The following is a 57155-nucleotide window of genomic DNA, read 5'->3' on the forward strand; positions in this document are numbered from 1 at the left end:
CACTGTCACTTCCCTGCGAACTGATCCAAATGACAGGCCCTAGGTGAAAGGAGAAATGCGTTGTTCACATTCCAGCCACGCCGCAGCTCCAGTGGTACAGGGCCATCGCCACGCTCGTCGCCAGGTTGTAGCTGCTGACCTGGGGGCGCATCGGCAGGGACAGCAACTGGTCCGCACGCGTGCGTAGTTCCGGTGACAGGCCCGTGCGTTCCGATCCGAAGGCGAGGACGGCGTCGTCCGGGAGCTTCGTGGCCCGGATGTCGTCGCCCTCCGGGTCCAGCGCGAACAGCGGGCCGGGCGGCAGGTCGGACACCTCCAGCCGTTCCACCGCCGTCGCGAAGTGCAGCCCGGCCCCGCCGCGTACGACGGTGGGGTGCCAGGGGTCGACCGTCCCCGTCGTCACCACGCCCGTCGCCCCGAGGCCGGCGGCCAGGCGGATCACCGCCCCCGCGTTGCCCAGGTTGCGCGGGTTGTCGAGGACCACGACGGGGGCCGTGCGAGGGGTGTGCGCCAGCTTCTCCAGGTTGGACGCGCGGGAGGGCCGTACGGCCAGGGCGGCCACGGCGGTGGGGTGCGGGCGCGGGACGAACGACGCGTACGTCTCGTGCGGCACCTCCGTCAGCAGCCCGGCCAGCGCGTCCTGTACGTCGGGAGCCAACTCGTCGGCGAGGGCGAGCGTGGCCGCCCGGTCGGCGGCGACCGCGACCGGCACCTCGGCGCCGAAGCGCACGGCGTGCTTCAGGGCGTGGAAGCCGTCGAGCAGGACGCTGCTGCCGGCGAGCCGGCGCCAGACGGTGACGGGGTCGGTCATGTCCCGAAGCCTACGTGCGTGGCCTCGGGGCGTTCGTGGGCGTGCTGGTCGGGGGACTGCGCGGGCCCGCCGCGCCGCAGCAGCCGGTCACGCGCGCGGGCCGCCCCGCCGCCCAGGCGGCGCAGGAAGGTCGTCGGCAGGAACACCGCGTCCGCCGCGATCATCGCCAGCGAGAAGAACGGCAGTCCGAGCACGACGGCGATCACGGCGTGCTCGGTGATCATGACCGCGAGCAGGACGTTCTTCACCCGCCGGTTGAACAGCGTGAACGGGAAGGCGACCTGCACGAGGACCGTCCCGTAGGTCACCAGCATCACCATCGTGCCGCTGGCGGTCAGCAGGTCGGCGAGCCCGGGCCAGGGCGAGAAGTACTCCAGGTGGAGCGGGTAGTAGACGGCGGTGCCGTCCTGCCAGCGGGAGCCCTGGATCTTGTACCAGCCGGCAGTCGCGTAGATCAGGCACGCCTCGGCCATGATCACGAGCAGGGCGCCGTTGTGCACGATGTTGGCGACGACGTCGAGCATGATCCGCGGCTCACCGGGCTTCGCGCGGCGCCCCGTCAGCCACCACAGGGCCTGCGCCACCCACACGGTCCACAGCAGCGCCGGTATCAGCCGGTCGCCCTCCATCCGGCCGGCCAGGGTCACCCCGACCAGCACGAACCCGAGCACACCCCACAGGGCCGGGCCGGTCCGGTCCCTGACCCGCTCACCCCGCGCGTGTGCCGCCCGGGCGCGCGCGGCCCGCCGGGCGTCCAGCGACCACACCTGGGCGCAGCGCGTGAACACCAGGTAGATCGACATCAGGTGCAGCACGTTGTCGCCACCGTCGCCCATGAAGACGCTGCGGTTCTGGAGCGACAGCACGCCGACCATGAACAGCACCGACAGGGTGCGGGTGCGCCAGCCCAGCATCAGCAGGGCACTGGCGAGGATCGCGAGCAGGTAGACGCTCTCGAACCAGATCCCGCCGTCCGACCACATGAGAGCGGTGAACGCCTTGTTGGTCCCGATCAACTGCTCGGCGAGACCCCAGCTCCAGGGCCCGTCGGGGCCGTAGAGCTCGTGGCGGTGGGGGAACTCGCGCAGCAGGAACAGCAGCCAGGTCGCACTGAAGCCGATGCGGATCACGGCGGTCTGATAGGGGCCGAGGGCGGCCTCGGTGACCCGGGCGACACCGCGCGAGAAGGCCAGGGAAAAGCGGTTCACCGCACGCCACCCCCGGCCTCGTCCTGCGGCACCGGCCACCACGGCAGCTCGCGGTAGACCGGCGTCGTGGAGACCTTCTCCCGGCTCCACCGCGGCGGGGGCACGTTGCTGGTGCGGGAGCGGACCTGGACCCGCTCGATGACACCGGCACCCCCGGTGGTGGCCCGCACGGCGTCGTCGCGGTCGAGGCGCAGCACCACGATCCGGCGCAGGTACGACTCGGAGAGCGAGCCGCGCAGGCCCACCGGGCGGTCCTCGCTGTCGTGGGTCGCAAGGAAGAAGTCCCAGGCGCGGCGCAGCTCGTTCTGCTGGGTGTGGCTGGGCAGCAGGTTGCCGTCGATGGCCCGGCCGTCCTCGGCGGACAGGTCGTACCAGCCGGTGGTCAGCGTCCCGCCTTCCCCGTCCCGGACCTCGGCGCGGACCTGGATGGAGATGTTCTGCTGGAGCGGGTTCGGCGCGAAGAGCTTCCAGTTCTGCTCGAACTCGGGATAGATCCAGTCGTCCACGGCCGTGCCGTGCTCCCTGGTGACGGTGTTCGGCGGCGCGACGTGCAGGAACGTCATCCCGAGGTGCACACACACCCCGACCGCCACGACCGCGAGCGCCAGCGCGACACCTATCTGGTAGCGCAGGGAGAGCGCGGCTATACCGGTGCGGGGTCCGGCGAACGGGTCCGGCTCGGCGGGCGGGTCCGGCTCGGCAGGCGGGTGGGGCTCGGCAGGACCGACCGCCGGGACAGACCCGCCCGACTCGGCCGGCACACCCGGCGCGGCCGGCCCGTCCAGCCCGTGCCGGGCGTTCGAGCCTCCGTCGTACGCGTCCATTCAGCCCCGTTCCACGATCCCGGTCCGTCGTTCCGTCCGCCCGGTCGCGAGGGCGTCGCACCGCCCGCGCACCGCTGCGCGACGTCGGCACGGGCACGGTACTCAGGCCGCCCACCCGGGCACAGCCTCTTCGTCCGGTTCCGGCCGTGGCCGTCACCACACCACGGAAGCCGCCCCTCGGCGGACCGGATGCCGACCGGATGCCGACGGGAAGCCGACCGTACGGCGCTCGCGGCGGCCGGGGAGCAGTGATCCCCCCGGTCCACAGGGGACCCCCGCAGGTTATCCACAGGGCGCCCGGGCAGCTCGTCCGCAGGAGTGACACCCTACGGCGTCCGCCCGTACGCCCATTCCCTTCTTCTAGAACGTGTTCTATCTTGCGCCCGTCAGCTCAACGGGACCGGCCGGAAGGACAGGCACCGTGGACTTCAGCTTCACCGAGGAGCAGCAGGCGGCGGCCGAGGCGGCGAAGGGCGTGTTCACCGCGGTCGCGCCGGACGCCGTGCCCAGCCCGGCCCTGACTGCGGGCGCGGTCGCCGACACCTTCGACCGCGCCCTGTGGGCCAAGCTCGCCGACGCCGACCTGCTGAGCCTGCTGCTGGACGCGCACTACGGCGGGGCAGGCCTGGACGCGATCGCGCTGTGCCTGGTGCTGCGGGAGTCGGGGCGGGTGCTGGCCAGGGTGCCGCTGCTGGAGAACAGCGCGGCAGCCGCCGTCGTCCAGGCCTACGGCAGCGAGGAGGCGAAGGCCACCCTGGCGGCCCGGGCGGGCCGGGGCGAGCTCGTGCTGACCGTCGCCGCACACGGCCGCACCGGCCACGACCCGGCCGAGCTCGCCGTCACCGCACGGCGGGACGGCGAGGCGTGGGTGCTGGACGGAGTGCAGACGGCGGTGCCGTGGGCGTACGACGCGGACGTCACGGTCGTCCCCGCGCACACGGAGACGGGCCGGACCGTGCTGGCGTTGGTGCCGCGTGGCCACGAGGGGGCCGTCCTCACCGAGCAGTTCTCCACGAGCGGTGAGCGGCTCGGCGAGCTGCGGCTGGAGTCGGCGCGGCTGACCGCCCGGGACGTGATCGACGCCGACGGGGCGTGGGAGTGGCTGCGGGACCTGCTGGCCACCGGGACGTGTGCGCTGGCGCTCGGGCTCGGGGAGCGCGTGCTGCGGATGACCGGCGCGTACACGAGCGAGCGGGAGCAGTTCGGCTTCCCGATCGCGACCTTCCAGGCCGTCGCCGTGCAGGCCGCCGACCGCTACATCGACCTGCGCGCGATGGAGGCCACGCTGTGGCAGGCCGCGTGGCGGATCGCCTCGGGGGCCCCGGGCGCGCTGCCCGCCACCGGTGACGTCGCCGTCGCCAAGATCTGGGCGGCGGAGGGCGTACGCCGGGTCGTGCAGACCGCGCAGCACCTGCACGGCGGGTTCGGCGCCGACGTCGACTACCCCCTGCACCGGTACCACGCCTGGGCCAAGCACCTGGAGCTGTCACTCGGCCCGGCGGCGGCGCACGAGGAGACCTTGGGCGACCTGCTGGCGGCCCATCCCCTGGCCTGAACCCACCGGCGGCTGCGGCGGAGGGCGCTACAGCCGCTACAGGACGAACCCGGGCTGCCCGTCGTCCGTCACGACGGGACGGCCCGCCGCCTCCCACACCTGCATGCCGCCGTCGACGTTCACGGCGTCGATGCCCTGCTGGGCCAGGTACATGGTGACCTGGGCGGAACGCCCGCCGGACCGGCAGATCACATGGATCCGGCCGTCCTGCGGGGCGGCCTCGGTCAGCTCGCCGTACCGGGCGACGAAGTCGCTGATGGGGATGTGCAGCGCCCCTTCGGCATGACCGGCCTTCCACTCGTCGTCCTCCCGGACGTCCAGCAGGAAGTCGCCGTCCTTGAGGTCCGCGACCTCGACCGTGGGCACACCAGCTCCGAAACTCATGCGTCCGACGCTACCCGAACCGGCCCGTGCCCCGCCCTGACCCGGACGACAGGCCCTACGGGGTGTCCGCGAGCAGCGCGGCCAGCTCCCGCTCCCGCTCGGTGACCTGGGTGAGCAGCTGCTGCCCGATCTCGTCCAGGAGGCCGTCCGGGTCGTCCGGGGCCAGCTGGAGCATGTGGCCTATGGCGCTCTCCTCCAGCTCCTTGGCGAGCAGGGCGAGCAGCTCCTTGCGCTGGGCGAGCCATTCGAGGCGGGCGTAGAGCTCCTCGGCGCGGCTCGGGCCCCGCTTCAGCTCTGGCCCCTTGGCCCACTCCTCGGCGAGCTCGCGCAGCTCCGCCTCGTCGCCCCGGGCGTAGGCGGCGTTCACCCGGGTGATGAACTCCTCGCGCCGCGCGCGTTCCTGCTCCTCCTGCGCCAGGTCCGGGTGGGCCTTGCGGGCCAGCTCGCGGTAGAGCTTGCGGGCCTCCTCGCTGGGGCGGACCCGCTGCGGTGGCCGGACCGCCTGGTCCGTGAGCATCGCCACGGCCTCCGGGAACAGGCCGCTGTCGTCCATCCAGCCGTGCAGCAGCTCCTCGACGCCGGGGATCGGCGCGAGCCGGGCCCTTGCCTCCTCCGCGCGGCGCCGGTCCTCCGCGTCGCCGCTGCGGGCGGCCCTGGCCTCCAGGATCCGGGCGTCCAGCTCCTCCAGCCGGGCGTACACCGGACCGAGCTTCTGTTCGTGCAGCCGGGAGAAGTTCTCGACCTCGACGCGGAAGGTCTCCACCGCGATCTCGTACTCGATCAGCGCCTGCTCGGCGGCCCGCACGGCCTTCTCCAGCCGCGCCTCGGGCCGCGCCGCCTCGCCTTCGCTCTGCGCCGCACCGTCCTCGGGGCGAACCTCGCCGTCCTCGGCACGCGCCGCGTCACCTTCGGGCGTCACCCGTTCCTCACCGGCGCCGCCACCACCCTGCTCAGCTTCCGGGGTCGTCACCCGACCAGCGTAGGCCACGGCCCGGCCACTCCCGCGCTCCGGACAGCCGCGCGCCCGCAGAGCCCAGGAGTCACACCCCCGTCTCCGCCGCGACCTTCCCCGCCCGCACCGCCGCCACCAGGTCCGCGTGGTCCGCCTCCGTACGGTCCGCATAGGCGACGGCGAACGCGGCCATCGCCTCGTCCAGCTCCTCGCTCTTGCCGCAGTAGCCGGCGATGAGGCGGGGGTCGGCGCTGTGGGCGTGGGCGCGGGCCAGGAGGGCGCCGGTCATCCGGCCGTAGTCGTCTATCTGGTCGGCTGCCAGGGCGGCCGGATCGACGCTGCCCTTGCGGTTGCGGAACTGGCGGACCTGGAAGGGGCGCCCGTCGACCGTCGTCCAGCCCAGCAGGATGTCGCTCACGACCTGCATCCGCTTCTGCCCCAGGACGACCCGCCGGCCCTCGTGGCCGGCCGCCGGCGCGTCGAAACCGGCCGTCACCAGGTGCGGCACGAGCGCCGACGCCCGCGCCTCCTTCACCTGGAGCACCAGCGGCTCGCCCCGGTGGTCCAGGAGCAGCACGACGTAGGACCGGGTGCCGACGCTGCCGGTGCCGACGACGCGGAACGCCACGTCGTGCACCGCGTGCCGGGCGAGGAGCGGCAGCCGGTCCTCCGGCAGCGTGCCGACGTACTCCTCCAGGGACGCCGCAACCGCCGCGGCCTCCTCGTCCGGGACGCGCCGCAGCACCGGCGGGGCGTCGACGAAGCGGCGCCCGCCGTCCTCGGTGGCCTCCGTCGACTTGGCCGCGAAACGGCCGCTGGTGTTGTGGCGGGCCTTCTCGGAGACCCGCTCCAGCGTGCCGAGCAGGTCATGGGCGTCCGTGTGGGAGACGAGCTCCTCGTCCGCGATGGCGTTCCACGCGTCCAGCACCGGGAGCCTCGCCAGCAGCCGCATGGTGCGGCGGTAGGCACCCACCGCGTCACAGGCCGCCTTGCGGCACCTGTCCTCGTCCGCTCCGGCCTCCCGGCCCGCGAGCACCAGGGACGCCGCGAGGCGCTTCACGTCCCACTCCCAGGGGCCGAGCACCGTCTCGTCGAAGTCGTTCAGATCGATGACCAGGCCGCCGCGGGCGTCGCCGTACAGGCCGAAGTTGGCCGCGTGGGCGTCGCCGCAGATCTGGGCCCGGATCCGGGTCATGGGGGTGCGCGCCAGGTCGTGGGCCATGAGGCCCGCGGCGCCGCGCAGGAACGCGAACGGGGTGGCGGCCATGCGGCCGACCCGGATCGGCGTCAGCTCGGGGAGCCGGCCGCGCCCCGACTCCTCGACCGCGCTCACCGCATCGGGCCGGGACTCGTCCGGATCGAGCGTGGCATGCGCGCTGCGCGGGATCCGCTTGCGCAGGGCCTTGCCCTCGTCCTTGGGCGAGCCCTCGACGGGCCACTCGGCGAAACCGCGCACCCGCGGCAGCCGACGGGTCGCCCCGTGCGCCGCCCCGCCCTCGGCCCCAGCACCGTCCCTGGTCACACCGACCGCCTCCCCCGCACGGGCACGAACATCAACTCGTGCCGACCGTACAGCCGACGGCCGGAACGCGTCAGACCCTGTGGACATCTCCACAGCTGTGGACAACCCATGCGGAGCAGAAAGGAACAGGCAAGGACGGACAGCGACACTCACGGGGCCGTCGCACTCGGGCCGGCTCCTACGCCCCCGACGAGACCTGCGCCGCCGGCACGGCCCCCTCCTGCACCTGCACCCGCCCCTGCACGGGCACCTCCACCTGCCCCTGCGCCAGCACCCGCTCGGCCCGCTCCGCGGAGATGTCGAGCCGGGCCAGCACCGCGGGGACGGCGATGCTCGGCAGGAAGTGTTCGAACATCACGATGATGCGGCGCTCCAGGTCCTGCCGCTGGCAGCGCAACTGGGACAGCAGCTGCACCCCCGAGAAGCTGCCGACCAGCAGCTCCGCCGTCTCGGCCACGTCGACATGCGGCAGCAGTTCGCCCTGCGCCTTCGCCTCGGCCAGCATCTGCACGTTCTGGTCGATCCACATCCGGAAGGCCGGAGTGCGGTCGAGGTCCATGGCCCCCTGGTCGAGGGCGAGCCCCACACTGGCGCGAACCAGCGGTTCGGACCGCAGCCGGCGGGCCAGCACCAGCCCGGAGTCGACGAGTTCCTGGAGCTTGCTGGACTGGGGCGGGAGCGTGATCCCGAGCTGCTCCTCGAACACCCCGACCGCCAGCTCCTCCTTGGAACCGAAGTGGAAGTACAGCGCGCCCTTGGTGACGCCCGCCCGGTCCAGGATCTCCCCGATGGTCGCCGAGGTGTAGCCACGTTCGTCGAAGACGGCCGCGGCCGCTTCGAGGATGGTCCGCCGGGTGCGGATCGCGCGCTCCTGTCGCGCCATCGGGTGCCTCCTGATCTCCGTCGATCGCAGTGAAATCGCTGTGCGGCGGGGGCGCGAGAGCCTGTCCCAGCGGTTTGTCCAACCCTTTGAAAAAAACCGGCTCGTCCGTATCTTAGTCAACGCCGACCTCAGCCAGGCAGCCGATCCTGGGGGTTCTCATGCCGCAGTCAGAACCTTTAAGCGCACCCACGGACGATCAGACCGGACAGGAGGGCCGTCCGGCAAACAGAACCGCTGCGGCCGTCGAGAACGCGCCACAAGCCGCAGCCACCGACTCCGCAGAAACCACCGAAGCCCCCTCGGTCACCTCGGTCACCAAGGAACTCGCCCACCGCACCACGGAAGCAGACGTCTTCCCCGTCCGGTGGCGCCGCATCTCCGAAACCCGCTTCCGCTTCACCGCTCACTGGCCGGCCGACCACGCCTTCTTCGGGCCCGTGGACGACCGCCACCAGGACCCGATGGTCGTGGGCGAAACGTTGCGGCAGGCCTCGATGGTGCTCGCGCACGCCGAGTTCGGCGCCCCCGCGGACACCCACTTCGTCATGTGGGACCTGACGGTCCACACCGACCCGTCCGCGCTCCTGCTGTCGGACGCGGCACAACCGGTCGAGATCGACGTCGTGTGCTCCGAGATACGCCGTCGCGGTCGCGGCCTGCACAGCATGCGGACCACGATGGAGTTCCGCCGCGCGGGACGCTTCGTCGCCCGCGGCACCGGCAGCACCGGCTGCACCTCGCCGCTCGCCTACCGCCGGCTGCGGGCCGCGCAGTTGGCCGAAGTGGGCACCCCGGTTCCGCTGCTGCCCGGCATATCACCGGCGCTGGCCGGCCGCTCCCGCGCCGAGGACGTCGTCCTCGCCCCCGCCGACCGCCCCGGCGTCTGGCGGCTGCGCGTGGACACCGGCCATCCGGTGCTCTTCCCGCGGCCCAACGACCATGTGCCGGGCATGGTCCTGTTCGAGGCGGCCCGCCAGGCAGCGACCGCCGCCTCCGGTCGGCACCCTTTCCTGCCCCGCTCGATGGCCGCGACCTTCTCCCGGTACGCGGAGCTGCACAGCCCGTGCTGGATCGAGACGGAGGTGCTCGACGAGGGGCCGGGAGATCCCGGAGAGACGACCGTACGGGTCTCGGGGCGGCAGGACGGCGAGTCCGTCTTCAGCGCCACGCTGACCTGCCCGCTACCGGCCCGGGTACGGTCCCTGTCGTGACGGTCGACCTTCTGATCACGGGCACCAGCGGCTTCGTCGGCAGCAGGGTCGCCGCCGCCGCAGAACGGCAACCCGGCGTCCGGGTCCGGCACTTGTCACGCCGTACCCCACCGGAGGCCGGCCCCGGCGCGTTCGTCCACGGCGACCTCGGCGACCCGCCCTCCCTGCGCGGCAGCTGCGCGGGCACCGACGTCCTGGTGCACTGCGCCACCCGGATCGGCGGCGACGCCGGGACCGTCGAGGCCATGAACGACCTGGGCACACGAGCCCTGGTCGAGGAGGCCGTGCGCGCCGGGGTGAGCCGGATCGTGTACGTGAGCACGGCCGCCGTCCACGGCCGGGGCCCCTTCCGCGGTGTACGCCCCGGGGAGGTGCCGATCGCGCCCGCGTCGGCCACCAGCCGCACCCGGGCCGCCGCCGAACGGCACGTCCTCGACGCGGGCGGTCTGGTGCTGCGCCCGCACCTCGTGTACGGCGAGGGCGACCGGTGGGCCGTCCCCGGACTGGTGTGGCTGCTGGGCGAGTTGTCGACGACGGCCCTCACCGGCTGTGCGGCGCTCCAGTCGATGATCGACGTCGACAGCCTGGGCCGTGCGGTGGTGGCCGCCGCCCTGTCCCCGGCGCACGACGGCGGTGTGCACCACGTCAACCACCCCGAGCCGGTGAGCGTCCCGGACCTGCTCGGGGCCGTGGGCACGCTGCTGGAGGAGCCCGGCGGCGGCGCGGCGGTGGACGTCGCCACCGCCCTGGACCGGGCCGCCGGGAAGCCGCTGGCCCTCCATCACCTCGGCATGCTCACGGTCGACCACTGGTTCGTGGACGACGCCTTCTGGAAGGACCTCGACTGCTCGCCCGGCGAGGGGTTCGCGGCCGAGTTCAGACGCGCGGCACCCTGGTACCGCTCGTTCCTCCGAGGCCGGAGAGCTTCCTGATCGCCTCCGCCTCCTCCGGACGCGGACCCGGCTGCGAACCGGCACCGCGGCCGTGCAGCAGCACGGGCAACTCCTGGTGCCCCGTGGAGATGATGGACCGCAGCCGCTGCGGGGGCCGGGACGGATCGGCCAGGGCCAGCCGCGGGAACCGGTCGAACAGGGACGTCAGAGCCACCGTCGCCTCGGCCATGGCGAGGGGCCGGCCCAGGCAGTGGTGCACGCCGTGGCCGAAGGACACGTGGTCGCGGCTGGTGGACCGGGTGACGTCGAACCGTTCGGCGTCCGGGCCGTGCCGCTCGGGGTCGCGTCCGGCACCGGCGAACGAGACCACGACCGGGTCGCCCTTCGGGATCGTCAGACCTGGCTCGATCTCGATGTCCTCGACGGCGTAGCGCAGTCCCGACATGGCACCGGGCGCCTCGAAGCGCAGCGACTCCTCGATGGCGTCCTCCCAGGTCACCTGCCCGGTGCGGACGAGTTCGAGCTGGTCGGGGTGGGCGAGCAGGCTGTGCACGGTGTTGTCGATGAGGTTGACGGTCGTCTCGAAGCCCGCGGTGAGCAGCAGGATCAGGTTGTCCATCAACTCCTGTTCGCTGAGGCTGCCTTCGTCGTGCGCGGCCATCAGGGCCGTCGTCAGATCGTCGGCCGGGTGCTCGCGCTTGTACTGGAGGAACGCGGTCAGCGTGCCGTACAGCTCGACCCCGTTGGCCTGGGCGTCCTCCAGGGTGATCGCCGTGTCGAAGAAGCGGTTGATGATGCGGTAGAGGGCGCTCCGCGGGCCGTCTTCCCCCGGCGGCACGCCGAAGAGTTCGCACACCACCTCATGCGGTATCGGCGCCGCGAACCCCGCCCGCAGGTCGACGACTTCGCCCTCCGGGATCCGCTCCAGGTCGTCCAGCGCCCGGTCGACGATCTCCTGGACGCGCGGCAGCAGCGCGTCGACACGGCGCTTGGTGAAGGCGGCGGCCATCGGCCTGCGCAGCCGGCTGTGGTCGGTGCCGTAGGCCGTGACCATGTTGCGCACCGACACCCAGATCGCCAGCGGCCAGGTGCGGGAGATGTCCCCGTTGATCCAGGCCGGCCAGTGCTGGAAGGCGTCCTTGCTCGTCTCGGGGCCGGCCAGGAGCCGTTTGTTCAGCTCCAGGCCGTTGATCCACCACGCCCGTACGCCGCCCGGGAGTTCCACCTCCACGGCCGGTCCCTGGGCCCGGATCCGGGCTATCTCGCCGTAGAGATCCTGGCCGGACGGGTCGATCGCCAGGAAGGGGCAGGCGTGCTGTGCCATGACTCATCGCTCCTCGGTCCAGAGGCTGGGGAACCATCGTGCGATCCAAGTGACGAAAAAACTTGGCATCCGGTTTGTTTTGGCCACCACTTCACCCGCTGTCGGCCATGGGAGGGGCCGACCGGCGCCCGCCGGGACGCCCTGCTACCGCAGCGCGAGTCCCGCCCGGCCCGGCTCCTCCAGCGCCCCGTCCGCCGTGTCCGCCTCCCTGCCGACGTCCGCCTCCCCGTCGGCGTGCGGGTCCGCGTGGTCCGGCCCGGTCCCGGCCGGGTCCAGTGCGCCGGCCAGGTGTGGTGCGGCCACGCACGGCAGGAGCAGGTGCCACAGGTCGGTCAGCGAGGGGCGGGCGAGCCAGCCGGGGTCCTCCCGGGCCAGCACCTCGATGCCGGTCGTGGCGGCGAGGACCACGGCGCTGGAGCGGTGGGGCGGCATCCCGGCGGCGAGTTCGCCCCTGCGCTCCGCCTCGGCCAGCAGCTCGTGCACGCACTCCCGCCACTCCCGGCGCAGGTCACGCACCCGCCCGGCGACCGCCTCGGCGTTGAGCCGCAGCCCCGCGCGCACCACGATGTCGGCGCACAGCAGCCGGGCGACGTGGTGCGTGACGTCCACGAGGCGCTGCAGGGCGCACCCGTCGCCGCCGCGGCCCCGGGCCGCGACCCGGCGCAGCGCACGGGCGGCCGCGCGCTCGACGGCTTCGGCCACGGCGGCCTTGTTCGCGAAGTGGAAGTGCAGCGCGCCCGAGCTGACGCCGGCTCCCGCGCTGATCTCCGCAAGACTGGCCCGGATGTATCCCCGCGCCTCGAACTGCTCGGCCGCCGACCGGATCAGCGCGAGACGGGTCCGGACGGCCCGGTCCTGTTTGGTCACCCCTGGCTCCCGTGGAGGGCTCTGATGGCGACGCAATGAAACCAACTCGCTGGTTTTTGCACAACGCGCTCCCGGGCCGAGGGGGTTCGGTCCGGCCGTCACCGCCTGCCGCCCCCGCCGGGAGCGGGTCGGCCGGGCCCGGCCGACCCGCTCCTACGCCCGCAAGTACGCCAGCACGGCCAGCACCCGGCGATGCGTCTCGTCCGCCGGTGGCAGGTCAAGCTTGGTGAGGATGCCGGAGATGTGCTTGCCCACGGCCGCCTCGGAGACGACCAGTTCGCGCGCGATCGCGCCGTTGGACCTGCCCTCCGCGATCAGCGCCAGCACCTCCCGCTCACGTGGGGTGAGCCGCTCCAGCGGGTCGCGGCGGCGGCGCAGCAACTGCCGTACGACCTCGGGGTCGACGACCGTGCCGCCGTCGGCCACCTCGCCGAGCGCCTCGACGAACTCCTCGACCTGACCGACCCGGTCCTTGAGCAGATAGCCGACGCCCGTGCCGTCACCGGAGTCCAGCAGCTCGGCGGCGTACCGGCGCTGCACGTACTGGCTGAGGACCAGGACGGGCAGCGTGGGCCGCTCCTGGCGCAGCCGTACCGCCGCGTGCAGGCCCTCGTCCTGGAAGCCGGGCGGCATCCGCACGTCCGTCACGACCACGTCGGGCGCGTGCTCCCCGACGGCCGCGATCAGTGCCCCGGCGTCCCCGACGGCCGCGACGACCTCGTGTCCGCAGCGGCCGAGCAGCCCGACGAGCCCGTCCCGCAGCAGCACGCTGTCCTCGGCCAGGACCACCCGCAGCGGTCGCTCAACTCGCAGGGTCACAAGGGATCTCCACACGCAGCAGGGTCGGTCCGCCGGGCGGACTGGACAGGGAGAGTCTGCCATCGAGCACCGACACCCGGTCGGCGAGTCCGGTCAGCCCGCTGCCCTCCCCGGCCCGCGCACCACCGCGCCCGTCGTCGCGGATCGACAGGACCAGCCGGCCGCTGCGGTACCCGCCGCTCACTTCCGCCCGGCTCGCCCCGCTGTGCCTGCCCACGTTGGCGAGCGCCTCGCACACCACGAAGTACGCGGCGGCCTCGACGGCCTGGGAGAACCGCCCGGGCAGCTGCAGATCGACGTCCACGGGCACCGCCGAGCGGTCGGCGGCGTCGGCGACGGCGGCTTCGAGGCCGTAGTCGGCGAGGACCTTGGGGTGGATGCCGTGGATGAGTTCGCGCAGTTCCTCAAGGGCCGTGCCCGCCTGAGCATGGGCCTTGGCGAGCTGCTCGGCCAGCGGACCCGGCGGGGCGTCCAGCCGGGCCAGGCCGAGCGTCATGGTCAGGGCGACGAGCCGCTGCTGCGCCCCGTCGTGCAGATCGCGCTCGATCCGCCGCCGTTCCGCCTCGAACGCGTCCACCAACCGCACCCGGGACCGGGCCAGTTCGACCACCCTTGCCCCTAGGTCGGCCTCGCGCGGCGCGACCAGCAGCCGGGCCAGCCCGGCCCGCGCACCGGCGGCGACGCCCAGCAGGTAGGCGCCCAGACCGAGCAGGACCAGCCCGAGGACGGCACACCCGACGGCAGCGGGCCAGGTGGTGACCAGCCACAGCTTGAGGACCTTCGCCTCGCCCAAGACGGCCATGAGCACGGGAGTCGCCACCACGGAGAGCGGTCCCAGCAGGAAGACGGCGAACGCGAGGGCGTCGACCGGCCACAACAGCCCCGCGAACAGCAGGGCGTGGCCCAGCTCCCGCCAGGTGGCCCGCTCCCGCAACCGGGTCGACAGCCAGGCCCGCAGCCCCGGCTCCCGGGGCGCCTCGTGCGGGTCGGACGCCGGCTCCGCGTCGACCAGCCGCAGCCGGAACCGCTCCACCGCCGCCACCGGAATGCCCGCCAGGGCCGTCCCGAGCAGCAGGGGCAGCCCCACCAGCGCGAGGGCGAGCACCCCGCCGGCCGCCACCGAGACCGCGATCCCCACGAGCACGACGACACCGGTCACCGCGCCGGTGAGCAGGTATGCGGCCGACCGCCACGGCCACGCCGACAGCGGATAACCGGGGCGGGACATGGCCTGCCACACGTTCCGAGGATGCATGGGGATCACCGTAGAAGCGGGCCGGGGCCCCGGCCATGGGCTCGGACGGAGGCCCGGAGGTATGCCTGGCCCTACCCCAGTTCTAGGCCCCGCCGCACTGCGCACACCCGCCCCCGCCCGGTTTGGTGGAAGCGACACCGACACCAGGGGGAACCCATGACACACGACGCCGTCCGGCTGGACTCGGTCACCAGGACGTACGGGCCCGTGACCGCACTCGACGAGGTCTCCCTGGCGTTCCCCGCCGGGACCTTCACCGCCGTCATGGGCCCCTCCGGCTCCGGCAAGTCGACCCTGCTCCAGTGCGCCGCCGGCCTGGACCGGCCGACCTCCGGCTCGGTCAGCCTCGCCGGCACCGAACTGGCCGGGCTGAGCGAGCGCCGGCTGACCCTGCTGCGCCGCGAGCGCGTCGGGTTCGTCTTCCAGGCGTTCAACCTGCTGCCCTCGCTGACCGCCGAGCAGAACGTCGCCCTGCCCCTGCGGCTGGCCGGCCGGCGCGTTGCCAAGGCCCGGGTGCGCCAGGCGCTCCAGCAGGTCGGCCTCGCTGAACGAGCCCGGCACAGACCGTCCCGGCTCTCCGGCGGCCAGCAGCAACGTGTCGCCCTGGCCCGCGCGTTGATCACCCGTCCCGACGTGCTGTTCGCCGACGAACCGACCGGCGCCCTGGACACCGGCACCGGCCGCGAGGTGCTCGGGCTGCTGCGCGGCATGGTCGACCGCGAGGGCCAGACCGTCGTCATGGTCACGCACGACCCGGTGGCCGCCGCGTACGCCGACCGCGTGGTCTTCCTCGTCGACGGGCGTGTCCACGGGGAGTTGACCGGCCCGAGCGCCGACACCGTCGCCGCGCGCATGACCCGCCTGGAGGCCGTGCCGTGCTGAGCGTCGCCCTGCGCACCCTGCGCACCCGCTGGGCCACCTTCACCGGCAGCTTCGTCGCGCTCTCGCTGGGCGTGGCGCTGCTCACCGTGACGGGCCTGGCCCTGGCCTCGTCGGCCACCGCCCCGGAGCGCGCCCCCGAACGCTTCGCGGCAGCGCCCGTCGTGGTCAAGGGACAGGACACCCTGCGCGTACCGACCCCGATCGGCGCCCGCGAGTCCCGGCTCGCGCACCCGCGTCCCGTACCGGCCACGACCGTCGCGCGGTTGCGGAAGCTGGGCCGGGTCGTCGAGGACCGGGCGTTCCCCGTACGAGCGGAGGGCGGCCCCGCCGACCTGGTCGGCCACCCCTGGTCCACCGCCGCGTTCGCCCCCTACGACCTCGCCACCGGCCGGGCACCGCGCGCGGCCGACGAGGCCGTCGTCACCGGCGACCGGGCACACCCGGGTCAACGCCTGCGCACCGACCGGGGCACCGTACGCGTCGTCGGCACACTCACCTCGCGCGGCTTCGAGAACGCCGTGTTCTTCACCGACGCCCGAGCAGCCCGACTCGCGCCGCCGGTCACGCAGTTGGTCGTCGAGGCCGACCCGGCAGCCGTGCGGGCGGCGGTGGGCGGCAGCGCCCAGGTCCTCACCGGGACCGCGCGCCGCCTCGCCGACGCCGATCCCGGCCGGGACAGCGAGGCCCTCACGGCGATGAACTCCCTGTTCGGCACGGCAGGCGGCGTCACCGCCTTCGTGTCGGTGTTCGTCGTGGCGTCGACCTTCGCCTTCGCGGTCGCCCAGCGGCGCCGGGAGTTCGCCCTGCTGCGCACCGCCGGGGCCACTCCGGGCCAGATCCGCCGGACCGTCCTCGCCGAGGCCCTCGCCGTCGGCACCCTCGCCTCGGCCGCCGGCTGCGCGCTCGGCTCCCACGGGGCACCGCGCCTCGCCGCCTGGGTCGTCGCCAACGGTCTCGCCCCGGCCTGGTTCACCATCGGCGACCACACCTGGCCGTACCACGCGGCCTTCTGGACCGGCCTGCTCGTCGCACTGTGCGGAGCGACCGCGGCGTCCTGGCGGGCCGGCCGCACCGGCCCCACCGAGGCACTGCGGGAGGCCGCGGCGGAGAGCGGCACGATCACCCGGGGCCGCCTGCTCTGCGGCACTGTCCTGCTGCTGACGGCCGTGGTGACCCTGGGCCTGTCCCTGGCCGGCGACCCGGCCGGTCTGCTGCACCGCAAGTCCTTCGTCAGCCGCCCGATGCTGCTGATCACCGCGGCCGCCCTGCTCTCCCCGCTGGTGCTGCGCCCCCTGACCCGGCTGCTGACGTGGCTGCCCGGTGCCTGCGCCCTGCTGGTCCGCGAGAACACCGCCGCCGGGATGCGCCGCACCGCCGCGCTCGCGGCGCCCGTCCTGGTCACCGTCGCCCTCGCGGGTTCCCTGCTCGGCGCCACCGCGACCCTGAACCGGGCGAAGAGCACCGAGACGAGTGAGCGCACCACCGCCGCCTTCGTCGTGACCCCGCCGGCCGGCACCGGCCTCGACGCCGCCGCCCTGCGCAGACTGCGCGCCGTCCCGGGCATCGAGACGTCACCGACGTCCTCGACGGCCGTCCACGTCCTGGAGGACGGCGTGGCACTCATCCGCTCCGAGGCCCGCGCCGCCACCCCCGGCCCCCTCGCGGCCACCACCCGCCTGCCCCTGGCCGCCGGCGCGGTGAGCGACCTCGACGACGACTCGATCATCGTCAACGAGGAGTGGCAGCGGCACCGGGTGGGCGACCGGGTCCGGGTCTGGCTCGGCGACGGAACGCCGCGCACCCTGCGGATCGCCGCGGTGATGCGCACCGGCACCGGCGACAACGGCGTCTACGTCACCCCGCGCAACGCCCCGGGCGCCACGATCGACCGGATCGACGTGGCCCTGACCGCCGGAGCGGACCCGGGAACCGTCGTCACCGCACTCCGCCGGGCACTCGGCACCGGCAACGGCCAGGTCCTCACCCGCGCGGAATGGATCCGGGCCACCCGCCCCGAGGCACACCGCACCACCCGCCTCGGCCTCCTGCTGGTCCTCGGCATCGCCCTCCTGTACACGGGCATCTCCGTGGCCAACACCATGGTCATGGCGACGTCCGACCGGGCCCGCGACCTGGCCGCGCTGCGGCTGGCCGGCGCCACCCGGTGGCAGGTCCTGAGGCTGACCTGCGCCGAGGCCCTGACGGTCGTGGCGGCCGGTGCCCTTCTCGGTCTCCTGGTCGCCGCCCTCAATTTGGCCGGCCTGGCGAGCGCCCTCGCCCTGCTGTCGGCCCCGGTCACGATCGAGCTCCCCTGGCAGGCCCTCGGCACGACGACGGCCGTCTGTGCCCTCCTCGCCGTGACCTCCGCGATCGTCCCGGCCGCCCTCGCCCTGCGCCGCCGCCCGGCACAACCGGCGGGCGTACGGGCGTGACGCCCCGAGGGCAGGTCCATTTCATGATGAAACCGATAACCTGGCAGCCGTGAAACGGACCTCGTTCGACACCTGGCCCTGCTCCATCGCCCGCACCGCCGACATCCTGGGCGACGCCTGGAGCCTGCTGGTGCTGCGCGAGGTCTTCTACGGCGAATCCCGCTTCGACGGCTTCATCGGCTCGCTCGGCATCGCCCGCAACACCCTCACCGACCGGCTGCGGCGCCTGGAGTCCGAGGGCCTGCTGCGGCGACAGGCCTACCAGAGCGACCCGGTCCGCCACGAGTACCTGCTGACGGACAAGGGCCGCGACTTCTTCGGCGTACTCGCCGCGATCAACGCCTGGGGCGACCGCTGGCTGGCCGGCGACGAGGGCGCACCGGTGGTCCTGCACCACACGCCCTGCGACCACGACACCGAGGCCCGGGTCGTCTGCTCCCGCTGCGGCGAGCCGCTGCGCCACCAGGACCTGGCCGCCCGCACCGGCCCCGGCTACCCGGCCCGCCTCCTCGACGACCCGGCCGTACGCGAACGCTTCGCCCCCGGCCGGTCGCTGGGGGACTTGCGAGCCAACCAGGCCTGAGAGCTTCCTCACACGCGCGCGATCACGGGCGCCGCGAGACAACCGTCACATCCGCGGACACGAAAAAGGGGCGGCATCTGAACGATGCCGCCCCTTCGAGGGTGCGCGAGGGGGGAGTTGAACCCCCACGCCCTTGCGGGCACTGGAACCTGAATCCAGCGCGTCTGCCTATTCCGCCACCCGCGCATTGGGTGTGTCGTGGGCTCCTGCCCCTTGGGGCCCGGCGCCTTCCGACACCCAGAACATTAGCACGCGGGACGGGGTGGATTCACATCCGTTCTTCCGCAGGCAGACCCGCCTCCGAACCTTCGGTGCCCCGGCCACGTATCAACGGGTGGCGCTTCACGTATCAACCTCGTACCGGTACCCCCCGTCTCCCCAGGAGGCGGTCCGGGTCCACAGCCGGGTGCGGGACACTGGTCTTCAGCCGCCTCTACGATCCTTGTCAGGAGTACGCGAGAGCGGTTGCGCGGCAGCCGTACCACCGGAGGAGTTCGAAGGGGAGCTCCACAGGGAACTTCGTCATGCGTCGACACCCGTCGGCCGTGCTGACAGGGGGAACCAGCCGATCGAGCGGCGCGTGGATACGATCAGTAAGCAGTACCAGGCAAGCGGCCCGCAGGGCAGTACACAGGACGGCAGCGACGGAGGAGGTGCCCCATGGGAGTCCTGAAGAAGTTCGAGCAGCGTCTCGAAGGTCTGGTCAACGGCACCTTCGCCAAGGTGTTCAAGTCCGAGGTCCAGCCCGTGGAGATCGCCGGCGCGCTCCAGCGCGAGTGCGACAACAACGCCACCATCTGGAACCGCGACCGGACGGTCGTGCCCAACGACTTCATCGTGGAGCTGAGCACGCCGGACTTCGAGCGGCTCAGCCCCTACTCCGGCCAGCTCGGCGACGAGCTCGCCGGCATGGTGCGTGACTACGCCAAGCAGCAGCGCTACACCTTCATGGGCCCGATCAAGGTGCACCTGGAGAAGGCCGACGACCTGGACACCGGCCTGTACCGGGTGCGCAGCCGTACGCTCGCCTCCTCCAGCAGCCAGCAGGCCCCGTCAGGCGCCGCCCCGCCCGCCGGACGTCCCGGCGGCTACGGCTACCCGCCGGCCGCCGCGCCCGCGGGCGCCCCGCCCATGCCGTCCGCGCCGCCGCCCGGCGGCCGCCCCGGCGGGTACGGCTACCCGCAGCCCGCGGGCCAGCGGCCCCCGGCCGCCCCGGCGGCCGGCGGACGCACCCGCCACTGGATCGAGATCAACGGCACGCGCCATCAGATCTCCCGCCCGACGCTGGTGCTGGGCCGCAGCACCGACGCCGACGTGCGGATCGACGACCCCGGCGTCTCCCGCCGGCACTGCGAGATCCGGACCGGAACGCCCTCGACGATCCAGGATCTCGGATCCACCAACGGCATCGTGGTGGACGGGCAGCACACCACCCGCGCTACGCTCCGCGACGGCTCGCGGATCGTCGTGGGCAGCACCACCATCATTTACCGGCAAGCCGAAGGGTGAAGCGGGGGCAATGTCAGAGCTGACCCTCACGGTCATGCGGCTGGGTTTCCTGGCCGTACTGTGGCTGTTCGTGATCGTGGCCGTGCAGGTCATCCGGAGCGACCTGTTCGGTACGCGTGTCACCCAGCGCGGATCGCGACGGGAGGCAGGCCGTCAGCAGCAGGCCGCCCGCCAGGCCCCGCCGCCGCAGCGCCAGCAGTCCGCCGGCGGCCGCCGCGGCCGTAACGCCCCCACCAAGCTGGTCGTGACCGAGGGCACCCTCACCGGCACCACGGTCGCGCTCCAGGGCCAGACCATCACCCTGGGCAGGGCGCACGACTCGACGATCGTGCTGGACGACGACTACGCCTCCAGCCGCCATGCCAGGATCTACCCGGACCGCGACGGCCAGTGGATCGTCGAGGACCTCGGCTCCACCAACGGCACGTACCTGGACCGGAACCGGCTGACGACTCCCACACCGATTGCGCTGGGCGCGCCGATCCGCATCGGCAAGACCGTCATCGAGCTGCGGAAGTAGTGCTACATCATGGATAGGCGCGAGCGGAGCGAGCACGCAGTGGCGGGCCCCACCCCGGGCCCCGGCGCGCTCCCGACCGGAGGGTGGGCAGTGTGGCTCGACACGACCGGCTGTACCCGGAGCCGACAGGCGAGGTGCGCATGAGTCTGTCACTGCGCTTCGCCGCCGGATCGCACAAGGGCATGATCCGGGAGGGCAACGAGGACTCCGGGTACGCGGGCCCGCGCCTGCTCGCCATCGCCGACGGCATGGGCGGCGCCGCGGCGGGCGAGGTCGCCTCCTCCGAGGCCATCTCCACGATCGTCGCGCTCGACGACGACGTCCCCGGCTCCGACATCCTCACCTCGCTCGGCACGGCGGTGCAGCGCGCCAACGACCAGCTGCGCTCGATGGTCGACGAGGATCCCCAGCTGGAGGGCATGGGCACCACCCTCACCGCCCTGCTCTGGACCGGCCAGCGCCTCGGCCTGGTGCACGTCGGCGACTCGCGCGCGTACCTCCTGCGCGACGGCGTGCTGACGCAGATCACGCAGGACCACACCTGGGTGCAGCGCCTGGTCGACGAGGGCCGCATCACCGAGGAAGAGGCCACGACCCACCCGCAGCGCTCGCTCCTCATGCGCGCGCTCGGCAGCGGCGACCACGTCGAGCCCGACCTCTCCATCCGCGAGGTCCGCGCCGGAGACCGCTACCTGATCTGCTCCGACGGCCTGTCCGGCGTGGTGTCCCACCAGACCCTGGAGGACACCCTCGCCAGCTACCAGGGCCCCCAGGAGACCGTCCAGAACCTGATCGAGCTGGCCCTGCGCGGCGGCGGCCCGGACAACATCACCGTCATCGTCGCCGACGTCCTCGACCTCGACACCGGCGACACCCTCGCCGGGCAGCTGTCCGACACCCCGGTCGTGGTCGGCGCCGTCGCCGAGAACCAGCACCAGCTGCACGACAACGGCATCATGCAGACCCCCGCCGGCCGCGCCTCCGGGCTCGGCCGCCACGGGCACGGCCAGGGCGGCGGAGGCGGCGAGTTCGGCCCGCCCGGCTCCGGCGACACCACCGGCTACATCCCGGCGGCCGGATTCGACTACGACGACGGCGACTTCACCAAGCCCCGCAAGAAGGGCCGCTGGCTGAAGAGATCCCTCTACGGCGTCCTCGCGCTGGCCGTCGTCGGCGGCGGTCTGTACGGCGGCTGGCGCTGGACGCAGACGCAGTACTACGTCGGCGCCGAGGACGAGCACGTCGCGCTGTACCGGGGCATCAGCCAGGACCTGGCGTGGGTGTCGCTGTCGAAGGTCGAGAAGGACCACCCCGAGATCGAACTCAAGTACCTGCCGCCCTACCAGCAGAAGCTGGTCAAGGCGACCATCGCCGAGGGCGGTCTGAAGAACGCCCAGGCGAAGATCCAGGAACTGTCGGTGCAGGCCTCCGCGTGCAAGAAGGAGGCGCAGCGGCGCGAAGCCGAGAGCGAGAACAACGCCAAGACCGGCGAAGGCGAGGCCGGGGGCACCACGGGAACCACTCCCGCCTCCTTCACGTCCAAGGCCACACCGACGCCGAACCCGTCGAACCCGTCGGGCTCGCCGTCGACGCCTGAGAAGTCCACGCCCCCGACCACGACCGCACCCACTCCCAGCCCCGGCCCCAGCCTCTCGGAGGAAGAGCAGAAGGTCGTCTCGCTGTGCGGTAAGCAGTAGGCAAGCCGTGAGAGGCCCCGTTAGAAGATGAGCGGTACGAATACGTCGCACTCGCCGACGCACCACACGTCCACCATCGGCGCGATCGGCGCACCGAGCAGACGCAACACCGAGCTGGCACTGCTGGTGTTCGCCGTCGTCATCCCGGTGTTCGCCTATGCCAACGTCGGCCTGGCCATCAACGACTCGGTGCCGCCGGGCCTGCTGAGCTACGGCCTCGGACTCGGCCTGCTCGCGGGCGTCGGCCATCTCACCGTGCGGAAGTTCGCGCCGTACGCGGACCCGCTGATGCTGCCGCTGGCGACGCTGCTGAACGGGCTCGGTCTGGTCGTCATCTGGCGCCTGGACCAGTCCAAGCGACTCAGCAACTACGCCGAAGCCGCACCGCGCCAGTTGCTGTACTCGGCGATGGGCGTCGCCCTGCTGGCGGTCGTAGTGATCTTCCTCAAGGACCACCGTGTCCTCCAGCGCTACACCTACATCTCCATGGCCGGAGCGCTGTTCCTGCTGATCCTGCCGCTCGTGCCGGGACTCGGCGCGAACATCTACGGCGCCAAGATCTGGATCAAGATCCCCGGCCTCGGCACGCTCCAGCCCGGTGAGTTCGCCAAGATCGCCCTGGCGGTCTTCTTCGCCGGCTACCTCATGGTCAAGAGGGACGCCCTCGCCCTGGCCAGCCGCCGCTTCATGGGCCTGTACCTGCCGCGCGGCCGCGACCTGGGTCCGATCCTCGTCGTCTGGGTCATCTCGATCCTCATCCTGGTCTTCGAGACCGACCTCGGTACGTCCCTGCTGTTCTTCGGGATGTTCGTCATCATGCTGTACGTCGCCACCGAGCGGACCAGCTGGATCGTCTTCGGTCTGCTGATGTCCGCGGTCGGCGCCGTCGGTGTGGCGAGCTTCGAGCCGCACATCCAGACGCGTGTGCAGGCCTGGCTCAATCCGATGCGCGAGTTCGAGCTCTCCCGCGCTGGCGTCCAGGACGGCGTCGTCCACTCCGAGCAGGCGATGCAGGCCCTGTGGGCGTTCGGCTCCGGCGGCACGCTCGGCACCGGCCTCGGGCAGGGCAACTCCGACCTGATCGGCTTCGCGGCCAACTCCGACTTCATCCTCGCCACCTTCGGCGAGGAGCTCGGCCTGGCCGGCGTCATGGCGATCCTGCTGCTCTACGGCCTGATCATCGAGAGGGGCGTACGCACCGCGCTCGCGGCTCGCGACCCGTTCGGCAAGCTGCTGGCCATCGGCCTTTCCGGCGCCTTCGGCCTCCAGGTCTTCGTCGTGGCCGGCGGTGTCATGGGCCTCATCCCGCTGACGGGCATGACGCTGCCCTTCGTGGCCTACGGCGGTTCCTCCGTGATCGCCAACTGGGCCCTGATCGGCATTCTGCTGCGCATCAGCGACACCGCCCGGCGCCCGGCCCCCGCTCCCGCCGCCAACCCCGACGCCGAGATGACCCAGGTGGTCCGCCCGTCATGAACAAGCCACTGCGCCGGATCGCGATCTTCTGCGGCCTGCTCGTCCTGGCACTGCTGATCCGCGACAACTGGATCCAGTACGTCAAGGCCGACGAGCTGAGGACCGACACCAAGAACCGACGCGTCTCGATCGAGCGCTACGCCTCGCCGCGCGGCGACATCATCGTCGGCGGCAACCCCATCACCGGGCACGCGACGACCACCTCGGGCGACTACAAGTACAAGCGCACCTACAAGGACGGGCCCATGTGGGCACCCGTCACCGGCTTCGTCTCGCAGGCCTTCGGCGCCAACCAGCTGGAGTCCCTCGAGGACGGCATCCTCACCGGCAACGACGACCGGCTCTTCTTCCGCAACACGCTCGACATGCTGACGGGCAAGAAGAAGGAGGGCGGCAACGTCGTCACCACGCTCAACGCCGCCGCGCAGAAGGCCGCGTACAACGGCCTGAAGAAGCAGGGCGGCAAGGGCGCGGTGGTGGCTCTGGAGCCGTCCACCGGCAAGATCCTGGCGCTGTCGTCCTACCCGTCGTACGACCCGTCGTCGATCGCCGGCAACAGCACCAAGGACGCCGAGGCCTGGAAGAAGCTGGACAAGAAGAACAACCCGGACGACCCGATGCTCAACCGGGCCCTGCGCGAGACGTACCCGCCCGGTTCCACCTTCAAGGTCCTCACCGCGGCCGCCGCCCTGGAGGACGGGCTGTACACGGACGCGGACCAGAAGACGAAGTCGCCGCTGCCGTGGACCATGCCGGGCACCACGACCGTGCTGAAGAACGAGGGGAACATCCCCTGCGAGAACGCGACGCTGCGGGTGGCGCTCCAGTACTCCTGCAACACCGTCTTCGGCAAGATCGGCTCGGACCTCGGCAACGAGAAGATGCTGGCCGAGGCCAAGAAGTTCGGCTTCACCGAGGAGCAGTTCACGCCGGTCCGCTCCAGCGCGTCGGTGTTCTCCGACAACATGAACCCCTCGCAGACCGCGCTGTCCTCCATCGGCCAGTTCAACACCGCGGCCACCCCGCTCCAGATGGCCATGGTCGCCTCGGCCGTCGCCAACAACGGCACCCTGATGAAGCCGTACATGGTCGACGAACTCCAGGCCCCCAACGTCGACACCATCGAGAAGACCGAGCCGGAGGAGATGAGCAAGCCGATGTCGGCCGAGAACGCCCAGATCCTCCAGTCGATGATGGAGACCGTGGTCGAGAAGGGCACGGGCACGAACGCCAAGATCCCCGGCGTCAAGGTGGGCGGCAAGACCGGTACCGCCCAGCACGGTGTCGACAACAGCGAGAACCCTTACGCGTGGTTCATCTCGTACGCCAAGGGGGCCGACGGCAGCTCGCCGGTCGCCGTGGCGGTCGTGATCGAGGACGACAACGCCGTCCGTGACGACATCTCCGGCGGCGGCCTCGCGGCGCCGATCGCGAGGAACGTGATGGAGGCGGTCATCAAGAGCAAGCAGTGACCCCGCTCACGTCTGCTTCACATCGGTGCACGTTGCGATACCGGTCCTGTATCGGCTGACGAGCTTGGCCAGGTCACACAAAGCGAGCCGGGTACGGTAGGCCCGGACGGCAGCCTCCGACCGTACAAGCTTCCGGTCGGGACCGACGGAGAGGGCTGGTAGGTAGCTATGGAAGAGCCGCGTCGCCTCGGCGGCCGGTACGAACTGGGCCAGGTGCTCGGGCGTGGTGGCATGGCGGAGGTCTACCTCGCGCATGACACCCGCCTCGGACGCACCGTGGCGGTGAAGACGCTGCGCGCGGATCTCGCGCGTGACCCTTCCTTCCAGGCCCGGTTCCGCCGGGAGGCCCAGTCGGCCGCCTCGCTCAACCATCCCGCGATCGTCGCGGTCTACGACACGGGCGAGGACTACATCGACGGGGTCTCGATCCCGTACATCGTCATGGAGTACGTAGACGGCTCGACGCTCCGCGAGCTGCTCCACTCCGGCCGCAAGCTGCTGCCGGAGCGTGCCATGGAGATGACCATCGGCATCCTCCAGGGCCTGGAGTACGCCCACCGCAACGGGATCGTCCACCGCGACATCAAGCCGGCGAACGTCATGCTGACGCGCAACGGCCAGGTCAAGGTGATGGACTTCGGCATCGCCCGCGCCATGGGCGACTCCGGCATGACGATGACGCAGACGGCCGCCGTCATCGGCACCGCCCAGTACCTCTCGCCGGAGCAGGCGAAGGGCGAGCAGGTCGACGCGCGGTCGGACCTCTACTCCACCGGCTGTCTGCTCTACGAACTCCTCACCGTGCGGCCCCCGTTCGTCGGCGACTCCCCGGTCGCCGTCGCGTACCAGCACGTACGTGAAGAGGCCCAGGCCCCGTCGGTCTTCGACCCCGAGATCACGCCCGAGATGGACGCGATCGTCCTCAAGGCACTGGTCAAGGACCCCGACTACCGCTACCAGTCGGCCGACGAGATGCGCGCCGACATCGAGGCCTGCCTCGACGGCCAGCCGGTCGCGGCCACGGCCGCGATGGGCTCGGTGGGCTACGGCGGCTACCCCGACGACCAGCCGACGACGGCCCTGCGCGCGGACTCCGGCGCGGGCGCCACGTCGATGCTGCCCCCCATGAACCCGGACGACGGCGGCTACGGCTACGACGACCGCCCCGACCGGCGCCGTGGTCAGCAGCGCAAGTCCAACACCTCGACGATCCTGCTCGTGGTGGCGGGCATCCTGGTGCTGGTCGGAGCGATCCTCATCGGGCGGTGGGCGTTCAGCGGCAACGGAGGCGCGAGCGACGACACGCTCGCCGCGCCCAACTTCGTCGGTGAGACCCAGCAGAACGCCAAGAAGCTGGCCAGCAACGCCGACCTGGAACTGACCTTCTCCAAGAAGCCCTGCGAGGACCAGACCAAGGGCAACATCTGCTCGCAGGACCCGAAGGCCGGCGTCGACGTCAAGAAGGGCGACACCATCTCCCTGGTGGTGTCGACCGGGGCGCCGAAGGTGGCGGTGCCGAGCGTCGTCGGCGACAGCCTGGACGATGCCAAGGCGAAGCTGGAGGGCGACAAGTACGAGTTCGTGGTCGAGACGAAGTCGAAGGAGTCCACGGAGGACCCCGGCACCGTCCTCGAGCAGAACCCGGAACTGGGCGAGGAGGTGGAGAAGGGCACCACCATCACCCTCACCGTCGCCAAGGAGGCGGAGAAGTCCACCGTCCCGGACGTCCTCGGCCAGAGCTGTGACCAGGCCAAGACGCAGATGCAGGCCAGTAACCTGGTCGGCAACTGCACCGAGGTGGAGACCGACGACGACAACCAGGTCGGCAAGGTCATCGCGACCACACCGCAGGCCGGCACCTCCGTCGACAAGAACTCGTCGGTCAACATCCAGATCGGCAAGAAGAAGGAACAGCAGAAGACGCGCGTGCCCCAGGTCGTCGGCCAGACGGTCGGCCAGGCCAAGCAGACCCTGGCGGCGGCCGGTTTCACGAACATCCAGTTCGCGGGCGGCAGTGACCAGAGCGACACCGCCCTCGTCTCCGGTCAGGACCCGCAGGGCAACCAGGAGGTCGACGACCCCGCGGGGACGACGATCACCCTCCAGACCGTCGGCTTCGGGAACAACGGCGGCAACAACAACGGCGGTAACGGCAACGGCGGCATCTTCGGCGGCGTCACCGGCCGCGACGAGGACTGACCCGGCGGGTCGTACCCGGCCAACGGCAGGGCCCCGGCGCCTCGACAGGGTGCCGGGGCCCTGCCGCGTCAGGCCCGCTGCCAGGTCCCGAAGTGCCGGTGCAGGGCCGCGAGTGGTACTCGGCGCGCTGCTTCAGCGCCAGGGCTCCACCAGGAGATCGGTCACCGCAGTTCCTTCGGGGGTGTGCGGTCCGCGTTGACCTTCTCGACCCGCTCCAGCTCGCCCCACACGATGTACCGGTACGTGCTCGTGTACACCGGCGTGCAGGTCGTCAGGGTGATGTAGTGCCCGGGCTTCTTCTTGCCGGACTCCTCCGGGACCGCCGAGAGGACCTTGACGTTGTACTTCGAGGTCTCGGGCAGGATCGCGTAGACCTTGTAGACGTACCACTTGTCCTTCGTCTCGAAGACGATGGGGTCGCCCTTCTTGATCTTGTCGATGTTGTGGAACTTGGCGCCGTGACCGTCCCGGTGGGCCGCGAGGGCGAAGTTGCCGTTCTTGCCCGACATCGGCAGGGCCGCCTTGACCGGATCGGTGTAGTACCCGGCGACACCGTCATTGAGGATCTTGCTCGACGTGCCCTTCTCGACCAGGACCTCGCCGTTCTTCATCGCCGGCACGTGCAGGAACCCGATGCCGTTCTTGGTGTCCAGCGCACCGGGGCCGCCCTGGCCGTGGGCCCAGTCGTCACGGACCTTGTCCGCCTGCTTCCCGGCCGCGCGGTCGGCGACCACGTTCGTCCACCAGAGCGAGTAGGCGACGAACAGGCCCAGGACCAGGCCCGCGGTGATGAGGAGTTCCCCGAAGACACTCACCGCCATGGCGATCGGGCCGGGACGGCGCCGGGCCGCGGACGGCCGGGACGCCGTCGCGCCGGTGTGCTCTTCGTGCTCCGTGTCGGTGGTCGCTGCCACTGGTCATCTGCCCTTAACTGACGAGCGCATCCGGCTTGCCCTTGCTGCGCGGCCGTTCCTCGACCATCTTGCCCCAGACGATCATCCGGTACTTGCTGGTGAACTCCGGCGTGCACGTGGTCAGCGTGATGTAGCGGCCGGGCTCGGTGAACCCCGACCCCGTGGGGACGGGGTTCAGAACGCTCGTGTTGCTGGGCGACGTGACCGGCAGGATCGACGCCATCTTGTAGACGTAGTACTCGTCCTGCGTCTCCACGACGATCGGATCGCCCGGAGTGAGCTTGTTGATGTACCGGAACGGTTCTCCGTGGGTGTTGCGGTGCCCCGCGAGCCCGAAGTTCCCGGTCTTGTCACTGGGCATCGCCGTCTTCAGGGCGCCCTCGGCGTAGTGGCCGACCATGCCCCGGTCCAGAACGCCCTTGTTGCTCGTGCCCTCGGCGATCGGCACCACCACGTCCAGCTTCGGGATGTGCAGGATGGCGAAGCCCTGCCCCGGCTCGAAGACCCCCGGGTTGCGCTTGCCGTTCGCCCAGTCGTCCTGGAGGCTGCTGGCCTCCTTGCCGGCCTGCGCGTGCGCCCGCACGTTCGTCCACCACAGCTGGTACGTGACGAACAGCAGCATCAGCACACCGGTGGTGATGAACACCTCGCCGATGGCCCGGCTGGCCACCACCGCCGGGCCCGGCTTGCGCGCCCGCGCCTGCCGTCGCGCCTCGACCCGCGACAGCGGCGCCCGCCGCTCCTCCTGCGCCGAGTCCTGAGCCGATTCCTGGGCCGAGCGGGTCTCCGAAACGCCGCCATGGCGCCCGTGACGGCGCTTGGCGGCCTTTCTGCGGGCCGCGCGGCCGCCGGGGGCAGGTCCATCGTGCCGTGTGGCGGAAGAGCCCGGAGAGCCGGATGTGGGGTCACCGGCCGCGGGCGGCGGATCCGGTATCCGCAGCGCCACCGTCTCCTCGTCGGCCGGAGGCAGATACGGCTCGTCCGGGACGGGCTCGTACGACGCCGCGTACGGCTCCGGCTCTGACATGTAGGGCTGTGACGGTGACTGCGGCTGCGGTTCCGGCCGCGGGGAAGCACCGTACGCCCCTCCGCCCGACCAGTCCTCGAACGCACCCGGCACCCCGTACGACTGCTGCCCGTACGAGGTGTCGGACTCGCGCTCGGGGCGCAGCGCCGTCACGCCGTGGCCCTGCCCACCACCGGGGCGAGCCCGGCCGACCTCGCCACCGCACCCTGGTCGCCGCACTCCACCAGCCAGTTGGCCAGCATCCGGTGCCCGTGCTCGGTCAGCACCGACTCGGGGTGGAACTGCACGCCCTCGACGGGAAGTTCGCGGTGCCTCAGGCCCATCACGATGCCGTCGTGCGTCCGGGCCGTGACCTCCAGCTCGGCCGGGACCGTCGCGGGCTCGGCGGCCAGCGAGTGGTAGCGCGTCGCCGTGAAGGGCGAGGGCAGGCCGGCGAAGACACCCCGGCTCGTGTGCTCGACCAGCGAGGTCTTGCCGTGCAGCAGCTCGGGCGCACGGTCCACGACCCCGCCGTACGCCACCTGCATCGACTGCATGCCGAGGCAGACACCGAAGACCGGGACGCCCGTGGCGGCGCAGTGCCGGACCATGTCGACACAGACGCCCGCCTCCTCCGGAGTCCCCGGGCCCGGGGAGAGCAGGACACCGTCGAAGCCGTCCTGGGCGTGCGCCGTCGACACCTCGTCGTTGCGCAGGACCTCACACTCGGCGCCCAGCTGGTACAGGTACTGGACCAGGTTGAAGACGAAGCTGTCGTAGTTGTCCACGACCAGAATGCGCGCGCTCACTGGTTGTCCACCGTCACATCGTTGAAGGGCAGCAGCGGTTCCGCCCACGGGAAGACGTACTGGAAGAGGACGTAGACCACGGCCACGACCAGGGCGAGTGAGATCAACGCCTTCACCCACGTGTTGCCCGGCAGATGCCGCCAGATCCAGCCGTACATGCCGTCCCTTCCGTCGTACCACGGCACCAGACCCACGCCGTACAGCCACCAGACTAACGTCGGAGCGCCTCTGGTTTCCCTGCCTCCACAGGCTGGGTGGAGTCCAGGTGCGCCCAGACGATCAGCCGATGACTGTGTCCCCATTCCGGTTCACACGTGGTCAGCGTCAGATAGCGGCCCGAACGCGTGTACCCGGATGTACGTGGGACAGGGTCGATCACCTCGATGTCGGAGGGCACTGTTTTGTACGGTCCTTTGTCGATCCGATACGTGAACCAGGTCGTGCCGTCGGTCAGGACCACGGCGTCACCCCGCCTCAGCTCGGGAAAGTCCTTGAAGGGATCGCCGTAGGTACGGCGGTGGCCGGCGACCGCGAAGTTGCCCTTCTGGCCGAGCTGGGCGGTCTCCGCGTAGTGGCCCAGGCCCTTCTTCAGGGTGCCGGTGGCCGTGCCTTCGAGCACCGGCTTGTTCCACGTGAAACCAAGACGCGGGATGTACATGATCGCGAAGGGCTTGCCCTTGGCGTAGGGCGCGGGTCTCGGCGGGCTCGCGGGGGAGGAGCCGTCCGCCGCGGGGGGCGCGCTCGACTTCGCCCACTGCTCCTGGAGCAGTTCGATCTGGTCGTCCATGACTCCGTCGGCCTGCACGCCGGTCCAGAACAGGACGTAGACGACGAACAGCACGATCACGCTGCCGACGGTGATGCACAGTTCGCTGAGGGTCCTGACGATCACACGCACCGGCGGCTCCCCCGGCCAGGCTCTACTCCTCCACGGGCTTCGCGTAGTGCAGATCCACTGTGCCCGAGTAACCGGGAAGAGTCACCGGCCCGTTCTCCTCGACTTTCCAGCCGAGCCCGTAGACGTTGACGTAGACCATGTAGTTCTGGATCGCCGGGGACGCCGCGAGCGCCTTCTGGAGCTTGCCCGGGTCACCGACCGCCGTGATCTTGTACGGCGGTGAGTAGACGCGGCCCTGGAGGATCAGGGTGTTGCCCACGCAGCGCACCGCGCTGGTGGAGATCAGCCGCTGGTCCATGACCTTGATGCCCTTGGCCCCGCCCTGCCACAGCGCGTTCACCACGGCCTGGAGGTCCTGCTGGTGGATGACCAGGTAGTCGGGCTGCGGCTCGGGATAGCCGGGCAGCTTGGCGGTGGCGTCCGGCGGGGCGTCGTTGAGCGTGACCGTGAGCGACTCGCCCTTGAGCTTCTGCGTGCCCGCGCGCTTCTCCAGGGCGGCGAGCTTGTCGTCCTCCGCCTTGGTGCTGCCGTCGTCCCGCTCGGCGAGCGCCTCTATCTCCTTGCGCAGGGTCCCGTTGGTCTCGTCCAGCTCGCCGTTCTCCCGGCTGCGCTCCTGGATGAGGTCGGACAGCTTCAACAGCGAGGTGTCCGTGCGGATATTGGTGCCCTTGGCGGTGTTGAAGCTGGTGAAGAAGATGAGCCCCGCGAGAGCGAAGACGGCCGCCGTGAGGATCCGCACGGGCCGGAAACGGCGCGCGCGCTCAGGGGTGGATCCCGTCCCGGGGGAGTCGGCAGAATTGCTCAACGTACCCTTATCTCCTTCGGCGCCACGGAAGCACTACGCTAACGGACGCCCGGGGGAGCACTCAGAGTCCCCTCAACGCTGCCCCGAGACCGACCCAGTTCCCTGCGCGGCCACGCAGCGCATCGACAGGAGAGACCCTCGTGCCGAAGTCACGTATCCGCAAGAAGGCCGACTACACGCCGCCGCCCGCGAAGCAGGCGACCGCGATCAAGCTGAACAGCCGTGCCTGGGTCGCGCCCGTCATGTTGGCCATGTTCCTCATCGGCCTGGCCTGGATCGTCGTCTTCTACGTCACCGACGGGTCCCTGCCCATCGACTCGCTGGGCAACTGGAACATCGTGGTGGGCTTCGGCTTCATCGCCGCCGGATTCGGTGTCTCGACCCAGTGGAAGTAGGGGTCACCGGAAGGTGAACGCAGCTCTGCCCAGGGCTGTTCGCCGAGTTATCCACAGCCGTTTTCCACAGGTGGAAAAGAAAGACGATCTGTGGATAACTCGTTGGGCGTTGACGCCGGTATGACGGAAGTACCGGAACTCGAAAACTTGTTCGCCCCCTGCCTGACCTGCGGAAACACGGGTCGATGACAGGGGGCACAGGTGTTCCCGCACACTGTGCACAAGATCCGCCACCCGCTGTGGACAACGGTCGCGCTCAGCTGAGCTGGGCCGTCCTCAACAGGGTCAACAGGACGACCACGGCCAGGACCAGCGCACACGTGCCGTACTGGATCAGGGCACGTCGCTCGCGCGGCGCGTGGACCATGGCGTATCCGACGACGACACCGGCGACGAGGCCGCCGATGTGGGCCTGCCAGGAGATGTTGAAGCCCGGGCTGAAGGTGAAGATCAGGTTGATCACCAGCAGCGCGATGATGGGCCGCATGTCGTAGTTGAGCCGGCGCATCAGCACGGCCGTCGCACCGAACAGGCCGAAGATCGCGCCGGACGCACCCAGCGTCGCCGTGTTCGGGGAGGTCAGCAGATAGGCCAGGGTGCTGCCCGCGAGTCCGGAGACGAGGTAGAGCGCGAGATAGCGCACACGGCCGAGGGCCGCTTCGAGCGGGCCGCCGAGCCACCACAGGCTGAGCATGTTGAACGCGATGTGCCAGATCTCCTGGTGCGTGAACATCGACGTCACCAGGCGGTACCACTCGCCTCCCGCCACGCCCTGTGTGGGCGTGAAGGGCGCCGGCGGCCAGGCGCCGAGCAGGACGAGGTCGTTCAGGAGCGACTCGTGGACCTGGACGGCGATGAACACCGCCAGGTTGATCCCGATGAGGATCTTGGTCAGCAGGCGGGGGTCGGCGGTGACGGCTCCGCCGGCGATCGTCCGGGGCATGGCGGCCGTGGGGGCGTGGCCGGTGCCGGAACCGCTGCGGACGCACTCGGGGCACTGGAAGCCGACGGAGGCGTTGACCATGCACTCGGGGCAGATCGGGCGCTCGCAGCGGGTGCAGCGGATGCCGGTCTCGCGGTCCGGGTGGCGGTAGCACATGGGGACGCTGTGGGCGTCCTGCGGGCTGCCCGCAGCCTGGTCGTCCATGGGATCCCCTAGGTCGTGATGAGAAAAGCCCGCCCCGCTCATCTTTACGGACGAGCGGGGCGATTGGTTCCCTGCGGAGGCTTCGGCACTCGGCGGGTCTCAGCGGGTCTCGATCACGACCGACTCGATGACCACGTCGTTGACCGGGCGGTCGGTGCGCGGGTTCGTCTGGGTCGTGGCGATGGTGTCCACGACCTTCTGGCTGGCCGCGTCGGTGACCTCGCCGAAGATGGTGTGCTTGCGGTTCAGCCACGCCGTCGGGGAGACGGTGATGAAGAACTGCGAGCCGTTGGTGCCCGGGCCGGCGTTGGCCATCGCCAGCAGGTAGGGCTTGTCGAAGCGCAGGTCCGGGTGGAACTCGTCCTCGAACTGGTAGCCGGGACCGCCGGTGCCGTTGCCCAGCGGGTCACCGCCCTGGATCATGAAGCCACTGATCACCCGGTGGAAGACCGTGCCGTCGTAGAGCCTGTCCGTGGACTTCTGGCCCGTCTCCGGGTGGGTCCACTCCCGCTCGCCCTGGGCGAGCTCGACGAAGTTCTTGACCGTCTTGGGGGCGTGGTTCGGCAGAAGCCGGACTTCGATGTCGCCGTGGTTGGTCTTCAGGGTGGCGTAGAGCTGCTCAGCCACGATCTGCCTTCCGTTGTCTTTCCGTGACTCCCTGATCCTCGCATGGACGGGGCTCCGCGTCGCCCGACCTCCGTTCACCGGAGGTAAACCGGGCCGATCGCTTGCAGAAAACCAGTCGAGTAGTCCCGGGGCGGGGGCGCGCGGAGGCGATCCGTGGCATTGTCGACGACAAGCTCCTGTTGAACCCTATTCATCCGCTATTGCATGTGATCGGCTCCCGATCAGCGCTCGGTCCGCTCTTGATCGGTTTTCGACCGGAGATGGCCCGGAGCCGGCTCCCGTGACCCGGATGCCCGCCCGCGCATGCCTGGCGGTGCGCCGGGAGGCATGATCCGTAAAAGGGTGGAAAGTCGAAATACCGTACGCCACCGAGGAGGAGGAACCCGTGACCCGCATCGACAGCGTGCGCGCCGCGACCGGTTCGGCGAAGGACAGCGTGCTGCACGCCGCGGAAGTGGTGGCGCCCTACGCCGACACGGCCAAGGACAGGGCCGCGCACTACGCACACGAGGCACGCGTACGGCTAGCGCCCAAGGTGACGCAGGCCGCCGGGCAGGCTCGCGTCCAGTACGGCGCCCATGTGCAGCCGTATCTGGAGCAGGCCCGGACGCATGTGCCGCCGAAGGTCGACCAGGCCGCTCACGAGGCCGCCGTCCGGACACGCAAGGCCGCCCGGCAGGCGGCGGAGTACTCCAGGCCGAGGCTCGAGCAGGCTGTGGCCGCGGCCGTGCCCGTCACGACGGAGGCCGCCGCCCGGAGTGTGGCCGCGATGGCCGCGCTGCGCGGTCAGGTCTCGTCGAAGGAGGTCCAGAAGCTGATCCGCAGGCAGGAACGGCGGGCGAGGGCCGGCCGCGCCATGAAGGCGCTGGTCGTTGTCGGTGCCCTCGCGGGCGGTGCCTTCGCGGCCTGGAAGTGGTGGGACAAGCAGGCCAACCCGGACTGGCTGGTGGAGCCGCCCGCCGCGACGGAGGTTCCCGAGTCGGGCCGTCTGAGCTCCGTGGACGGCAGTGGTGAGTCCGTTCTGGACCCGGAGGTCGAGGCGAAGCAGGCCGAGGACGAGGCCGCCCGGCGCGACGACCGTTCCTGACGGCCACCGAGGCCCAGAACTCGGCCGACTCGGCCACGGATCCAACGGCTCGGCTGCCGACCCCATCAGCACGGCGGGGCGGGAGACTCGGGGCTCAGTCTTGAGAGCCTTGGGGGTCTCCCGTCCCGCCGTGCTGTTTCACGTGAAACATGCGTCGGCGGCCCGTGCCCGTCCTGCGCGCCATCCTCCGGACCACGCAAAAGCCCTCCGAACCACGTTTCCGCAGGTCGGAGGGCTTTCAAGAGTGGAGCCTAGGGGAGTCGAACCCCTGACATCTGCCATGCAAAGTCACGTGCAGCGACTAGCGAGTCTGGCCGAGTCTCGCCGAGCGGCTCCGAGTGCAGGTCAACGGGCATGCGACCTACCGATCACGAGTTTCGCCGAGTCCCGACGAGGGGCGCGGAGTGGGTTTTGTGGAATCGATGTGGATTCCAAGCCCGGCCGGGGTCATGAGACGGCCCGCAAGTGACGTCCGCTGGCGAGGACTTCGCGCGCGTTGTCGAGGGCCTGCTCGCCTCGGTGGGTGTACAGCCAGGTGACCTTGCCGCCCCGCTCGTGCCCGAGGATGTACTGCACGTCGACCTCGGACATGCCGCCCTCGTGCAGGCGCGACGCGAAGCGGTCACGGTAGTCCGAGACGCGCGGCCACCACTCACGGCGCCCGGTCTCCGGATTCGTCACCATGCGCGCGAGGCCGGCTTCCAGGATGGCCGGGATCCACACCCGCCGGAAGTTGTTCCTGCTCAACGCACCTTCAACGGGAATCTCAACCCCGTTGACCTTCTTCGTCGTCCCGGCGAGCGGGCCTCGGAAGACCAGTTCCTCAGGGTGCATGCCGGACTCGACAGGCGTCACGGTTGCCGCAGGGTCCAGCCGGTCAATCATCGCGAAGGCCGCAGTCTTGGCCTTCAGCGTGAGCGGGACGGTGCGGAAGCCGGCCGCCGTCTTCGGGATGCCCTGGCGGCGCAGCGTGCCGCGGTCGTCGATGACCACACCTTGACCGTGTCGGCCTCCAGGTCGAGGAAGATCCGGCGGGTGCCGGCGGTCTCGCCCCAGCGCAGGCCGGTGTTTTCGAGGAAGTCGGTGACAGGTTGCCACCATACCGGGATGTGCTTGCGGATCTCGGTGTACTGCTCCTCTGTGGGGGGCGTCAGGTCGTCGGGGTGCCGTACGGGCGGGCTCGCCGTCTTGGTGACGTCGGCGGCCGGGTTGAAGGGGATGCGCTGGTCGCGGACGGCGTGCCGGAGCATCATCTTCAGCAGTTCCAGGACCTTCGTCTGCGTGGCGTAGCCCTTCAACTCCTTGGCCACCCAGGTCTGGAGCTCCAGGTAGGTGAGGGAGTTGAGCTTGCGCTTCCCCCACTTGGGCTGGATATGGACGGTCCACGCGGACAGCTTGCGGTTGCGGGTGGTCGGCCGGGACGGCTCGTTGGCCGGCCACCACTCCTCCCACCACTTCGCCCTTCGCTGGACCGACCTCCAAGACGCCCTCGCGTCGACCGGCACCACCACATGGCCCCCGCCGGCCGCATGAGCGACTACCTCAACGCCCTCGACCAGGCCGACGAGGAACTCGCTGAAGCCGCGCGCTGGCAGGCCGCCTACAACCGGCAGTTCCTCGACCGCGACCCCAACCAGATCGGCGCCACCCGGCCCCCGCTCCGCATCGCGATCCTCGACACCATGCGCACCGTCGAAGCCGCCCTCACCGCCACCGGGGGACCAGGTCGCCGCCGCCGTCCAGCGCTCCCCCATGACCTTCGCCCCGCGGTCGTGGCTGGCCGCCGACCGGGCCGGCCGCGCCAAGCTGGCGCGCGCCGACGCCGTGGACCCGCGGCGGTGGCGCTTCGGCGGACGGCACACCGCCCCGCACACCGCCCTGTGGCTCCTCGCCCGCGTAGAGGGCGCACCCGGCCCGTTCCGGCCGCTGCCCGACCGCGAGGCACGGCTGATCGCCAACGTCGCGGCAGAGGCCTGCGAGCGGGTTGAGCGCGCCCTCGACATCGCCGGGCGTACGGCCACCATCGCCCACCCCTGCCCGGACTGCGGCGGCCAGATCGAGATCCACGGAGGTGCCGGCGTCCAGCCCGTAGCCCGCTGTACCGCGTGCGGGCGCACCTGGACCGGGCTGGACACCGCGGCCTGAGCCCAGTTGCGGCAGATGTATGGCCCCGCCGGACTATTGAACGCAAAGTACACAAGGAATTACTATCGGTCGAGTAAGGGATGTGCAGCCGCGCAGCCCGACCCCCTGCACCTCTGCCCCACCCGCTACGGGTCCTCAAGCGCCCCGGAGCAATCTGCTACCGGGGCTGGCCGAGGAGAGGGGGGCCGGGATGCATGACGGCTGGACCGGAATCGTAGTCGGGGTGATTTCAAGCGTGACGTTTATCGTCACCTTGTCCCTGCACGCGGTGTCCGGTATTGCGGAAAGGGCGGCCGAAACCGTCCGCGCGTTGAAAACCGCTAAGGCGGAAATACAGCGCCCCGCCACAGATGGTGACGACACGAGCGACAAGGCTCGATAGTCGGGGGCGGCCCCCGCAAGCATCCCGCGGGGGCCGTAGGCCCTGGTGCTCGCCTAGTAGGTCAGTGTGTCCGGACCGCCGCCGCGCCACTCGATCAGCACGGCTCAGTCCAGGACGCCCAACTCGGTGTCTGGCCGACAGAATTGGCACGCCTCGATGTTCGGGTCCGTGATGGACACGCGCGCATCGTGCTCCGTGATCCAATACGGCGTGCCCTCGATCATCGAGCAGTCACCGACGTGGATGATCGCGGGCTGAGGCCCCCGGGCCGTCCGCTTCTGCTGGACAACGAACTGCGGCCGGGGCGCGATCTGCGCCATCGGACCGAGGCCGGTACCGCCCTTGGGGAGCCGCGACCGCCGTGGCGGTGGGGCCTCAGCGCGGGCAAGGGCGGCTCGTACGGCTTCCCGCTGGAGCCGCAGGTACGTCACGATGGTCTCTTCGTCGGCGAGCTGCTGATCGAGGTACGCCAGGATCGCCCGAAGGCGGCGTGAATCTGGCGGCAACTCGTTCACGCGTTCGATTCAAACATCAAGCCCCAACCCAGTCGAGGCAGGGGCTCACAGCCGTCCAGCTACGGCCGCCACTCCCACTCCTCGCGGTATCCGGGCCGGTCCGCGTACGGCAGCGCGAGCAGGCGTGTCACTGGGGCCAGGCACTCAGCGGTCTTGATCAGCTCGCTCTCTTGCAGGTGCAGACGGCCGAACTCGTCAGCATCCGAGTGGATCACTTCGCGCATTCGGGCGCGCAGCGCCAACCGATCTTCGACGGCCGTTGCGTACAGGTCGAGGATGCGCCGCTTGGCGTCGATCTCGCGCAGCACCCGCGCCGGATTGTGCACGGCGATGAAGTCAGCGTCGGCGAGCCCTTGTTCCGTGTCCGCAGTTTCGACTCCCGCTCCCGGACGCCCGAAGTCGACGGTCCAGCCGTAGTCGCCGATACCGCTCTGTACCCACGGCCCAAGCGTTGCCGCTCGCGCGACCCGCTCGTCCTCGTCGAGCTGGGCGCGCAGCCACTGCACGAACTCGCGAGCCGCCTCCAAGGCCGCCCCGGGCGGGACCGCGATTCCTGTCGCCTCCATTGACGCTCCTTCGTCTCGGGTCGCGAGGTCTGTGCGCTTGCCCGGCCGCGGCGGGTTCGCCGCGAACCACGCGGCCACCTCATCCGCACGGAACCGGGGACGCGTACTGCCCTCACCCTCGACGGGCCTCGGGAAGTCGTCGCGCGTCGTCCGATACGAGTGCACCGTCTGACGGCTGACCCCGTGCTCCAGCGCGATCTCCGAGACGGTCATCAAGCGCGGAACCCCCTCGCTGTCAGGGCTCTTGGGCACGGCAACATCCTTCCCAAACCTCTTGACGTTGTAAAGAGGTTCCGCCGCTCTGGCACTGCACCAACAGAACGGCCCCGACCGGAGCTCTCACCCTGCCGGTCGGGGCCGGACCTACCCACAACCGTGACGAAGTAGCAGGTCCGCCATGGAGCGTACCGATCAGCCCGCGAAACAGCCCAGCCACGCCGTGACCTGCCAGAGCTGCAACGGCTCCGCCGGCCGCGTCGAAACCACCACCGACGACGGCGTCATGCGCCAGACCTGGCACTCGAAGGGCTTCGGCGCCGCCGCCTGCCCCGGCGGGATCCTCGGCTGGGCTCACTCCCGCTCGGGCACCGTCGGCAACGGCCTCGGCGAGCGCACCAGCCAGGCCACGACCGGCACCACTTCCACCCAGGGCCTCACCACCGGTCAGCTCGTCGGCCTCGGCGCCACCGGCGCGGTCATCGTCGTCATCGCCGTCCTCCTCGTCGTCCTTGCCTACAGGGAGGCTGGGCGGAAGGACCGCCGTCGGATCATCGGCGGCGCCTACGTGGGCAGCACCCTGTGCCTGACCGCAGGCGTGGCCGGCGCCCTCGCCTGGCTGCCCGGAGCGCTCAACGCAGTCGGCGACGGCGTGGTTGCCGCAGTGCAGGGGGCCGGACTCCTGTGAACCGCCTTGCCCGTACCGTCGACCGCCTCGCGGACGGCTCCAGCGTCCTCGCCCGGCGCATCGGCGCCCGCATCACCGCGTGGGTGGCCCGGGCCCGCCGCGACGACCTGACCGGCTGGCGCGCCGCTCTCGGCTGCTGGCTGCGCCTGGCCGTCCTCGTCCTGGGCCTCTACGGCCTGTGGGGCCTGGTGCGCACCTTCCCGGGCCTGCTGTGGCTGCTGTCGGCCGGGTGGACGGCGGCTGCCTGGAAGCCCGGAAGGCTGCCTCCCCCGAGAGCACCGATGAGGGACCCGCCGACGGTGCTCCGGGCCCTGATGTGGAGGCGGTCCGGCGGCTGCTCCTCGACATCATGGGGACCGGCAGTGGAGTGCACCTCCGGACGGTCCTCGCGCACCTCCAGGAGCACGGCCAGTGGGAGGGCCGAAAGGTGGCCGATCTGCGCGTGCACCTGGAGCGCCTGGACATCCCCGTCGACCGCTCCGTGAAGGTGTCTGGAGTGCCGACGTGGGGGGTGCGCCGGCGGGACCTCGAAGCCCCTTCCCCGGCCGAGCCGCAGGAAGCGTCTACCGAGCCGTCTACCGCCGCCTGACCTGCACGTCTATCAGCTCACCTACCGCCTTCTACTGGCTGATCTACCCACCATCTACCGGCCGGAGCGCTCGGCGCAGGCACGAGGTAGTACCCGCATTGAGTGACTTCGGGTCACAGATCAGGAACAGCGCCTTCACTGCACCTTCACACAGGCGCATCATGCACCACATCACGCATCACCTGGGGGGACCATGAGCACACCCACGCCGCCGCAGCCGGACTTCCCGCCACCGCTCCCACCCGAGCCGCCGAAGCCCGCGAAGTCCTGTACGAACGCGATCATCATCGGGTCAGCCGCCGCCGTGATCGCCGCGATCGTCGCCACCGGCATCGTCGTCGTGCAGTCACAGGACAAGGAAAGTGCGCCGGCCACCACCACCGCATCGAGCGCCCCAGCCGAGGACCTCGCGACCACCGCCGCCGACGAGCCGGAACCGGAGCCGACGTACAGCGAGCTGGACGCCGACAGCTTCACCATCAAGCTGCGCACCACCGACCGGCAATGCTTCGGGTCGGCGGGCTGCAACATGACCGTGGAGCCGAAGCTGAGCTACCTGGGCCTCACCGACGACATCGACCCGGACGCCGTGTACGAGATCACCTACGAGATCCGCGGCGGCGACTCCGGCCCGGTCATCGAGACGGCTGAGTTGTCGGACCGGACGAGCCTGAACTACACCCCCACCGTGCTCAGCACCGCTTCGGCGAGCACGAAGGTCTCCGTGGAGATCACCGACGTGGTTGTCCAGGGGCAGTGAGGCATCGCAGGACGCACACGACAGGCCCCCGCCGGATTCGGCGGGACCTTCGCGTGACCACAGGTCCGATCGACCAGTTGGACAGACGTGGACATGCGTTTCGGGATCGAGGGTGGCCCGGCCGATGGCGGCGAGTGACGGTGCAGCCCGGCGAGCACGGCCGGCCGCCTGGCCAGATGGAGATCAGCGGCGGCACCTACGTGCTGCGGATGTGGGGAGCTGACCCCCACCCTGATGCAGACTGGCACTACTGCTGGCTGCGCGCTCAGCCGCTGAACAAGTGAATGACGCGCCGCCGTAACTTCAGGACGGCAACGCCTCCAAGCGCCGTCAACGGGGGGCCATGAACAGATCACGCACACGCAAGGACGACATCCGCCGCCTAGCCTGGCGTTCGGCTGTGGCTTTCACAGTGGGTGCCATTCTGCTGCTGCTTTCCCTGCCGAAGAGTGATGGCGTCTTCCCACCTGGCAGCCCGGCTCACTACGAGAATTTCTGGCTCGAAGCCCTCGGTGCCTCCAGCGGGCTTCTCGGTTCCTTGGGTGGGCTCTGCGGTGGAATCGCCGCAGTCATCATGGCCATGCGGACACCCAAGCCGCCTCGCGATCCTTCACGTCGACCGGATCCTGCGCCCGACCCGGACCGCACCGACGGGCCTGAGATGTAGTTGCGTTCCGGGCGATCATGCCGCATCCTGGCCTCACGTCCGGCGTGCCCGGACACGATCACTTCACCGACGGCCCCCGCAGCCACCCGCCCGGGGGCCGTTCGCGTACCCACAGACCGCCGCGCAGGGCACACCCGATCGCTCACACCGTGCGGGTTTGCTCTGGCCGCTCACCCTGCGCGACTCACACTTCGTCACAGAACAGACACACAGCCTTCACGCTGTGCTCGTGCAGCGCATGATGGCCCCTCAGCAACAACATCCCAGGGGGGACCATGCGCATCCGTACCACCATCGGCGTGCTCACCGCCGCAGCACTGCTCACGCTCACCGCCTGCGAGGGCACTGAGGACACCGGCTCGAGCAAGCCTGACGCCGTCGCCGAGGAACCCAGCGAGCAGACGAAGCAGGACACGGCCACTGCCGAGACGGACACCGAGGCCGCCGACACGGACACCGAGGCCAGCGCCGACGCTGGGTCGGAGACCGCGACGCTGCCCGACTTCACCGGCCAAGGACTCCAGGAAGCCCAGGACGGCGCGCAAGCCGCCGGCTTCTTCATCCTCACGTCATCCGACGCGACCGGCGCCGGCCGCATGCAGGTCTTCGACCGCAACTGGACGGTTTGCTCCCAGACTCCGGAGCCCGGCGAGCACCCGACGTCGACGACGGTCAACTTCGACACCGTCAAGATCGGGGAGAGCTGCTGACGCTCCCCGCACCACGACTGGCCCGGCCGTTCTCCCCATACGGCCGGGCCTTCCTCATGTCCGGGAGGTGCCATGCCGAACCAGTACGGCCGCCCGGTCACCGAAGAGGACTACCAGCGCGTCCGCGAACTGCACGCCCTCGGCATGGGCCTCAACGCCATCGCCCGCGAGATCGACCGCGCCCAGCGCACCGTGTCCGTCATCGCCGCCGAACTCGGCCTGACCTTCGACACATCGATGACCGAGGAAGCCACCCGCGCCCGCGTCGCCCAGCTCGCCGCCCTGCGCGCCGACACCGCCCTGGACCTCCACCTGGACGCGCTCAGGCTCACCCAGCAGATGTGGGAACCGGCCGTCGTGTTCAACTTCGGCGGCAAGGACAACACCTTCGCCTCCCGCGAGGTCCAAGAGCCCCCGGCCGTCGACAAGAAGGCGCTCATGAGCGCGGCCGGGATCGCCCTGGAGAAGTCCCTGAAGCTCGTGCCGCCCGCCGACGACTCCGGCGCCGAGGACGCCCAGTCCATGCTCGGCAAGCTGATGGCCGGCCTCAAGGCGGTGTACGACGAGGCCGCCGACGAGGAGGCGGAGGGTGAGTCTCCTTGATGCGCTTCCGCTGCCCCGCAAGCAGATCCGGTCCATCGTTCAGGCCGAGGCGCGCATCAACGCGTGGGAGGGTTCAGTCCGGTCCGGGAAGACGACCGCGAGTTTCGTCGCGACGGCCCCGACCGGCGGCGAGCTGGTCATGGTGGGGCGCACCCGGGACACGCTGTACCGGTACGTGATCGCTCCGCTGATGAACCCGGACCTGTTCGGCCCGCTCGCGAAGCTGATCAAGTACACCAACGGCGCCCCGATCGCCTACATCATGGGCCGCGCCGTCCACGTGATGGGGGCGAACGACGCCAAGGCGGAGCCCAAGGTCCGCGGAATGACCTGTGCGGGGGCGTACGTCGACGAGGCGACCACCCTGCCGAAGACGTTCTTCGACCAGCTGGTGGCGCGCTGCTCGGTCAAGGGCGCGAAAATCTTCACGACGACCAACCCGGACAATCCCGCGCACTGGTTCCGCAGGGACTACCTGAAGCGGCCGGCCGAGACCCGGCTCCGCGCCTGGCACTTCACCCTGGACGACAACCCATTCCTCGACCCCGAGTACGTCGCCTCGCTCAAGAGCACGTACGTGGGCCTGTTCTACCGGCGGAACATCCTCGGGCACGGGTCCAGGCCGAAGGCGCCATCTACGAGGCCTTCGACGAGCAGCGCCACGTCGTCGCCGACATTCCGCACATCAGCCGCTGGTTGTGCGACGCGATCGACTACGGCACGACCAACCCCTACGCCGACCTGTTGATCGGCCTCGGCGCGGATCAGCGGCTGTACGTCGTGTCGGAGTACCGGTGGGACTCGCGGGCGCAGCGCCGGAAGATGACCGACGTCGAGTACAGCCAGGCCCGCAAGCGCTGGCTCGCCTCCGTGGCGCAGCCGCAGACCAACGTGCTCGGAGTGCGCCCGGAGTGGACGGTCGTCGACCCGTCCGCAGCCTCGTACATCGAGCAGCTGCACCGCGATGGCGTCTCGGGCGTCACCCCGGCCGAGAACACGGTGGTGGACGGCATCCGCACGGTCGCCTCGCTGTTCGCTGGTGACCGGCTGCGTATCCACCCGTCCGCGCGCGGGCTTATCGAGGAACTCCCCGGCTACTGCTGGGCCGACGAGAAGGCCGAGAAGGGCGAGGACGCCCCGATCAAGGTCGACGACCACAGCTGTGACGCGTTGAGGTACGGCGTCCGCACGACCGAGGCCCTGTGGCGGCCGCACATCCCGATGCTCTTGGAGGCGGCCGCCTGATTCATAGTGATCGAGGGCAACGACAACTAAAGAACACCCCCGCCCGGGCCCCCCGAATAGCTTCCCCCTCCAGGAGGATCGAGCAAGTAATTGTGAGGTGGCGGTGGGGGTGATGGCGGCTCCTGACGGGCTACCTCCCCGGCAATTCGCAGAAGTTCGGTTTCTCGACTGTCTTTAGCCCCTTCAAGAAGTTTTTTGATCTCCTCAAGGTCAATCGCTCGCCCTGACTGGAGATCGCCCCGACTGGCCGTTATCACAATCCTGCTGGCACGAGCGAGGGCTTGATACATGGGCACCCTGACCAGGGAGTTCCTGTCTAGGGCACGGAAACCATCTACCTCATGGTCACCCGATGAGATCCAGATGCCGACACCAGCCGCGTGAGCGATGGCCGAGTACAGCTCTTTCCTGAGCGTATCGGATTCACTGCCGAACTCGGCATCCACGCTCCTACCGTCTAGGAGGTCTTGGTAGGCCGCAGCAATTAGGTCCAGCCATTTCCCGCTAGCCAAGCGAATAGATTCCGCGACCTCCTGCTTCTGAAGCCAGATTCGGTAAATGTGTTCACGCTGGCGATCCCTTTCCGCCTGTGCGGCAGCTCGCTCGACTGCCTTCCGCTCACTTCTGATGGTGATGCGAGCTATCAGTATCAGGGTGACGGAAGAAAGCAATGTTCCAGCAATCGTGAGCCAGTCTCCGCCATCCATGGTTCCCCCCTGCGATGCCGTACTTGGAAGCGCTCACGGCTGCCGCGCCCCCGTCTTTCATACCCAGCCACGTTGTCGATGTGAGGTGGAATGACGTGCCGCTACCAGAAAGTGACATGCCATGGCCACCCACCGACCCATGCGTACAAAACGCGATTGCCGACTGGGACGCCTGGTACTCCAATGACCCGGATCGGCTCGGCGACCTCTACCTCCACCGCGGCATCCGCGAACTGCCCGAGAACCGGCCCAGCCAGTACCGCGGCGGAGTCATCGGCGCCATCAGCCGTTGGTTCTGGGGGCAGCCCACCGAGCCCGGCCAGAAGCGCGAGAAGCTGCACATCCCGCTCGCCGGGGACATCGCCCGCACCAGCTCGATGCTGCTGTTCTCCGAGCCTCCCACGCTGACCGGCTCCAACGATGCCACGAAGAAGCGGCTGGAGAAGCTGTCCGAGCAGCTCCACCCGACGCTGCTGGAGGGCGGCGAGGTGTGCGCGGCCCTCGGCGGCGCGTACCTGAGGCTCGTCTGGGACGAGGAGATCTCGGACCCGCCATGGCTGACCGCCGTCCCCGCGGACCAGGCCGTGCCCGAGTTCGCGCACGGGCGGCTGCGCGCCTCCACGTTCTGGAAGGTGGTGGAGGTCGACGGGAACACGGTGTGGCAGCACCTGGAGCGTCACGAGCGCGGCCGGATCCTGCACGCCCTGTACGTCGGCACTCCCGGCATGCTTGGCCGCCGCGTGCCCCTCCAGGACCACCCGGCCACCGAGCCGCTCGCACGGGAGATCACTCGCGAGGACTGGATCGAGACCGGGGCCCCGAAGCACCTGACCGCCTCGTATGCGCCCAACGTCCGCCCCGCACGCGCCTGGAGAAACATCCCGGCCGCCGCCTACTGGGGGCAGAGCGACTTCCAGGGCATCGAGCCGCTCATGGACGCCCTGGACGAGACCTGGTCCAGCTGGATGCGGGACATCATCAACGGCAAGGGCCGCATCGTCGTCCCCAACAGCATGCTCGACAGCCTCTGGCCCGGGCAGGGCGCCGCCTGGAACGAGGACCGGCGGATCTACTCCGGCCTCAACATGCTCCAGCGGCCAGGCGACCCCAACCCGCTGGAGGTCGTCCAGTTCGAGATCCGCGTCCAGCAGCACATGGACACCTGCTCCGCGCTCGTCGCCGAGGCCGCCCGGCAGGCCGGCTACTCGGCGAGCACGTTCGGGGAGCGCGGGGACGGCCAGGCGGTGACCGCGACGGAGATCAAGGCCCGCGAGCGCAGGTCGCTGATCACCCGGGCGCGGAAGGCGCTGTACTGGCAGCCCGCGATCGCCGAAGCGCTCGCCGCGCAGTTGGCGGTGGAGGCCGGGCCGTTGTTCGGTGTCCGCGGCTTGGACCTGGAGCCGCCGAAGGTCGAGTTCCAGGACTCCATCAGCGAGGGCCTGGGCGAGCTGGCCACCACGGTGGAGCTACTCAACCGGGCCGAGGCCGCATCCCGGGAGACGTCGGTGCGAATCTTGCACCCGGACTGGGACGACCATCAGGTCATGGCCGAGGTCGACAAGATCCTTGGCGAGACAGGCCGAGCTGTGTCGGATCCGATGATGAGCGGCGCAGAGGGTTTCCACGGTGCGCCTCATACGATGGAGAGAGATTCTGGTGGTGCAGCCCAATAAGGGGTTCACATGTCGCCCTCACCACCGAACACGGGTCCATCCCCCTCGGCGGGCTCATCGGATTCGCAGCGAGCAAGCCGAGTCCGGAGAATTCTTGCTGCCTCACATAGCTGGCAAACGTTGCTGGCGGCGCTGGTCGCTGGAGCAGCAGCCATATTTGTAGCGGTCTTGCCCGGCGGCGGGAGCGGAGGGGGAGGCGATTCCCCCTCACCTTCGCCCAGCGAAAAATCGCAGTCGGAGGCCTTTGTCAACATCAACACGATCACACAGACAAGCGTCCTTGACCAGGCTAAGCGAGTGATCGTGACCCTTGCCGGGGACTATGGCGGACTTCGTCAGGGTTGGGCTGTCTATGCATTCGGGCAGGAGCAGACGCCCCGGGGCGCGTCCGCCACCTCTGCGTCTTGGAAAGTGCAGCAAGCAACAGTTGATCCAGAAAAGGAAAAGTGGACCGCGAAGTTTACGATCGATAAAACTCCGGTGACTATGCACTGGTCTGCTGCTTTCGGCCCTGAAAGCACAGACGAGGAATCCTGTTGCCCTACGGAAACTCCCGGCGAACCTTCAACTAGCGCACCTTCAACTAGCGAACCTTCGGCTGGCGAATCTTCAAGGCACGAAGCAGCCGAAGCCAAAGAGAACCTTAGACTTGAGGGTCCAAGAAGCGATCTCGCAGTGGCTCCCGCGCCGACAAAGACGACGGTGATCACGCCTGCCCCTTAAATGGCTCCTGCCTGGGAGGTGGCATGCCCGTCTCCCCAGCGATGGCAGAGGGCCTCGCGGCTGAGGTTGCCCGCCTCTACGAGGACGCCGAAGCAGTGCTCCTCGAACGACTCGCCGCCGCGCTCGAGGCCGACATCGAAAACCCGAGGTGGGCAGAGCTGAAGCTCGCCGCGATCGGCAACCTTCGCACCGCCGTGGAGGACGTGGCGAACGCCCTCCAGCAGGACACCAACGGCGCCGTACGCCGCGCCCTGATCGAGGCGTACAACCGAGGCCGCCAGGCCACCGTCGCCGAACTCGGGGCCCTGGACATCGGCCGGGAGCTGGTGGCCCGCGAGACGCTGCCCAACGCGCCGGCCGTGGACCGGCTCGCCGCCTCGATGGCGGCCGACACGCGGCCCGTGTACGCGCGGATCACGCGCGCGGTCGTGGACGTGTACCGGCGGATCGTGTCCGGCCCGGCCGGGAACGTCCTCCTCGGCACCATGACCCGACGGCAGGCCAGCCAGCGTGCCCTGAACCAGTTCGCGCAGCGCGGCATCACGGGCTTTCGTGGACCGCTCCGGGCGCGGCTGGGACATGGCGTCGTACGCCGAGATGGCCGTCCGGTCCGTCACCGCCCGCGCGGCCGTGGAGGGCCACGTCGATGTGCTCGCAGAGATGGGCGTGGGCCTGGTGGTGGTGTCTGACGCTCCCGTTGAGTGCCCGCGCGCCCGGTGGGAGGGCGAGGTACTCACCCTGACTGGGCCTCCCGGCCCTCAGACCGTCCTCGCCGAGCATGCCGCGCCGCCCGAGCAGCCGCGCCGCGGGCTGCTGCGCCGCCGGCCACCGACGCCCCCGGTCGTCGTCCACGTCGCCGGGAGCCTGATCGAGGCGCGCGCCGCAGGGCTGTTTCATCCGAACTGCCGCCACAGCCTCGCTGCCTACCTGCCGGGGGTGTCCACCCGGCCGCCGCACCACGCGACACCGGGGACGACGTACGAGGACACGCAGCGGCAGCGGGCGATCGAGCGGCATATCCGCCGGTGGAAGCGCGAGCAGGCCGCCGCGATGGACGAGGGCGCGCGCAAGCGCGCTGGGGCGTACATCCGCAAGTGGCAGAAGACCGCACGGGAGCACGTGGCCGCGCACCCGGAGCTGCGCCGCAAGCCGCACCGCGAGCGGATCGGCTCGGCGCGCTGACTCGGGAACACGAAAGCCCGCCCCGTCCGCAGACGGGGCGGGCTCACCGCTCTAAGAGCGAGCAGCACGCGTCCACTTGACGAACTCGGCCACGAGGCTCAGGGAGTCTCGCCGCCTACCGTCGGACAGCAACGGCCACGCGAGCCAAGTCGGAGCCAGCAGGACAACGACCAGGATGAGCGGGACCATACCCACGGCGGCCGTCAAGCCGCGCACTGTGCCAACACCGATCACGGGAATTTCCTCAATTCCGCTTCACAAGGTGATGGACAGCGAACCGGCACGCTAACAGCACCGGCGTATAGGGCTCGTAAGCCCACGTACCACTCATGGGTCCGCCACCTTGCGGACCCATTCTCATGCTCCCGGCATCCGCCGCACGGCGACCGCCGGACGATCCCGCACGGGAGACACCATGCAGCACCCTTTCAAGCACCCGCTCGCCACGCACCACGCGCTGGAGGTACTCGGCTACCGCCGCAACGGCTCGCCGATCTACGCCATCGCGGGTGGCAACGGCGAGGGCGAAGGCGGCGCCGGAGACGGAGGCGCAGCAGGCGGCCAGGGCGGAGGCGACGGCGGCTCCGGCGGCCAGGGCGGAGGAGACTCCGGCCAGGGCTCCGTCGACGGCGGCCAGGGCGGCACAGGCTCCGGGGACGGAGACGGCACGGACTGGAAGGCCGAGGCGCGCAAGTGGGAGAAGCGCGCCAAGGACAACCACAGCGAGCTGGAGTCGCTCCGCACCGCGAACATGAGCGAGCAGGAGAAGGCCATCGCCGAGGCGGAGAAGGCAGGCCGCACGGCCGCCGCATCCGAGTACGGCCAGAAGCTCGCCGCCGCAGAGTTCCGCGCGGCCGTCGCCGCCGCAGGCATCGACCTCGGCGAAGCGGCCGAGTACATCGACATCTCGCGGTTCGTCGGCGACGACGGCGAGGTCAACGTGGCCGCCATCAAGAGCGCGGTGACGAAGTTCTCCAAGCTCGCCCCCGCCAAGGGCCCCGGCCGCTCCGGCGGCGACCTCGGCGGCGGCTCCGGCCACCAGGCGCCCACCCTCGACCAGCAGACTGCCCAGGCCAAGGCCGACGGCAACTGGCGGCTCGCCATGCAGCTGGAGAACTCCAAGCTGCCCGGCCTCGCCGCGACACAGCAGCAGTAGACACGGGCCCGGCCATCGCCGCGCCCCGACACCCGTGAAGGAGAGTGGCCATGGCCGGCATCACCGGACTCGGCACCACCTACAACCTGCCCAACTACACGGGCATCCTCCACAGCCTCACCCCGGCCGACACGCCGTTCTTCTCCGCGATCGGCGGCCTGACCGGCGGTGGGCAGACGGACTCGATCGAGTTCGAGTGGCAGACGTACGACCTGCGCGCAGCGGCGCAGAACGCGAAGCTGGAGGGCGCGGACGCGCCGACCGGTCAGGAGCGCGTGCGGGCGAACGTCTCCAACATCGTGCAGATCCACCACGAGACGGTGGAGGTCAGCTACACCAAGCTGGCCGCGACCCAGGCGAAGGCCGGCATCAACAACGCCGAACGGAACCCGGTCACCAACGAGCTCGACTGGCAGGTTGAGCAGATGCTGAAGCAGATGGTCCGCGACATCGAGTTCAGCTTCCTGCGCGGCACATACAACAAGCCGGCGGACAACACCGTTGCCCGGCAGACCCGTGGCCTGCTGGAGGCCATCGTCACGAACGTGGTCGCTGGTGGGGCTGCCACGCTGACGGAGGACATGGTCCTGGACCTGCTCGAGTCGGTGTGGGACAACGGCGGCATCCAGGAGTCGGAGACCGCGACGCTGCTGTGCGGCAGCGTCCACCCACCGGCCTGATCGACGCCGTCACCGCCTTCACCTGGGCCAACGGCGACTTCATCCGTGTCACCGCCAAGTACGAGGCCGCCTGACCATCCTTCACCCCGAGCCCCAAGCCCCGAGCCGCCCGGCTGGGGCCTTTCTCATGTCTGGAGGCCCCATGGCCATACCCCTGTCCGCTTCGAGGCTGGTGGAGATCCTCCGCGCGGAGGGTCTGACGGTCCACGAGGTCCGCTGGTGGCGCACCCACAACCGCAACAGCAAGGGGCCCTGGGGCCCGGTTAACGGCGTGATGATCCACCACACCGTCACCTCCGGCACCGCGGCCTCGGTCGACATCTGCTACGACGGCTACAGCGGCCTGCCCGGGCCGCTGTGCCACGGCGTCATCGATATGCAGGGCCACGTGCACCTCGTCGGCAACGGCCGCGCCAACCACGCCGGGAGCGGCGACGGCGACGTCCTGGCCGCCGTCGTCGACGAGCGCTCCCTGCCCGCCGACAACGAGACGGACACCGACGGCAACCGCCACTTCTACGGCTTCGAATGCATCAACCTCGGCAACGGCCGCGACCCGTGGCCCGCCGAGCAGCTGCTCGCCATCGAGAAGGTCTCGGCAGCGATCTGCCGGTACCACGGCTGGAACGAGCGCAGCGTCATCGGGCATCTGGAGTGGCAGCCCGGCAAGGTCGACCCGCGCGGCTTCACCATGACGTCGATGCGCAGCCGCATCCGCGCGCGCCTCGGCAAGAAGCCCACCCCGGGCGGCAGCTCCGGCTCGGCCGGCGTGACGTACACCGTGCGCAAGGGCGACACCCTCTGGTCGATCGCCCGCGCGCACGTCGTGACGGTCCCGGCCATCGTCGACGCCAACGACCTCGACGACCCGTCCAGCATCAGCGTCGGGCAGAAGCTCAAGATCCCGGGCGGGACGACCACCACGTACAGGGTGACCCGTGGGGACACCCTGTGGTCGATTGCCGCCAGCCGCCTCGGTGACGGCTCCCGCTGGCGCGAGATCGCCACCCTCAACCGGCTCAAGGACGCCGACGACCTGAGCATCGGCCAGACGCTCAAGCTCCCCAAGAAGTGAGGAACACGCCATGGCTGCACCCGTAGATAAGAAGGTCAGCGCGGCCACCGCCGCCGCATACGTCGGCAGCACGGGCCTGCTCGCCTCGCTGGAGGCCGTCCAGGACCACGCGGAACTGGTCGGGTGGATGCCCCCCGCGCTGGCCCCGTTTCGTCCTCGCCCTGGTCCCGGCCGCCATCACGTTCGTGTCCGGCTGGGCCGCCAAGCACAGCCCGCGCGGGGTGATCGAGTGACGGTGCCCGAGGCGTCCGTCGCGGTCGAGCTGGAGCGGCTCCGCGGCACGGTCTCCACCGGCTTCGCCGAGGTGAAGGGCTTCCTGTCCGTGCTGGTCGAGCGCTCCACCCGCAACGAACAGGACCTCAAGCAGCTACGCGAGGACACTGACAAGGCCATCGTGGCACTCACCACCACCCAGGTCGAGGCGCTCAAGACGAGACGCTGGCCGCTCCAGACCGCCAGCGTGCTCGTTGGCGTCGGCGCCCTGGTCGTCGCCATCATCGCCCTCTTCCTCCGCTGAAACGGTTGCCCCCTCTCGCCTTCGGGCGGGAGGGGGCGTTTCTGCGTGTCTGGATACGCTGCTTCCATGATCCGCGCAGTGATCTTCGACGTCGGTGAAACCATCACCCGTGATGACCGGTACTGGGCATCCTGGGCCGACTGGCTCGACGTCCCCCGGCACACCCTGTCCGCCCTCGTCGGTGCCGTCGTCGCCCAGGGACTCGACAACGCAGAAGCCCTCCGACTTATCCGGCCCGGCATCGACGTGGCTGCCGAGTACGCCGCACGTGAAGCGGCCGGACGCGGCGAGCACATCGAGGAGACGGACCTGTACGACGACGTCAGGCCCGCGCTCGCCGCACTGCGCGACCTCGGGGTCCGGGTTGTCATTGCGGGCAACCAGACCACCCTCGCGGGTGAACTCCTGCGGGCCCTGAGTCTTCCGGCCGACCTGGTGGTGACCTCCGGCGACTGGGGCGTGGCCAAGCCCTCCGCGGAGTTCTTCCAGCGGGTGATCGACGTCGCCGAGGCGGCGCCCGTCGACACGGTGTACGTCGGCGACCACCCCGCCAACGACGTGATGCCCGCGGCAGCGGCCGGACTACGTACCGCGCACATTCGGCGCGGCCCATGGGGGCACCTGTGGGCCGACGACCCGAACGTCATGGCGACCGCCGACTGGCGCATCGACAGCCTCATGGACCTGGCCGCGATCGTGAGCCAATAGGTTGCCCCGCCCAGTCGCCACCGGGCGGGGCAAGCCGGTACCCGCGGCGTGACGCCGCAGCTACCTTCGGAGTGGACGCACCGAACGGAGCCAGTATGCCCAGCGCCAGCATGCGTGAGGTAGGCCAACGCATCGCCACCATCCGCCGCGCCCGCCGGATGACACAGGCCGAACTCGCCCGAGCCGCCTTCGTCTCCCTAGCCACCGTGAAGGCCATCGAGCGCGGCGCCCGCGCCCCGAGCGACGACACACTCGACTCGCTCTCAGGAGCCCTCAGCGTCGACCCCAGCCACATAGTCACAGGCAGCACCCGCACAGACAGCCGCGTCCACGCCGCCATCCCTGCCATCTCTGCGGCGATCGCCGCCTACGACATCCCCACCGACGCGGAGCTTTGCTCACTGCACGAACTCGCCCAGGCGGCCGACACCCTGGTGCAGTGGCGGCTTGGCGCCCAGTACGCCCGCATCGCCGAGCGCGCACCGAAACTCCTCGCCGACACCCTCACGGCGCTGCACCACACCTCGGGCGCCGACCGGCTTCGCGCCGCCCACCTGCTCGCGGTGGCCGCGCGGTCCGCTGACGCCGTCGCCTACAAGTACGGCCACCGCGACCTATCCGCCCGCCTCGTCGAGCTGATGCGGTGGGCCGCCGATCAGACGGACGACCGCATCGCCCAGGCCACAGCCGCCTACGTTCGCACCGAGACGTTCTTCGCCGCCCGCGCCCACACGCAAGGTCTCGCCGCGCTTGAGCGGGCCATTGACGCCAGCCCCAGCCCACTCGGCCGGGCCGCAACCGCCGCACGTGGGGCACTGCACATGCGGGCCGCCGTCATCGCCGGACGCGCCGGCGACGCCGACGCCGCAGCCCTGCACCTCGCCGACGCTCGCCGCCTGGGCGACACGCTCACCGAAGGCGCCTACAACGGCACTGCGTTCGGCCCGGACTCGGTGCGTGCCCACGAGGTGTCCGTGGCGATCAGCCTGGGCCGAGACCATGTTCAGCGCGCCCTCAACGTGGCGGAGGAGTGGACGCCCCCAGAGTCCCTGCCGGCCGAGCGGCAGTCCGGGTTCTGGATCGAGCTGGCCCGCGCCCAGGTCTGGGCCGCGAGCCCTGACGACGCCTTCGAGTCACTGAAGGTCGCTCGGCACATCGCGCCGCAGCACACCCGCGAGCACCCGTGGGCCCGCGAGGCCGCCGCGACGGTCCGCCGCCTGAAGAGAGCAGACGCCGAGTCACTGACTAGCTTCGCCGACTGGATCGGCGCCATCTGAGGGGATACACGCTGTATCCCTTGCACCCCTTGTAACGGACCATTATCTGTCCGTAGCCACGCAACGGACAGATGGGAGCCGTGGTGAGCACCCGCACCGAGCCGCTAGTCACGGTCCAAGGGCACGTGAGCATCGCCCGTCTGCACGGCCGGGCTTGCTGGTACTGCGGCGCCGTCAGCCGCGCCCTGTGCCCTGCAGGCCGCGCCCGGCGAGAGGCCGGCCGACTGTGGAACATCGTGTCCTGCGGATGCCACAAGGCGCCCATGTTGACTGCTGCGCGGGAGAGCTGATGAGGGCTGTGGAAGCTTCCAACACCAGGGCCCTCACGCTGTTGCCGCTCCCTAAGGTGTCCAACCTGACTGGGGTACAGACCCGCGGCGCGTCCTGCGCCTGGTGCCAGACCCCGCTCACCATCGAGACGGCCGTCGACCTCGGCGAGCGCCCCGGGCCCGGCGGGGTGACCATCTTCCCCCGCGGCTGCTGCACATGCGTCCGGTCGGTCGCGGACCGCGTGTACAAAATCCACGTCGCGAAGTGCAGCCAGTGCCTCCGCAACCAGCACTGCCCCGACCGCGACGGCCTGCGCCATCTCGCATCGGAGAGCGCGCCGTGACGTGGAAGCCGAAGCCTCCGCCGCCTACCGAGCTGACCTACGGCCAGTACTCGGGCTGGAACTGCTGCTGGTGCAACGCCTCACTCCGAGAAGGCGGTGTGAGCGCAGGCGTGTCCCGCGGCGGCGTCGAGGCCTATGGGCTCGACACGCAGGTGTATGCCTGCGGCCCCCGGTGCCCACAGCGCCCCAAGAGCCCCCGTTCGCCCCGTACCCCATGAGCACCGGGGTGGGCGGGTCCAGCGCCTCACACCAGAGGCGTCGTCCACAAGAGGAGGAAGCACGTGACCATCGCGTTGGAACGTCCCGTGGGCACCACCGACCCGATCACCCTGGTTGACCCCGAGGTGACCAACCGGCTCGCCCTTCGCATCACCACCGACCACCCCGACATCGGCGGGGCGACCGCCCGCCGCATCATCGGCCAGGCCGCCGCGTTCGTCGCCGCTTCCGGGCAGCAGCCCGGGCAGTCCCTCGCCCCGAGCAAGCTGGTCGACATCGGGTGGCACGCGTTCATCCTGCACACCCTCGACTACGCCGACTTCTGCCAGCAGGTCGTCGGCCAGTTCGTGCACCACGTACCCACCGCGAAAGCGCCCGGCGGCAGCGCCGAGACCCGACAGCGCACCCTCGCAGCCATCACGGCGGCCGGGTACACCATCGACCACGACCTGTGGGGCAGCTCGGCGGACTGCAACCAGTGCCACGCCGGATGCACCGACAGCCCCAACACGTAGCAGCGCGCCCATGCAAGACTCCAGCCGTCCGGTGTCTCCACCGGACGGCTGGCCCGAAGAGCGGAGCTTGAGGTGACGGACACAGCGATCGCCTGGGACACGTACTCGCGGCAGCGGCCCGAACGCCGGCCGGTGAACGCGGCTGGCGAGACGACCTGGTTCAACTGGACCCAGTACCCCGACCACGGGCCTGGATCTGAGCTCTTGCGCCTGCCGCCCGGGGGCCGCGCACTGGACCTCGGCTGCGGCAAGGGCGGCAACGCTGCGCACCTGGCCGCGATCGGCATGCGCTCCGTCGGTATCGACGTCTCGACCGCACAGCTGCACTCAGCCGAAGAGCGCTGGGAGTGCTTCACTGGCCTGGAACTCCACCAGGTCGACGCTGTCAGCTTCCTGCGGGAGACGGCGGAGCCCTTCGACGCGGTGTACTCGGTGTACGGGGCGCTCTGGTTCACCGACCCGGCCCGGCTGCTGCCTGCTGTACATAAGCGTCTGCGCCCTGGCGGTCGGCTGGTGTTCTCGCAGCGGCCTCCCGTCGAGGGCTGCTACGGCTGCCAGGCCTCGTACATTCCGCGTGGCCCGGACGAGGACCCGCTCGTCGTGAAGCGGTGGGACTACGAGCCCGACGCGTGGGAGCAGCTGCTGGCTGGGCACGGCTACATGGACGTACGAGCGATGGTTCTGCCAGCGCCGCCCGGGCCGCGCACGGTGGGGACGCTGATCGTCCAGGCTCGCGCGTGACTCAGACCGGCCCCGCTCGTCTGCTGCCCCCGTGGCGGATGGGCGGGGCCTCCTGGTCATCGGACGAGTTCAGCGAGGGGCACTCTCAGGGCGTCGGCGATGAGGAGCAGCTCGGTGAGGCTGGGGGCGCGCTGAGCGGTCTCGTACCGGTGGATCGTCTTGTGGTCGAGGCCGACGCGCTCGCCCAGCTGGACCTGGGAGAAGCCTGCATGTCGGCGGGTTTCGCGGATGCGGTCCCCGATGACCCTGCGGCGGGCTAATACCCAGTCGGGCAGGGGGTCGATTGGCACCCGATAAAGCTGTAACGATCATGACGCCGCGTCTTTACCCGTATGGGTAAATATCGCGAGCACGATGGGGAAGGCGTGTGTTAGGGACTGCCACCCCCCAGCGCATACGGATGACGCCCGGTGTACCTCTGTCCGCCGGAATGCGTCGTTCCTGGCTCTGACTCCGGTCAGAGCAAGCCGCCCCACCCCGCGCACGGGGTGGGGCGGTCTACGTTTGTACGAGCGCCCCCCGCCGATCCGCTCGGCGGGGGTCGCCGCCCGCGGGCCAGGCCTCCCCGCCCGAGTCCCGCAGGTGGCGACGAGCCTCTGTCTGGCGCGCGAGGGGAGTCACGCCGTCCTCGTCTGTGCTGGCAGCCTATGACGCCTGCCCGGTAGATCAAGTCCCCCGCACAGGCGATGACAAATTCATGATCACTTGGGGGTGTGGACTCTATGCGGACTTTGATCATGAAAGCGCCCTCCGGGATGTGGTCCCGGAGGGCGTCTGACCTGCAGTGGAGCCTAGGGGAGTCGAACCCCTGACATCTGCCATGCAAAGACAGCGCTCTACCAACTGAGCTAAGGCCCCGGAAGAGGAACGTCCGCCCGGAGGAACCACGTCCCGGTCGGCGTCGGAGACCAGAGTACCGGGTCACCCCCGTGATTCCGCAAAAGGATTGGGGGTCCCCGTCGCCGACCACTCTCCGTAAGATGCTCGGCGTGGTTCGCTACCGCGAACCGCCGTACTTGGGGAAGCGATGGGGAGACGCAATGGACGCCGCACAGCAGGAAGCCACCGCAAGAGCGCGGGAACTGCAGCGGAACTGGTACGGGGAGCCGTTGGGGGCGCTCTTCCGTAGGCTGATCGACGATCTTGGTCTCAACCAGGCTCGTCTCGCGGGGGTTCTGGGACTGTCCGCACCGATGCTCTCGCAGCTGATGAGCGGTCAGCGGGCGAAGATCGGCAATCCCGCTGTGGTGCAGCGGGTGCAGCTGCTTCAGGACCTGGCGGGGCAGGTCGCGGACGGCAGCGTGAGCGCGGCCGAGG

General features: G+C 70.3%; 59 protein-coding genes and 2 tRNA genes (1 of these 61 only partly in view). 35 read left to right on the forward strand and 26 right to left on the reverse strand.

Annotated elements, in window-relative coordinates; translation table 11 throughout:
* Positions 1–64 precede the first annotated feature (64 nt).
* From GTY47_RS17430 to GTY47_RS17440, 3 genes are read right to left on the reverse strand one after another with little or no spacing between them, the layout of a single operon-like run.
* Complete coding sequence (locus GTY47_RS17430) at positions 65–811, reverse strand: TrmH family RNA methyltransferase (RefSeq protein WP_010032545.1); 747 nt, start codon at positions 809–811, stop codon at positions 65–67.
* The gene (locus GTY47_RS17435; protein WP_010032547.1) at positions 808–2019 is read right to left on the reverse strand and encodes an HTTM domain-containing protein; all 1212 of its coding nucleotides are present in this window, start codon (positions 2017–2019) and stop codon (positions 808–810) included. Before GTY47_RS17435 ends, GTY47_RS17430 begins: the two co-directional genes overlap by 4 nt.
* Positions 2016–2843, reverse strand: coding sequence for a DUF5819 family protein (locus GTY47_RS17440; RefSeq protein ID WP_010032548.1), 828 nt, complete (start codon positions 2841–2843; stop codon positions 2016–2018). Before GTY47_RS17440 ends, GTY47_RS17435 begins: the two co-directional genes overlap by 4 nt.
* Positions 2844–3264: 421 nt before the next feature.
* On the opposite strand from GTY47_RS17440, the gene GTY47_RS17445 reads away from it, so the two are divergent.
* Positions 3265–4398: an acyl-CoA dehydrogenase family protein gene (locus GTY47_RS17445; protein WP_010032549.1), complete on the forward strand. Its 1134-nt coding sequence runs from the start codon at positions 3265–3267 to the stop codon at positions 4396–4398.
* Between the two features lie 36 nt (positions 4399–4434).
* On the opposite strand, the gene GTY47_RS17450 is transcribed toward GTY47_RS17445, so the two are convergent.
* The 4 genes from GTY47_RS17450 to GTY47_RS17465 all read right to left on the reverse strand — a co-directional run bounded on the left by GTY47_RS17450 (position 4435) and on the right by GTY47_RS17465 (position 8139).
* Complete coding sequence (locus GTY47_RS17450; protein ID WP_010032550.1) at positions 4435–4764, reverse strand: rhodanese-like domain-containing protein; 330 nt, start codon at positions 4762–4764, stop codon at positions 4435–4437.
* Positions 4765–4837: 73 nt separating this feature from the next.
* A complete protein-coding gene (locus GTY47_RS17455; protein ID WP_231911149.1) occupies positions 4838–5752 on the reverse strand; it encodes a hypothetical protein in 915 nt (304 codons plus the stop codon).
* 70 nt (positions 5753–5822) lie between these two features.
* Positions 5823–7343, reverse strand: a complete 1521-nt coding sequence (locus GTY47_RS17460; RefSeq protein WP_231911150.1) for a DUF2252 domain-containing protein — start codon at positions 7341–7343, stop codon at positions 5823–5825.
* 91 nt (positions 7344–7434) lie between these two features.
* On the reverse strand, positions 7435–8139 hold the full coding sequence (locus tag GTY47_RS17465) for a ScbR family autoregulator-binding transcription factor (protein ID WP_010032559.1): 705 nt from the start codon (positions 8137–8139) through the stop codon (positions 7435–7437).
* A 158-nt stretch (positions 8140–8297) separates the two neighbouring features.
* On the opposite strand from GTY47_RS17465, the gene GTY47_RS17470 reads away from it, so the two are divergent.
* Both GTY47_RS17470 and GTY47_RS17475 read left to right on the forward strand, forming a co-directional pair.
* Positions 8298–9350, forward strand: coding sequence for a ScbA/BarX family gamma-butyrolactone biosynthesis protein (locus tag GTY47_RS17470; RefSeq protein ID WP_010032560.1), 1053 nt, complete (start codon positions 8298–8300; stop codon positions 9348–9350).
* A complete protein-coding gene (locus GTY47_RS17475) occupies positions 9347–10282 on the forward strand; it encodes an NAD-dependent epimerase/dehydratase family protein (protein ID WP_010032561.1) in 936 nt (311 codons plus the stop codon). The genes GTY47_RS17470 and GTY47_RS17475 overlap by 4 nt, the downstream gene beginning before the upstream one ends.
* Here GTY47_RS17475 and GTY47_RS17480 read toward each other — a convergent pair.
* The 4 genes from GTY47_RS17480 to GTY47_RS17495 all read right to left on the reverse strand — a co-directional run bounded on the left by GTY47_RS17480 (position 10227) and on the right by GTY47_RS17495 (position 14508).
* Positions 10227–11567 carry a cytochrome P450 gene (locus GTY47_RS17480; protein ID WP_010032564.1) on the reverse strand — a complete coding sequence of 447 codons (1341 nt, stop codon included), beginning with the start codon at positions 11565–11567 and terminating at the stop codon, positions 10227–10229. The genes GTY47_RS17475 and GTY47_RS17480 overlap by 56 nt on opposite strands.
* Positions 11568–11711: 144 nt before the next feature.
* On the reverse strand, positions 11712–12434 hold the full coding sequence (locus tag GTY47_RS17485; RefSeq protein WP_010032569.1) for a ScbR family autoregulator-binding transcription factor: 723 nt from the start codon (positions 12432–12434) through the stop codon (positions 11712–11714).
* A 153-nt stretch (positions 12435–12587) separates the two neighbouring features.
* Positions 12588–13247: a response regulator transcription factor gene (locus tag GTY47_RS17490; RefSeq protein ID WP_029180671.1), complete on the reverse strand. Its 660-nt coding sequence runs from the start codon at positions 13245–13247 to the stop codon at positions 12588–12590.
* A complete protein-coding gene (locus tag GTY47_RS17495) occupies positions 13237–14508 on the reverse strand; it encodes a sensor histidine kinase (protein WP_231911151.1) in 1272 nt (423 codons plus the stop codon). Before GTY47_RS17495 ends, GTY47_RS17490 begins: the two co-directional genes overlap by 11 nt.
* A gap of 156 nt (positions 14509–14664) precedes the next feature.
* Between GTY47_RS17495 and GTY47_RS17500 the strand changes: the two genes are divergently transcribed.
* Genes GTY47_RS17500 through GTY47_RS17510 form a run of 3 tightly spaced genes read left to right on the forward strand, consistent with a single transcriptional unit; the run spans position 14665 to position 18405 of the window.
* Complete coding sequence (locus tag GTY47_RS17500) at positions 14665–15390, forward strand: ABC transporter ATP-binding protein (RefSeq protein ID WP_010032575.1); 726 nt, start codon at positions 14665–14667, stop codon at positions 15388–15390.
* Positions 15384–17822, forward strand: a complete 2439-nt coding sequence (locus GTY47_RS17505) for an FtsX-like permease family protein (RefSeq protein ID WP_010032578.1) — start codon at positions 15384–15386, stop codon at positions 17820–17822. Before GTY47_RS17500 ends, GTY47_RS17505 begins: the two co-directional genes overlap by 7 nt.
* A 49-nt stretch (positions 17823–17871) precedes the next feature.
* Positions 17872–18405: a helix-turn-helix domain-containing protein gene (locus GTY47_RS17510; RefSeq protein WP_010032580.1), complete on the forward strand. Its 534-nt coding sequence runs from the start codon at positions 17872–17874 to the stop codon at positions 18403–18405.
* 102 nt (positions 18406–18507) lie between these two features.
* Here the strand turns inward: GTY47_RS17510 and GTY47_RS17515 are convergent.
* A tRNA-Leu gene (locus GTY47_RS17515) sits at positions 18508–18591 on the reverse strand.
* A gap of 474 nt (positions 18592–19065) precedes the next feature.
* Between GTY47_RS17515 and GTY47_RS17520 the strand changes: the two genes are divergently transcribed.
* The 6 genes from GTY47_RS17520 to pknB all read left to right on the forward strand — a co-directional run bounded on the left by GTY47_RS17520 (position 19066) and on the right by pknB (position 27278).
* Entirely contained in the window at positions 19066–19914 is an 849-nt protein-coding gene (locus GTY47_RS17520) for a DUF3662 and FHA domain-containing protein (RefSeq protein WP_010032581.1), read from the forward strand.
* 10 nt (positions 19915–19924) lie between these two features.
* Complete coding sequence (locus GTY47_RS17525; protein ID WP_010032584.1) at positions 19925–20434, forward strand: FHA domain-containing protein; 510 nt, start codon at positions 19925–19927, stop codon at positions 20432–20434.
* Between the two features lie 140 nt (positions 20435–20574).
* Positions 20575–22131: a Stp1/IreP family PP2C-type Ser/Thr phosphatase gene (locus GTY47_RS17530; protein ID WP_040902362.1), complete on the forward strand. Its 1557-nt coding sequence runs from the start codon at positions 20575–20577 to the stop codon at positions 22129–22131.
* A gap of 27 nt (positions 22132–22158) precedes the next feature.
* On the forward strand, positions 22159–23607 hold the full coding sequence (locus GTY47_RS17535; RefSeq protein ID WP_010032586.1) for an FtsW/RodA/SpoVE family cell cycle protein: 1449 nt from the start codon (positions 22159–22161) through the stop codon (positions 23605–23607).
* On the forward strand, positions 23604–25079 hold the full coding sequence (locus GTY47_RS17540) for a penicillin-binding protein 2 (RefSeq protein WP_010032587.1): 1476 nt from the start codon (positions 23604–23606) through the stop codon (positions 25077–25079). The genes GTY47_RS17535 and GTY47_RS17540 overlap by 4 nt, the downstream gene beginning before the upstream one ends.
* A 168-nt stretch (positions 25080–25247) precedes the next feature.
* On the forward strand, positions 25248–27278 hold the full coding sequence (gene pknB, locus GTY47_RS17545; protein WP_010032588.1) for a Stk1 family PASTA domain-containing Ser/Thr kinase: 2031 nt from the start codon (positions 25248–25250) through the stop codon (positions 27276–27278).
* A 161-nt stretch (positions 27279–27439) separates the two neighbouring features.
* Here the strand turns inward: pknB and GTY47_RS17550 are convergent, their stop codons facing one another.
* Genes GTY47_RS17550 through GTY47_RS17570 form a run of 6 tightly spaced genes read right to left on the reverse strand, consistent with a single transcriptional unit; the run spans position 27440 to position 31710 of the window.
* Positions 27440–28192, reverse strand: a complete 753-nt coding sequence (locus tag GTY47_RS17550; RefSeq protein WP_010032589.1) for a class E sortase — start codon at positions 28190–28192, stop codon at positions 27440–27442.
* Between the two features lie 13 nt (positions 28193–28205).
* Positions 28206–29372, reverse strand: coding sequence for a class E sortase (locus tag GTY47_RS17555; RefSeq protein ID WP_010032592.1), 1167 nt, complete (start codon positions 29370–29372; stop codon positions 28206–28208).
* Positions 29369–30007 (reverse strand): aminodeoxychorismate/anthranilate synthase component II, encoded by a 639-nt coding sequence (locus GTY47_RS17560; protein ID WP_010032593.1) that lies wholly within the window; start codon positions 30005–30007, stop codon positions 29369–29371. The genes GTY47_RS17555 and GTY47_RS17560 overlap by 4 nt, the downstream gene beginning before the upstream one ends.
* A complete protein-coding gene (locus tag GTY47_RS40280; protein WP_020273112.1) occupies positions 30004–30201 on the reverse strand; it encodes a hypothetical protein in 198 nt (65 codons plus the stop codon). The genes GTY47_RS17560 and GTY47_RS40280 overlap by 4 nt, the downstream gene beginning before the upstream one ends.
* Before the next feature lie 17 nt (positions 30202–30218).
* On the reverse strand, positions 30219–30905 hold the full coding sequence (locus tag GTY47_RS17565) for a class E sortase (RefSeq protein ID WP_010032595.1): 687 nt from the start codon (positions 30903–30905) through the stop codon (positions 30219–30221).
* Between the two features lie 22 nt (positions 30906–30927).
* Positions 30928–31710 (reverse strand): DUF881 domain-containing protein, encoded by a 783-nt coding sequence (locus GTY47_RS17570; protein WP_029180672.1) that lies wholly within the window; start codon positions 31708–31710, stop codon positions 30928–30930.
* Positions 31711–31850: 140 nt separating this feature from the next.
* Between GTY47_RS17570 and crgA the strand changes: the two genes are divergently transcribed.
* Entirely contained in the window at positions 31851–32105 is a 255-nt protein-coding gene (gene crgA / locus GTY47_RS17575; protein WP_010032600.1) for a cell division protein CrgA, read from the forward strand.
* Positions 32106–32361: 256 nt separating this feature from the next.
* Here crgA and GTY47_RS17580 read toward each other — a convergent pair whose 3' ends face one another.
* Together GTY47_RS17580 and GTY47_RS17585 are read right to left on the reverse strand one after the other, a co-directional pair.
* Positions 32362–33252, reverse strand: a complete 891-nt coding sequence (locus GTY47_RS17580; RefSeq protein ID WP_010032604.1) for a rhomboid family intramembrane serine protease — start codon at positions 33250–33252, stop codon at positions 32362–32364.
* Positions 33253–33351: 99 nt separating this feature from the next.
* Positions 33352–33879: a peptidylprolyl isomerase gene (locus tag GTY47_RS17585; RefSeq protein WP_010032607.1), complete on the reverse strand. Its 528-nt coding sequence runs from the start codon at positions 33877–33879 to the stop codon at positions 33352–33354.
* 385 nt (positions 33880–34264) lie between these two features.
* On the opposite strand from GTY47_RS17585, the gene GTY47_RS17590 reads away from it, so the two are divergent.
* On the forward strand, positions 34265–34966 hold the full coding sequence (locus GTY47_RS17590; protein ID WP_010032608.1) for a DUF5324 family protein: 702 nt from the start codon (positions 34265–34267) through the stop codon (positions 34964–34966).
* A 447-nt stretch (positions 34967–35413) separates the two neighbouring features.
* Here GTY47_RS17590 and GTY47_RS17595 read toward each other — a convergent pair whose 3' ends face one another.
* Together GTY47_RS17595 and GTY47_RS17600 are read right to left on the reverse strand one after the other, a co-directional pair.
* Positions 35414–35959, reverse strand: a complete 546-nt coding sequence (locus GTY47_RS17595; protein WP_010032609.1) for a hypothetical protein — start codon at positions 35957–35959, stop codon at positions 35414–35416.
* Complete coding sequence (locus GTY47_RS17600; RefSeq protein WP_010032611.1) at positions 35875–36720, reverse strand: N-terminal phage integrase SAM-like domain-containing protein; 846 nt, start codon at positions 36718–36720, stop codon at positions 35875–35877. Before GTY47_RS17600 ends, GTY47_RS17595 begins: the two co-directional genes overlap by 85 nt.
* Here GTY47_RS17600 and GTY47_RS17605 point away from each other — a divergent pair.
* The gene (locus GTY47_RS17605) at positions 36719–37111 is read left to right on the forward strand and encodes a hypothetical protein (protein WP_010032613.1); all 393 of its coding nucleotides are present in this window, start codon (positions 36719–36721) and stop codon (positions 37109–37111) included. The genes GTY47_RS17600 and GTY47_RS17605 overlap by 2 nt on opposite strands.
* Positions 37112–37597: 486 nt before the next feature.
* Here GTY47_RS17605 and GTY47_RS17610 read toward each other — a convergent pair whose 3' ends face one another.
* On the reverse strand, positions 37598–38008 hold the full coding sequence (locus GTY47_RS17610; protein WP_010032616.1) for a DUF6233 domain-containing protein: 411 nt from the start codon (positions 38006–38008) through the stop codon (positions 37598–37600).
* 59 nt (positions 38009–38067) lie between these two features.
* A complete protein-coding gene (locus GTY47_RS17615) occupies positions 38068–38826 on the reverse strand; it encodes a DUF6221 family protein (RefSeq protein WP_010032618.1) in 759 nt (252 codons plus the stop codon).
* Between the two features lie 145 nt (positions 38827–38971).
* On the opposite strand from GTY47_RS17615, the gene GTY47_RS17625 reads away from it, so the two are divergent.
* From GTY47_RS17625 to GTY47_RS17715, 19 genes are all read left to right on the forward strand, one after another.
* Entirely contained in the window at positions 38972–39478 is a 507-nt protein-coding gene (locus GTY47_RS17625; RefSeq protein ID WP_010032619.1) for a hypothetical protein, read from the forward strand.
* Complete coding sequence (locus tag GTY47_RS17630) at positions 39475–39963, forward strand: hypothetical protein (protein WP_158688376.1); 489 nt, start codon at positions 39475–39477, stop codon at positions 39961–39963. The genes GTY47_RS17625 and GTY47_RS17630 overlap by 4 nt, the downstream gene beginning before the upstream one ends.
* A gap of 297 nt (positions 39964–40260) precedes the next feature.
* Positions 40261–40827, forward strand: coding sequence for a hypothetical protein (locus GTY47_RS17635; protein WP_010032623.1), 567 nt, complete (start codon positions 40261–40263; stop codon positions 40825–40827).
* A 942-nt stretch (positions 40828–41769) separates the two neighbouring features.
* A complete protein-coding gene (locus tag GTY47_RS17640) occupies positions 41770–42204 on the forward strand; it encodes a PASTA domain-containing protein (RefSeq protein ID WP_010032626.1) in 435 nt (144 codons plus the stop codon).
* Between the two features lie 72 nt (positions 42205–42276).
* The gene (locus GTY47_RS17645; RefSeq protein ID WP_010032629.1) at positions 42277–42807 is read left to right on the forward strand and encodes a helix-turn-helix domain-containing protein; all 531 of its coding nucleotides are present in this window, start codon (positions 42277–42279) and stop codon (positions 42805–42807) included.
* On the forward strand, positions 42794–43555 hold the full coding sequence (locus GTY47_RS41875; RefSeq protein WP_324604432.1) for a phage terminase large subunit: 762 nt from the start codon (positions 42794–42796) through the stop codon (positions 43553–43555). Before GTY47_RS17645 ends, GTY47_RS41875 begins: the two co-directional genes overlap by 14 nt.
* A complete protein-coding gene (locus GTY47_RS41880; protein ID WP_324604433.1) occupies positions 43504–44052 on the forward strand; it encodes a hypothetical protein in 549 nt (182 codons plus the stop codon). The genes GTY47_RS41875 and GTY47_RS41880 overlap by 52 nt, the downstream gene beginning before the upstream one ends.
* A gap of 823 nt (positions 44053–44875) precedes the next feature.
* On the forward strand, positions 44876–46432 hold the full coding sequence (locus GTY47_RS17655; RefSeq protein ID WP_010032631.1) for a phage portal protein: 1557 nt from the start codon (positions 44876–44878) through the stop codon (positions 46430–46432).
* A 746-nt stretch (positions 46433–47178) separates the two neighbouring features.
* Positions 47179–47844: a phage minor capsid protein gene (locus GTY47_RS41635; protein WP_267880825.1), complete on the forward strand. Its 666-nt coding sequence runs from the start codon at positions 47179–47181 to the stop codon at positions 47842–47844.
* Complete coding sequence (locus tag GTY47_RS41640) at positions 47753–48337, forward strand: phage minor capsid protein (RefSeq protein ID WP_267880826.1); 585 nt, start codon at positions 47753–47755, stop codon at positions 48335–48337. Before GTY47_RS41635 ends, GTY47_RS41640 begins: the two co-directional genes overlap by 92 nt.
* Before the next feature lie 415 nt (positions 48338–48752).
* The gene (locus GTY47_RS17665) at positions 48753–49493 is read left to right on the forward strand and encodes a hypothetical protein (protein ID WP_010032638.1); all 741 of its coding nucleotides are present in this window, start codon (positions 48753–48755) and stop codon (positions 49491–49493) included.
* Between the two features lie 50 nt (positions 49494–49543).
* The gene (locus tag GTY47_RS17670) at positions 49544–50173 is read left to right on the forward strand and encodes a DUF5309 family protein (protein WP_010032640.1); all 630 of its coding nucleotides are present in this window, start codon (positions 49544–49546) and stop codon (positions 50171–50173) included.
* A gap of 142 nt (positions 50174–50315) precedes the next feature.
* Positions 50316–51248: a LysM peptidoglycan-binding domain-containing protein gene (locus GTY47_RS40290; RefSeq protein WP_010032642.1), complete on the forward strand. Its 933-nt coding sequence runs from the start codon at positions 50316–50318 to the stop codon at positions 51246–51248.
* A 10-nt stretch (positions 51249–51258) separates the two neighbouring features.
* Positions 51259–51765: a hypothetical protein gene (locus tag GTY47_RS40985; RefSeq protein ID WP_231911152.1), complete on the forward strand. Its 507-nt coding sequence runs from the start codon at positions 51259–51261 to the stop codon at positions 51763–51765.
* Positions 51766–51831: 66 nt separating this feature from the next.
* Entirely contained in the window at positions 51832–52473 is a 642-nt protein-coding gene (locus GTY47_RS17695; RefSeq protein WP_010032644.1) for an HAD family hydrolase, read from the forward strand.
* A gap of 95 nt (positions 52474–52568) precedes the next feature.
* The gene (locus GTY47_RS17700) at positions 52569–53750 is read left to right on the forward strand and encodes a helix-turn-helix transcriptional regulator (protein ID WP_010032645.1); all 1182 of its coding nucleotides are present in this window, start codon (positions 52569–52571) and stop codon (positions 53748–53750) included.
* A 346-nt stretch (positions 53751–54096) separates the two neighbouring features.
* Entirely contained in the window at positions 54097–54363 is a 267-nt protein-coding gene (locus tag GTY47_RS17705) for a hypothetical protein (protein ID WP_158688377.1), read from the forward strand.
* 281 nt (positions 54364–54644) lie between these two features.
* Entirely contained in the window at positions 54645–55097 is a 453-nt protein-coding gene (locus GTY47_RS17710) for a hypothetical protein (RefSeq protein ID WP_010032649.1), read from the forward strand.
* A gap of 72 nt (positions 55098–55169) precedes the next feature.
* Positions 55170–55838 carry a class I SAM-dependent methyltransferase gene (locus tag GTY47_RS17715; protein ID WP_010032651.1) on the forward strand — a complete coding sequence of 223 codons (669 nt, stop codon included), beginning with the start codon at positions 55170–55172 and terminating at the stop codon, positions 55836–55838.
* A gap of 56 nt (positions 55839–55894) precedes the next feature.
* Here GTY47_RS17715 and GTY47_RS17720 read toward each other — a convergent pair whose 3' ends face one another.
* Complete coding sequence (locus GTY47_RS17720) at positions 55895–56128, reverse strand: helix-turn-helix transcriptional regulator (RefSeq protein WP_029180675.1); 234 nt, start codon at positions 56126–56128, stop codon at positions 55895–55897.
* A gap of 495 nt (positions 56129–56623) precedes the next feature.
* Positions 56624–56696, reverse strand: a tRNA-Ala gene (locus GTY47_RS17725).
* Positions 56697–56878: 182 nt separating this feature from the next.
* Between GTY47_RS17725 and GTY47_RS17730 the strand changes: the two genes are divergently transcribed.
* On the forward strand, positions 56879–57155 hold the 5' portion of the coding sequence (locus GTY47_RS17730; protein WP_010032653.1) for a DNA-binding protein. The gene runs 272 nt beyond the window's last position; the window shows 277 of its 549 coding nt (coding positions 1–277); its start codon is at positions 56879–56881; its stop codon lies off the right edge, out of view.

Source organism: Streptomyces sp. SID5464, from assembly GCF_009862985.1.
Classification (GTDB): Bacteria; Actinomycetota; Actinomycetes; order Streptomycetales; family Streptomycetaceae; genus Streptomyces; species Streptomyces chartreusis_D.

Bases quoted from the DNA above. Each gene is read 5' to 3' on its own strand.
- GTY47_RS17695 (WP_010032644.1), top strand. From the start codon at position 51,832: ATGATCCGCGCAGTGATCTTCGACGTCGGTGAAACCATCACCCGTGAT.
- GTY47_RS17530 (WP_040902362.1), top strand. From the start codon at position 20,575: ATGAGTCTGTCACTGCGCTTCGCCGCCGGATCGCACAAGGGCATGATC.
- GTY47_RS17440 (WP_010032548.1), bottom strand. From the start codon at position 2,843: ATGGACGCGTACGACGGAGGCTCGAACGCCCGGCACGGGCTGGACGGG.
- GTY47_RS17430 (WP_010032545.1), bottom strand. From the start codon at position 811: ATGACCGACCCCGTCACCGTCTGGCGCCGGCTCGCCGGCAGCAGCGTC.
- pknB (WP_010032588.1), top strand. From the start codon at position 25,248: ATGGAAGAGCCGCGTCGCCTCGGCGGCCGGTACGAACTGGGCCAGGTG.
- GTY47_RS17535 (WP_010032586.1), top strand. From the start codon at position 22,159: ATGAGCGGTACGAATACGTCGCACTCGCCGACGCACCACACGTCCACC.
- GTY47_RS17540 (WP_010032587.1), top strand. From the start codon at position 23,604: ATGAACAAGCCACTGCGCCGGATCGCGATCTTCTGCGGCCTGCTCGTC.
- GTY47_RS17655 (WP_010032631.1), top strand. From the start codon at position 44,876: ATGCCATGGCCACCCACCGACCCATGCGTACAAAACGCGATTGCCGAC.
- GTY47_RS17465 (WP_010032559.1), bottom strand. From the start codon at position 8,139: ATGGCGCGACAGGAGCGCGCGATCCGCACCCGGCGGACCATCCTCGAA.
- GTY47_RS40290 (WP_010032642.1), top strand. From the start codon at position 50,316: ATGGCCATACCCCTGTCCGCTTCGAGGCTGGTGGAGATCCTCCGCGCG.
- GTY47_RS40985 (WP_231911152.1), top strand. From the start codon at position 51,259: ATGGCTGCACCCGTAGATAAGAAGGTCAGCGCGGCCACCGCCGCCGCA.
- GTY47_RS17625 (WP_010032619.1), top strand. From the start codon at position 38,972: ATGGAGCGTACCGATCAGCCCGCGAAACAGCCCAGCCACGCCGTGACC.
- GTY47_RS41635 (WP_267880825.1), top strand. From the start codon at position 47,179: ATGCCCGTCTCCCCAGCGATGGCAGAGGGCCTCGCGGCTGAGGTTGCC.
- GTY47_RS17495 (WP_231911151.1), bottom strand. From the start codon at position 14,508: ATGCATCCTCGGAACGTGTGGCAGGCCATGTCCCGCCCCGGTTATCCG.
- GTY47_RS17670 (WP_010032640.1), top strand. From the start codon at position 49,544: ATGGCCGGCATCACCGGACTCGGCACCACCTACAACCTGCCCAACTAC.
- GTY47_RS17525 (WP_010032584.1), top strand. From the start codon at position 19,925: ATGTCAGAGCTGACCCTCACGGTCATGCGGCTGGGTTTCCTGGCCGTA.
- GTY47_RS17640 (WP_010032626.1), top strand. From the start codon at position 41,770: ATGCGCATCCGTACCACCATCGGCGTGCTCACCGCCGCAGCACTGCTC.
- GTY47_RS17460 (WP_231911150.1), bottom strand. From the start codon at position 7,343: ATGTCCACAGGGTCTGACGCGTTCCGGCCGTCGGCTGTACGGTCGGCA.
- GTY47_RS17520 (WP_010032581.1), top strand. From the start codon at position 19,066: ATGGGAGTCCTGAAGAAGTTCGAGCAGCGTCTCGAAGGTCTGGTCAAC.
- GTY47_RS17470 (WP_010032560.1), top strand. From the start codon at position 8,298: ATGCCGCAGTCAGAACCTTTAAGCGCACCCACGGACGATCAGACCGGA.
- GTY47_RS17665 (WP_010032638.1), top strand. From the start codon at position 48,753: ATGCAGCACCCTTTCAAGCACCCGCTCGCCACGCACCACGCGCTGGAG.
- GTY47_RS17580 (WP_010032604.1), bottom strand. From the start codon at position 33,252: ATGGACGACCAGGCTGCGGGCAGCCCGCAGGACGCCCACAGCGTCCCC.
- GTY47_RS17635 (WP_010032623.1), top strand. From the start codon at position 40,261: ATGAGCACACCCACGCCGCCGCAGCCGGACTTCCCGCCACCGCTCCCA.
- GTY47_RS41640 (WP_267880826.1), top strand. From the start codon at position 47,753: ATGGCCGTCCGGTCCGTCACCGCCCGCGCGGCCGTGGAGGGCCACGTC.
- GTY47_RS17645 (WP_010032629.1), top strand. From the start codon at position 42,277: ATGCCGAACCAGTACGGCCGCCCGGTCACCGAAGAGGACTACCAGCGC.
- GTY47_RS17605 (WP_010032613.1), top strand. From the start codon at position 36,719: ATGACCTTCGCCCCGCGGTCGTGGCTGGCCGCCGACCGGGCCGGCCGC.
- GTY47_RS17600 (WP_010032611.1), bottom strand. From the start codon at position 36,720: ATGGGGGAGCGCTGGACGGCGGCGGCGACCTGGTCCCCCGGTGGCGGT.
- GTY47_RS17500 (WP_010032575.1), top strand. From the start codon at position 14,665: ATGACACACGACGCCGTCCGGCTGGACTCGGTCACCAGGACGTACGGG.
- GTY47_RS17700 (WP_010032645.1), top strand. From the start codon at position 52,569: ATGCCCAGCGCCAGCATGCGTGAGGTAGGCCAACGCATCGCCACCATC.
- GTY47_RS17480 (WP_010032564.1), bottom strand. From the start codon at position 11,567: ATGGCACAGCACGCCTGCCCCTTCCTGGCGATCGACCCGTCCGGCCAG.